Below are 54,874 nucleotides of genomic sequence, written 5' to 3'. Positions count from 1 at the left end.
AATGTAATTTTGTTCCCGAAAGGATCAATTACGGTGAAAGATACAGCACCATAGAATGTTTTTTCCAGTCCGGGACGGTTATATTTGTACTTTTTGTCAATTAGCTCTTTATGATATTGAGGAACACCTTCCCCCCAGATGGCAACCCTTGTTCCGGGTGTTCCGTCTCCATGATGTTCACTCAGATGGAAGATAATATTTTCTCTTTTTACTTCCATATAAACGGGAGTATTTTCGTCAAAATAATGCTCCCAGACAATCTCGAAGCCCAGCCAGTCTACATAAAATTCTTTTGCTTTCTGATAATCAAAGATTCTTAATATCGGAATAATACGTTCTGCTTTCATTATATTTTTTTATTGGTGAGACAGAATATTGATCAGTTTTTGAAAAGGATCTTTAACAAAAAACCTGCGGACTCCCCATTCTTCGTCAGTAAGTCCGTAAATGATTTCAAAACCGGCATTTTTCATTTTATTATACATTTCATCTACATTATCCACTTCAATGGAAAGATCAGGAACTTTGGTATTGTTTCCGCCCTGTTCTGCAAAGCTGATCTGAACCTTTGCCTCTTCATCATTGCCTAATGTTTTAATCCAGCCGTGATCCATCAGAATATCCAGCTCAAGAATATCCTGATAAAATTGTTCTGCTTTAGAGAGATCATCTGTTTTAATATTAGCTACGATTCTTTTTACCATTTCATACTGTTTTTCCATTAAAAAGCCTTGTGAATTTACGTAAAAATTCACAAGGCTTTATCAATTTTTGTATTATATCCTGTACTAAACAGAAGCTGCTGCCTCTAAAATCAACTGAGTAACTTCTTCAGGATGCGAAGCTAATGAAGCATGTCCGGCATCCAGAGAGATTATTTTCTTAGGCTCGAGGCGTTCTGCCATTTCTTTTTCTGTTTCTGCAGGAATCATACGGTCCTGTAATGAGATCTGATACCAACTTGGGCGAGTTTTCCAAGCCGGTTCACCTGCTACATCACCAAAGCATTGACTGTGAATAGGCTTCTGTGACAATGACATCACCAATGCTTTTTCATCATCTAAATCCTGGCAGAAAGCAGATTTAAATTCATCATATTTAATCCATAGAAAACCCTTGTTATCAGGATAAATACTCGCTCCTCCCGGAGATTCGCGTCTGCCTAACAAGGAACCCAGGCTATCCCCTGCATCAGGTGCGAAAGCAGCAATATAAACCAATCCGGCCACTTTATCATGATTTCCGGCTCCTGAAATAACAGCCCCTCCATAAGAGTGTCCTACTAAAAGTACTTTCCCGTCCTGAGCATCAATAAGATCTTTTGTCTTATTAATATCGTCCTGAAGTGAAGTCAATGGATTCTGAACACTTCTTACCTTATAACCTGCTTTTGTAAGAGGAGGAATAATGTATTGCCAGTGTGATCCGTCTCCCCATGCTCCATGTACCAAAATAATGGTTAAATCTTTTTGTTCCATAATGATTGTGTTAAAATTTGATGATGATAAAGCTACACCTTAAAAGATCAGCAGACGTTAACTTAAGTTAATTAACGATACGATTTCTGATACGGCTGAGAGATTGTTCTGTTACGCCAAGATAACTGGCAATGTGTTTTTGGGCTATTTTCTGGAAAAGTGCAGGCTGTTTTTTGACAAGATTAAGGTATCTGTTTTCTGGGGAATAACATAGCAGGTCATCAAGTCTTTTTTTGGCATCCAGATAAATTTTTTCACTCATCATTCTTCCGAATTGCTGCCAGTAAGCTTCCTTTTTATACAGAGCCTGAAGATGATCTTTACTCAGCAGTAAAATTTCACAGTTTTCCAGCGCCTGAATATTCATATTGGATACAGTATCACAGAGAATACTTTCGTAATCCGTAAAAAATTCATTTTCAAAATAGAATCCAAAATTGATTTCACGCCCCTGGTCATCGATATAAAAGCACCTGATCGTACCTTTCTTTATAAAACCAAGAAATCTGCATTTCTCACCCTGTTTCAGGAAAAAATCGAATTTTAAAAGTCTTGTATCGTGAAGCAAAGCATAGAATTCATCAAAATGATCTGAGTCTACCTGAAAGAGTTCCCCATATTTTTTATAATTATCTTGCATCATTTTGTGTTATTTGATTAAGTTTTATTTTCAAAAAAAGCCTTGTAAAAATTGAATTCACAAGGCTTTTCTACAAAAATTATTTTCATTATTTCAATGCTGCAAGAGCCGCATCATAATTAGGTTCGTTAGCAATTTCCGGAACCTGCTCCGTATATACTACTTTGTTGTTTTCGTCTGTAACAATAACGGCACGGCTTAATAATCCTTTTAGAGGAGAATCTGTGATCGTTACTTCATAATCATCTCCAAAGCTGCTTCTGAAATCTGAAAGTGTTTCTACATTATTCAATCCTTCTGCTGCACAGAATCTTCCCAATGCGAAAGGAAGGTCTTTTGAAACATTAATGATCACTGTATTATCAAGTTTTGAAGCTTCTTCATTGAATTTTCTGGAAGAAGCAGCACAGGTAGGAGTATCGATGCTCGGAAAAATATTGAATACTTTTTTCTTTCCTGCAAAAGTTTCAAGTGTTTTTACATTTAATCCTGAGTCTACAAGTGCAAAATCTTTTACAGTGGTTCCTACAGCCGGTAATGTTCCTATTGTATGTACTTCGTTTCCTTTTAAAGTAATTGTCGTTGACATAATATTTATTTTTTTAGTTCTTCAAATGTAATCAAAAAAGAAAATTTTTCCTGTTTTATTAAGGTTAAATTAATCTTAAAGTCAAAATACCTCCTCTTTCACCCGATTATCATTTTCAAACACAAATTTGTTTATAAGCTATACAATTACACCGATATAAAATTAAAGAGGCTAAGCCTGTTTTTTTATGGAAATATCCTAAATAAAACAATGATATTTACTAAATTTGTGGGACTTAAAATTTCAAATAAAAAATAACAGTATAATGTCAGAAAAATCAAAAATCTATTACACACTTACTGATGAAGCTCCAATGCTGGCTACTCATTCGTTTTTACCTATCGTAAAAGCTTTTACCAAATCAGCAGATATCGAAATCGCGGTACCGGATATTTCTTTGGCAGGAAGAATTTTAGCCAACTTCCCTGAGTTTTTAAAAGACGACCAGAAAATCGGTGATGCTTTGGCAGAGCTTGGAGAATTGGCAACAAAACCTGAAGCTAACATCATTAAGTTACCCAACATTTCGGCTTCTGTGCCTCAATTGGATGCAGCAATCGCTGAATTGCAGGGAAAAGGTTTCGCAGTTCCAAACTATCCTGCAGAGCCTAAAAATGACGAAGAAAAAGCGATCAAAGCTAAATATGCCAAAGTATTGGGAAGTGCTGTAAACCCTGTATTAAGAGAAGGAAACTCTGACAGACGTGCTCCGAAAGCTGTTAAAAACTATGCTAAAGCAAACCCTCACAGAATGGGTGACTGGGCATCTGACAGCAAAACTGACGTAGCTCACATGAACAATGGCGATTTCTACGGTACAGAAACTTCTACAACAGTAGAAAACGCTACAAAATACAGAATCATATTCAAAAGAAACGACGGTTCTGAATCTGTATTAAAAGACTTCGCAGGTCTTCAGGCCGGTGAGGTAATTGATTCTTCCGTAATGAACCTAAAAGCTTTAAAAGCATTCGTTCAGGAGGCTATCGAGGCGGCAAAGAAAAGAAATATTCTGCTTTCTGCTCACCTTAAAGCTACCATGATGAAAATCTCTGACCCAATTATTTTCGGGGCTATTGTTGAGACTTTCTTTAAAGATGTATTTACTAAATATGCTGAGACTTTCAAGTCTTTAGACATCAATCCAAATAACGGTCTTGCCGACCTTTTCGAAAAAATCAAAGGAAATGCTCAGGAAGCTGACATTAAAGCTGATATCGAAAAAGCGCTGGCTGAAGGACCAAGAGTTGCCATGGTAAACTCTGACAAAGGAATTACCAACTTCCACGTACCTTCTGATATTATCGTTGACGCCTCTATGGCTGCTCTTGTAAGAGGAGGAGGTAAAATGTGGAACAAAGACGGAAATGAGGAGGATACAGTTTGTATCATCCCTGACCGTTCTTATGCTGGTTTCTATCAGTCTGTAATTGATGATATGAAAGCGCACGGAAAATTGGACCCTACCACAATGGGATCTGTTCCAAACGTAGGTTTAATGGCTCAGAAAGCTGAAGAATATGGTTCTCACGATAAGACTTTCCAATTATCTGCGGACGGAACTGTAGAAGTTCAGGATGAAGCCGGAAACGTTCTTCTTTCTCAGAAAGTAGAAAAAGATGATATCTTCAGAATGTGCCAGACTAAAGATGCACCTATCCAGGACTGGGTAAAACTAGCGGTTAACAGATCAAGATTATCTGATACTCCTGCGATCTTCTGGTTAGACAAAGGAAGAGCTCACGACAGAGAAATCATCAAAAAAGTAGAAAAATATCTTGCCGATTACGATACAACAGGTCTTGACATCAGAATCCTTGATGTAAAAGATGCAATGACTGAAACGCTTAAAAGAGCAAGAGAAGGTAAAGATACCATCTCCGTTTCAGGAAACGTACTGAGAGATTATTTAACAGACCTTTTCCCGATCCTTGAGCTTGGTACTTCTGCTAAAATGCTTTCTATTGTTCCATTGATGAATGGTGGCGGTTTATTCGAAACAGGTGCCGGAGGTTCTGCCCCTAAACACGTTGAGCAGTTCTTAGAAGAAGGATACCTAAGATGGGATTCTCTGGGTGAATTCTTGGCGCTTCAGGCTTCTTTGGAGCATTTGGCACAAACTCAGGGAAATACAAAATCTCAGGTTTTAGCTGATGCATTGGATGAAGCAAATGCTAAGTTTTTAGCTACAGATAAATCCCCTGCAAGAAAAGTAGGTCAGATCGACAACAGAGGTTCTCACTTCTATTTGGCAATGTATTGGGCTGAAGCCTTAGCTAACCAGACTGCTGATGCTGAACTGGCGGCTCAGTTTGCTCCGGTGGCACAGGCAATGCAGGAAAACGAAGAAGTAATCAATGCTGAATTAATTGGTGCTCAAGGTAAACCTCAGAACATTGAAGGTTACTACAAAACTGATACCTATAAAACATATGCAGCAATGAGACCAAGCACTGTTTTAAATGAAATCATTGACGGAATCTAAAATTTATGAAAAAAACTATAATCATATCATTTGCTTATTTATCAATATTTTCGTGTAGCAGCTCAAATGATGATATTACGGAAATAACAACAGTAACACCTCCTATTATTGAAAATAAGATCAATTTAACTTCAAATTACAGTGATACCACTGAAACGGTAAGCTTAAAATGGACGCTCAGCGGAGACGCCACTTATAATCATTATAAAATTGTAAGAAGTGATTCTCAAAATGGGATACAATCCGAAATTGGTAATAGCTATCCGAATCAGTTTACATTTACTTCAGCTGTACCATTTAACCCTTATGTAGAATATCAGGTTATTGGTATTAAGGCTAATGGTGAAGAGGTTAAAAGTAACATCATAAAAATTGAAAGACCTGAGATCAAATTGGTTAATCTTAAAACTTTTGATGCCCAATTTGATAAAAACTCCGGAAAGCTGTACCTATTAGATACGGATGGGAAAATTGCTATTTATGATGTGAATACAAACTCTGTTACCCATCAGATCAGCACAAATGCAACTTTAGGCTACTCTGATATTGGAATCTATAATGGAAGTGTAGAACTATATGTTCCCAGAAATGATGGTTGGGTAGATATTTATGATGGAAATGACCTGACATTGAAAGCTCAAGTGAGTTTTGGAATGCCACTCATCAGTACTGTTTATCATAATGGTATACTTTACGGTTCTTCAAATAGTAATAGTAGTTACAGTGTGATTAAATCAGCAAGTAGAGCTACAAAAGCTATAATTTCTCAATCGCCTCAGCTTTATTATAATAGTGGAAGGATGAGAAAAGCTGTAGGGACTTCGGTACAATTATATACCATAACACAAAATATTTCACCTGTAGATATGGATCTTTATAATTTTGATCTTAATGGTAATTACATGAGTCATCAGGACGATACTTATCATGGAGATCACCCACTTAATTACAGGATATTTGAAGCATTTCCTGATGGAAGAATCATTACGGCAAGTTCAGGTTCTGTATATAATTCGCAAATGATTTACCAGAATGATCTACCTTCCGGAAATTCCAAGCTTTCAAGTTTTGATTTTGATAGTAACAGTATTATTGCAGGAACTACAAGTAAGACCATTGAACTTTACAACATCAATTCTTACACAAAAACCAAGACAATCAATACAAAGAGATATCCTTATAAAGTGTTCAGCTACAATAATAAGATAGTCTGTGTAAGTTCAGTTACTCAACTCAACATCCAGTCTTATGATTATTCGGGAATAATTCCTGACAATATAATGATCGAAATTTTTGACAAATAGTTATAAACCTCTCCTTCGTGAGAGGTTTTTTATTGGCATTATTTTCTATCTTCCACAATCACTCTCCTATGCTCCCTGCCCCAGTTGATCATTTCCTGAATGATATTTCCAAAGGTTCGGCAGTATTCTGTGGGTTCATATTCTATTAAAACAGGAGTTTCGGGGTAAACGGTACGTTTTACCAGTTTATTCAGTTCCATATCTTTCAACTCTTTTGAAAGCATTCTGGTGGTAATTCCTGGAATACTCCGTTCAATTTCCCTGAAACGTCTGTTTCCGTTACAGAGTGAATTAATCACAGGAATTCTCCATTTCCCTCCAATAAAATAAAGGGTATCCTGTAAAGCTCTTAGCTCTTCGTTCTGATCTCTTTCCATAATTGCAAAGTTAAGTGATATCATGAATGATACTGATATACTCTGTGATACTGGTTACAAAAGTATACCATTTTGAAATAACTTTGTCAAAAAATTTACAATGAAAAAATTCAGTAACAAACTGGCTATCGTAACAGGAGGAAACAGCGGGATCGGATTCGCTGCAGCAAAAGAACTTATTTTAGAAGGAGCAACAGTGATCATCACCGGAAGACGCAAAGAAGCTGTAGAAAAAGCCGCCCAGGAACTTGGTGCCATTCCATTTATCGCTGATCAGGCAAACCTCAATGATATTGATCTTTTAAAAGAATACATTGAGAAACAATTCGGGAAAATAGATATCCTGTTTATCAATGCAGGAATTACAGGTACATTGACTCCGATTGAAAATATGGATGTTGAAAATTTTGATCAGGTCATGAATATCAACTTCAGAGGAGCTTACTTTACATTAAGCAAATTCATTCCATTATTAAATGATGATGCTTCGGTCATCTTTTTATCTTCTATTGTCGCTTCTACCTATAAACCTAACAGTTCCGCCTATCAGGCAAGCAAGGCAGCACTGAATTCTATTGCAAAAACAGCAGCTGCAGAATTAGCTCCAAGAAAAATCAGGGTGAATATGATCAGTCCCGGTCCTATTAAAACCGAAATTATGAGTAAGGCCGGGCTGGATGAAGAGACTTTGAAAAATATTCAAAATCATCTCATAGAACAGATTCCAATGAAGAAAATGGGAACCGCTGAAGAGATTGCCAAGCTGGTTACGTATTTGTCGGATGATCAGATTTCAAGCTATGTCACCGGCACTGAAATTGTGATTGATGGTGGTATTACTTTATAAACAACAGGTTTAAACAAATCCCGGTAATGGTGTTACCGGGATTTTTCATATGTCTTTTCGGGATTAAAAATTCAGGATTCACCTTTTGATTTGTCCGGCTCGGCCTGTTTTCCATTTTATAGTATGGGCTACCCGCCTACTTTTGAATCAGAAAATAAAAACAATACTCATTATGGAAACCGTAAAGAAAAAAAGAAATCTCATTGCTATAGTATTTCTGGCTATATTAGGAATCTTCGGAGGACTTCAGCTATTCAGTAAACCATTGGAAGGGAAATCCGTTACAGGAAAAATTGAAGCACCAAGGGAAGTGATCAGTATCCTTGAAAACTCTTGCTTCAACTGTCATTCCAACCAGCAGAATCTAAGCTGGTATGATAAAATTGCTCCGGTTTCCTGGGCTGTGAACAAAGATATTAAAAGAGCCAGAGAAGTCCTGAACTTCTCAGAATGGGAAAAGTTATCTCCTGCAGAACATCAGGGCAAAATGTACGCTATTCTTAATATGATGCAAAGTGGTAAAATGCCTCTCCATGAATATACTCTTCTGCATCCTTCGGCTAAGATTACAGAAAAAGATATTGAAACCATTAAAAAATATACACTTTCTTTATCCTCAGTAAACCCGCCAGCGCCTAAAAAGAGTGAAGTGCCTGCAGCAACATCCAGCAGCACATCCGTCCCGGAATCAACAAAATTTCCGGTTTCTCCCAATGGAGTTCGATACACCCCCGAATTTAAAAACTGGAAAGTAATCAGCATGAGTACACTGTTTGATAATTCAATCCGTGTGATCTATGGAAATGATATTGCAGTAAAAGCTGTAGAAACAGAAAATTTCCACCCATGGCCGGACGGAAGTATTGTTGTAAAATCTGTATGGAAACAGGAAGAGCTTCCTGATGGTGAGATCAGACCTGGAAAATTTATTAATGCACAGTTTATGGTAAAGGATTCCAGACAATATAAAGATACCGAAGGCTGGGGATTTGCAAAATTCTCGGGAGATGATCTTCATCCAACGGGAAAGACTGCATCTTTTGCCAAAGAATCCTGCATCGCCTGCCACAGACAATTAGCAGAAAAAACAGGTTATCTGTTTGATGTTCCGATGAAAGTAAATACGCAAAGACTAATTCAAAATTTACAGAAAAAATGAAAAATTCAATCCTGATCTTACTGGTAAGCCTTATTTCCCTTACCGCCTGCAGCAAAGAAAATAAAGATACAAATGACGGACTTTCAAGGGTTGTTTTTGACCCAGGCCCTCTAAAATTTATTTCCAATTCTTTAAATCCAAAGAAAGAAACGATGTCAGCCTTATATGGAAATAAAGAAGCATTGGAATCTTTATCAAAAGAGGGCCGAACTCCGGAAGCTGGTTCCATTATGAAGCTGGTAACCTGGCGATATCATGAAAACCCTCAATATACCGGCGGAACCATCACCGCAGAATTGGTAAGTATAGAGACTATTCAGGCTGATCATCTTGGAAAAATCTCTTATGATATCAAAAATGACCAGTCGGAAAGCAGCACTCACGATAAAGAAAAAAGAATTCAGTATTTCATGAGCTATCATCCTGTAAGCAGGCCTTAATAAAAAATCTCATTTCACTATTTATCATAATATTTTAAATAAAAAACATTAATTTAACCTTTTTAAATCAGCAGATTTCATGCAACAGCAAAAAATAAAAATCTCACCAGCCATTACAGCAGCTTTTTCCATCATCATGTGGTATATCAATATCTATATGCTGAACCGTACAAAACGCAGGCAGCATATCTCCTATTCCAGATTGATGGTTGTACTGGCTTTCGGGATGGTGATCATGTTTGGGCTGGCATGGATTCAGCAGCTGATTTTATCTCATATCAATTTTGGTCCGGTGATGCTGATGGTGGAAGTAAGGGGAATTCTGATCAACCTGGTATGCTATATGTTTCTTACGCTGCTTCAGAACAATTATACGGGACAGCAGATACAGCTTGAACTGGAAAAGGTAAAAAGTGACAATCTGGGAGCTCAATACGAGCTATTAAAGCAGCAGATCAATCCACATTTTCTTTTCAACAGTTTGAATACCTTAAAATTAATGGCAGAAACCCATGATGAAGAAACAGTTGATTTTATTGTAAAACTTTCAGATTTTTACCGGTTCACACTGGAAAGCAGAAAACTGGATCTGATCAGTGTTCAGGAAGAAATGAAAATAGTAGACGCTTATCTTTTTCTTCAGAAAGCACGTTTTGGGGAAGGAATCAGGTTTACCAACGAACTTGGAAAAGAAATTAACACAACCCTTATTCCGCCTTTCACGCTTCAGCTTCTGGTGGAGAACTGCATCAAGCACAATATTGTTTCACAAAGCAAACCTTTGCACATTAAAATCTATAGCACAGATAACCAGATTGTCATTGAAAATCCCATCCAGCGGAAAATGAATACAGAAGATTCGCTGGGAGTAGGGCTTGATAATATTAAAATGCGTTACAAACACTTACTGGAAAAGGACATCGTTATTCATTCGAACGAACAAACTTTCCAGATAAAACTACCATTAATCCATGAATATAATCATTATTGAAGATGAATTCAGGGCTGCAAAATCCCTGCAGCATTTAATCTCAGACCTGAAACCGGACTCCAAGATCCTGGGTGTTTACGACAGTATTGAAACAAGTATCGAAGGTTTAAAAGATATCAAACCTGATCTTATCTTTATGGATATCCATCTTTCTGACGGACTTTCCTTTGAGATTTTCAAATCGGTGGAGATCACCTGTCCTGTAGTTTTCTGTACAGCCTTTGACCAGTACATGTTGGATGCCTTTAAAAGCAAAGGTGTTGACTATGTTTTAAAACCATTTTCAAAGGAAGACATTGCTGAAGCACTGAAAAAAGTGGATGAACTGAAAAAATTCTTCCGGAAAAATGATCTGCCGGACCTGGAATCACTGATACAGAAAATCAACCAGCCTGCTGCTGCCGGTAAGAGTAGTTTTCTGGTTTTTAGAAATCAAAAATATACCACTATTCCTACTGAAGATATTGCTTATTTTTATATCCATAATGAAATCACGCATCTGGTAACTTTTGCCAGGGAACAATTTCCCCTTTCCCAACCTCTTGGACAGGTAGCAGAACAGGTTTCAGACAAGCAATTCTTCAGAGTAAACAGACAATATCTTGTTAATTTCAAAGCTATTAAAGAGATGGAGCACTATTTCCAACGTAAAATTCTTGTAAAACTTACTGTTGAAACGCCTGAAAAACTTTTGATTAATAAAGAAAAAACGCATAGTTTCTTTACTTGGCTTGAAGACAGGTAAGGGAGTAAGGAAGTTTGAAGCTGAGAGCTGGAAGTACTTGCAGTCATTCTAAGATATAGAACTCTACATTATAACCCTGATTGAAATAATCGGGGTTTTCTTTTGCTTTTTATTTGATCTGTTTTAATTTCTTAAGCTTGTTTTTTATAATAAAAAAATAAAACACTATTCCTTTTCACACTCAAAAACTTCCAGCTTCTCACTTCCAGCTTCCAGCCTCAAAATATTTCCCCTCACATTTTCCGGGTTCACCTTTTAATTTGTCCGGTTGAACCTGTTTCATATTCTTTTGCCTTTATCAAGTATCTACTTTTGAATCAAATTAAAAGACATGATACTAAAAAACTTAATCACAGTAAGCGCTTTTACCGCAGTGTTATTTCCAACTTCAGCATTTATTCATCAAAATAAAGATCAAAAGACAGCACAACATCCAGCCTCTGAAAATAGTGGGTTCGCGGTTTTGGAACTCTTTACTTCAGAAGGCTGTTCAAGTTGTCCTCCTGCAGATGAACTGATGGGAAAAATTGAAAAGGAATATGAAGGAGAGCCGGTTTATCTTCTCTCCTACCATGTTGATTACTGGAACCGTCTTGGATGGAAAGACCGGTTCAGTACTGCCGAAAATTCGCAGCGACAGCAGCAGTACAGCCGTATTTTGAATTCACAGGTTTACACTCCGCAGCTGGTAATTAATGGAAAAACGGAATTTGTAGGCTCTGATGAGAATCATATTAAAAATAGCATTCAGAAAGCCCTGCTTGTTTCTAAAAAAACAGATGTAACGCTATCGGCAAATATTTCCCGGAATAAGATTGATGTTCAATATAAAACTTCAGCCTCAGATTCTAATAGTGCTCTTCTCGTTAATCTTGTTGAAAAACATTCTTCTACCCAGGTTGGAAAAGGTGAAAACGAAGGGCATCATCTGCATCACTGGCAAATCGTTCACAAACAAAACCAGATTTCACTGAATAAACAGCAGAAAGGAATAACAACATTCAAACTTCCTGAAAGTTTTTCTCCTGAAAACTGGGAAGTTATAGCTTTCATTCAGAATGTCAAAACCGGAGAAATCTCAGGATCTGCAAAAACATCTTTTAAGTAATTTCTACTTAATAACAACTAAAATATACAGCAATGAAAACAAAAACTACAAAAATCATCTATTGGGCCGGAGCTATTTTTATGTCATTATGGTTTGGAGCCAGCGGGTTCTTTGAACTTACAAAAAATCCGATAGTCTGGGACATTACGCAACAACTTGGCTATCCACCTCATTTTATCTACATACTGGGAGTTTTTAAAATCTCAGGGGTTATCGTTCTTCTGCTTCCCAACAAATTATTAAGACTAAAAGAATGGGTATTTGCAGGAATGTTCTTTGATATTCTCTTCGCTTTCTTTTCAAAAATTGCAGTACTTGGTTTGTCATCTACAGTGGATGCGATAGTTGCCTTTTCTGTGCTTACCATAACTTACCTGATGTTCAGGAAACTGTATTCTCCTGAAATGGTATTTGGCGAAGCATAATTTTAAAATTTTCTTATGTTCGAAACAGCACCTCTCGTTTCCCGGGAGGTGCTGTTGTTTTATGTTATTGAAGTTTAAATCAATAAGTTTTGGCTAAAACCGAATGTATAAACGTTGATTGTGAAAGCGGGCTTCAGCCCGCTTCTATTGATTGAAATATCTTATATAATTAACGACCTGTTCATGTTAACCACCCCGTCAAAAATTCTTTGAATTTTTGCCACCCCTCCAAAGGAGGGGAATGCTGAGCACCTGTTCATTGATTAGGTACAACGATTCCAAATCCTTAATCTCTACTATTACCTCCATCTGCTGCCTGCCACCTAACTCATAAAACTCTCAGGAAACCATTCAAATCCGGTAGTATTTTCTTTTGTAAAGCCCAGGCCCGGCCATGGCAAATGGTAAGCAAATGCTCTGATCCTGGTATCTGCCAGCTGCTTCAGTAGTTTTTTTCTTGAAGCAGTCGCGATATCCAGATCTGTGTCTCCGAAATACCCCCATTCAGGGTGCGGAAAAAGGATCACATCGGAATGAATCAGATCTGCAATATAGATCAGCTTTTCATTTCCAGAAGAAATTGTTGTAACTGTCAGGCCTGGTGTATGACCCGGTGCCAGCTGAAAGCTGAAATGGTCATATAACGGATTATTAAGATCATAAAATTTCAGTTTTGGCTGAATCGTTTTCAGAATATTCCGTACGGCCGGGATAAATTGATTAAGGAATTCAGGTTGTGTTTTCAGAGCACTGTTGTTGAAGTCTTTGATAGAAGCCTGCATCCAGAAGTCATGTTCTGTTTTAGCGATGAAAATATCTGCGTTAGGAAAAATAAACTGATTCTTTTTGTCCACAACTCCCCCAATATGATCAGGATGGGCATGGGAAATAAAAACGTCAGTAATATCTTTAGAGGTAAAACCAGCTTTTTGCAGGCTTTTTAACAGAAATCCTGTTCTTTCATCAGCAAAAATCCCCATTCCGGTATCTAATAGAATGAGTTTATTTTTTGTTTTAACCAATAGAATATTCATTGCCATATCAATATAATTCTCTGGTCTGAAATTATCTTTAAGGATTGATTTTAATTCTGCAACGGTGCCTCGTGGCGCAAATAAATTCAGGTTTTCTTCATGGATATATCCGTCTGTAAGAACAAATAGTTCAAGCTCACCAAGCTTCAGTTTTTTAAAGCCGGAAAGATCGTCCCCTGTTTTTTCCGGAATGGTTTTCTGTTCTGCCATTAAACCGGAAAAAGGAATCATACTTAATGTTCCTGCCAATAATCCTTTCTTTAATAATTCTCTTCTGTTCATAGTTAGGTTCTTTTCATTTAATATAAATGTAAAAAAACTGAGCTCCTTTCATAAGAAGGAACTCAGTTTTATATAAAAATAGTTTTTAGTTGTTTACCAATTTCATGGAACCTTCATTGTATCTTTCTCCTACGTTAGGATATTTTTTCAGGATGGCATCAATGGTATCCAGATCCGACTGGGAAAGCTCTATATTGACCGCAGCAATATTTTCTTCCAGGTATTTGATTCGCTTCGTTCCCGGAATCGGGATGATATCATCTCCCTGGTTCAGTACCCAAGCTAGGGCAAGCTGGGTTCCTTTCACTCCTTTGGAAGCTGCAAATTCGTTGATTTCGTTAGCCAGCTTAGTGTTATTTTCAAGATATTCCTGCTGATAACGCGGTAATGATTTTCTGAAATCGTCATCGCCAAGATTCTGCGCATCATAGATATTGGTGAAGAGCCCTCTTGCCAGCGGTGAATAAGGAACCAGAGAAATCCCCAGTTCTCTGATGGTCGGCAGAATTTCTTTTTCAATATCTTTGGTTAAAATAGAATATTCTGACTGTAAAGCTGCAATCGGGTGAATTTTATTGGCTTTTCTGATAGATTCTGCCGAAGCTTCTGACAATCCGAGATATTTCACTTTTCCTGCCTTTACCAATTCTGCCATTGCCCCTACTGTTTCTTCTACAGGAACATTAGGATCTACTCTGTGGGCGTAATACAGATCAATAGTATCGATTTTTAATCTTTGAAGGCTTAAATCTACTGCCTGTCTGATCCATTCCGGAGAACCATCGAAATAAGTTCCCGGAGCTCCGCTGTGGCTTGCTTTACCATCTTTAAATCTGAATCCGAATTTGGTAGCAATAAAAATTTTATCTCTGTTCGGAACCAAAACCTTAGAGATCAGTTTTTCGTTTTCTCCATTGGCATACATATCTGCTGTATCCCAAAAGTTAACGCCCAAATCCAACGCTCTGTGTAAGGTATTGATGCTTTCCTGCTCGTCGGTAGGACCATAAGCAAAACTCATCCCCATGCATCCTAAACCGATTGCTGATAACTGTTCTTCTGTGTTTCCTAATTTTTTAAATTTCATGATAGGTATGATTTAATTTTACAAGACAAAATTAGAATATGGAAAGATCAACTGTTATATAGAATTCAAACCAAGAATTATAAAATTCAAACAAGGTTCATTCGTAGAGCATTTGGGGTAATTCCCGTCTGTTTTTTAAAATAGTTGGTAAAATATGCAGGTTCTTCAAAACCCAGGCCGTAAGCAATTTCAGAGATATTCCAGTCTGTATGGGTGAGCAAGGCATGTGCTTCCTGAATAATCTTTGCAGTGATCTGCTGACTGGTTGTTTTCCCTGTAATCTCTTTTACAGAACGGTTTAATGAATTCACATGTATGGAAAGGCTCTGCGCATAATCATTGGGAGTTTTTAATTTTAAACAGGCCGCAGGACTGTCGATCGGAAATTGTCTTTCCAGCAATTCCATAAACAAAGAAGCTACTCTTTGCGAGGCATTCTGATAAGGCTCAAAACTTTCTGCCGGCTGCATTCTGATGGTTTCATGGATCATCAGATGAAGATACGCCCTCAGCATATCGTATTTATGAATATAATCCGACTGAATTTCAGTCATCATTTTTGCATACATATCCGAAAGTGTTTTCTGCTGTTCTTCATCAACAAAGAAAACCGGAGTTCCTCCAATCTTAAAAAGCGGAGAATCCTGAAGATTACCCATACGGCTTCCATTATGCAGAAACTGATCTGTAAACAGACAGAACCAGCCTTTCTGATTGGCATCATCCGCCTCCCATGAATAAGGAATATTAGGATTTGAAAACAATAAAGCAGGGCGGTCCACTTTAATCCATTTATCGGCATAATGAAGTTTTCCCTTTCCTATGATCAGTGAAATTTTGTAATAATACCTCCTGCTGTAAGGGGTTAGTAATGAGCAGTGTTCCCGGGAAAATACATTGAAATGCCCCATTTTACTGATTCCGATACACGGTGATTCCAGATTGGGAGCATTTCTTTCATAAAAGTCCTTAAGTGATTCGTGTGTTTCCATATATCAAAATTATAAAATGCAAACAAATTAATGATAAAAATATTTCTGACCGGATATAAAAATGGCTGACAAAGATGCCAGCCATGTAAGTGAATATAGTTGATAATTGTTAATCCCAATCGTCGTCATGTCCATGACCACGATGTTTGTTCTGTTTCTTATAGTATTTCTCCTGGTTTTTATAGTATTTTTCCTGTTCTTTACGGAACTTTTTGTAATCGTTTTTGTTTCTTCCGTACACTATGACAGGATTTTGTCCTCTGTAATATTTCTTTTTAAAGATAATATACTTTTCTCTCCCCAGGATTCTTTCCAGTTCAGAATAACGGTCGTTTCTCCATCTTCCCGGCTCTACTACATAAACCCTGTTCCATGAATCATAATCACGATACCTGTCATTCAATACATAGATCTGATTGGCCTGTGTTGTTGAAAGTACAAGATCAGTAACCACTCTTTGCCAGTTGATATCTGAAATACTCCTTCTGTAATCGTTATAATAATCGGACTGGGCATAAGTTAAACTAAATGTCCCAACCAATAATGCTGTTAATATTAATTTTTTCATTTCACTCCACTTTAAGATTAAACATGAAGAGATAGTCAATTAAAGTGCCAATTATTAACTGTAAATGCTAATATTTGTTAAGAAAAACCATAAACATCTGATTATATTCAAAATACATTCTATATTTTTTGATAAATTTTCAGGTAATAACCGCTTTAATTCCATTATTGAGAAAAATTAATTTTGCTAAACAACATTTATTTAATGATATTTAATTACTTATAATCTATCATACTTTTAAAAGAAAGCCGTTTAAGTTTCAGCTAAAGCCAGCTGATGATATTTTTTAGTAAGTGGGCTAAAGCCCACCTCTATTGATGTTGATATCCGGATGCATAATAGTTGTTTAACGACAATATCTTTTATCTTTTATCTTTTATCTTTTATCTTTTATCTTTTATCTTTTTCCCATTTATGTTATAAAATTCGTTAAGATTATCAAAGACTATTATTTGATATCATTTAATTTCGTAATTTTAGTGAAAAGAATTTTTTTTAGAAATCTTCTTCAATATTTAATCAACCAAATCTTAATAATTATGGAAAATATAAAGTTTCAGGTATCTCCATATCAGGATGAATTGCAGCTGTTTATTGATGATAAAAAGGCAGGTTATATGTCCATAGAGATTGACGGAAGGCTGCTTATCGTATATTATACAAAGCTTGATGAAGAACGTGAGGGAAAAGGATACGCCAAACTATTGCTGGATGAGCTGGTACGTTATGCAGAAGAAAAAGATTTGCTTGTAGACCCGGAATGTGATTTTGTAAGACAACAGTTTGAAAATCATCCCACAAGATATAAAGAAATCTGGCATGCCTGATCAGCTTTCCCACCAGGTGGTAAATTGCTGCTCTGACTGATTCAGATCTACTACCTCACCGATCATCGGGGTGAGGATATTCAGTTTTTTTTCTTTTCCGAGAGCTATCTTTTGTAAAGGTTCATTCCATGGATGAAGTGCAAGTGCAAATTTTGCAGCATGAACAGGAATAATACGTTCTGCTTTGAGATCAATAGCAACCTGGATAACATCTTCCGGTAACGTATGGATGTACTTCCATGCTTCTCCATATTGTCCGTTCTCAAGAATTACATAATCAAAAGGACCATATTTCTCTCCGATTGTTTTAAAATGGCTATCATAACCACTGTCTCCTCCTAAGAAAATTTTCTTTGTTGGCGTAATCAGGACATAAGAACTCCAAAGGGTATCATTCTTTCTCACTCTCCTGCCGGAAAAATGTCTGGCAGGTGTAAAAATAATTTTCAGGTCATTTTTCAGATCAACTTCTGCTCCCCACTCTTCTTCAATAAGCTTGTCTTCAGTATACCCCCACCTTTCCAAATGTGCTCCTACTCCCAGAGGAAAAATTACCATTCCTGTTCTGTCTCTGACAGATTGTACAGTGGGATAATCCAAATGATCAAAATGATCATGGGTTATGACAAGGTAATCAATATCGGGAATATCTTCAGGCCTGAAAATATCCGATCCTTTAAATGCTTTATTAAAATATTTAAAAGGTGAACCATACAGACTCAAAACAGGATCAATTAAAAAAGAAACCCCATCTGTCTGTAAATAATAAGATGAATGCCCCAGCCATATAAATACATCCTGATTTTTATCTATATTCTTCAAATCCGTATGAAAAGATGGGATAGCCTTCAGAGGCTTCAACAGCGGATCTTTCTTGCCTAAAAAGAAATCAAACGCCACCTTCGACATTTTATATCCTTCTGTGATGGAAGGAGTATGGCTGATATTCCGGAACTGCTTGTTTTTATAGAGTTTCGACTGTCTGATCCGCTTCAGCCTCTTTCCTTTGGGCACCCCGCCAAACGCCTTCATATTGATCACAATAAAAAAAGTAACTGTCAGAACAGCCACACTCGTAATAATCCAGTAAATCATCCGTATAAAATAAATATCAAATGTATAGCCTTTTAGTTTTAAATGAAAATATATTCCATTTTACTACATTTTTTAACTAAATTTATCATGTATTTTGGAAAATTTATTACTCATTTAAATCATGATTAATTTTAAACTTTCTATTTTAGCACGTTAAAAAAACTCAGATACATTGAAAAATTATTCGGTAATATTTCTTCTCGCTATACTTTCGTCCTGTGCCTCTATAAAAAAACACAACGAACAGCGTGCTGCATGTATTCCACCGGAACAACTTAAAGAGGATGTGGATTTTGCCTATTCAAAATTACAGCAAATGCATCCTCAATTATACTGGTATATTCCCAAGAAGGAATTGGAACATAAATTTGACAGTCTCAAGCAGACAATTACTGAACCTCTTACTCCTCTTCAGTTTTATTTTAAGTTTCAGCCCGTGATTGCCGGCATTCGGGAAGGACATCTTTCGCTAAGAATTCCCAGAAAAAAATTTACCAAAAACGAAATTAAAAAGCTGGAACATCAGAAAGGCATGTTCAGTCGTTTTGAATATTATATTTCAGGAGATAGAATGTATATTATTGACAACAAAGATTCTATTGAGCATATACAACCCGGAACCGAAATTTTATCCATCAATCATGTTCCTGTATCCGATTATATAAAAAAATACAGAAGCCTCATTAGCAGTGACGGCGATAATACTACTTTCTATCCTTATTTTTTAAAGGATCTTTTCTTTAATTTTTATACTGCAGAAAATGGTTTTGGCAGCAAAGCCACCCTTGAAACACTCTACAGGGGAAAAAAGAAAACATATACCATAACCAGGGAAACAAAATCCGACTCTGATCTTGAAAAGGACAAGGAAATGCAGAAAAAGACCCGGGAAAAGAAACTGAATGATTATGTAGCCTCCAGCGATTCTTATAACAGAAGCTTCAAATTTCTCGATAAAGACAGTACTATTGCTTATATAAAAGTGAAAAGCTTTTCCAGGGACTTTTCGGATAGGTTCTATAAGGAAACTTTTGCCAGGATCAGTAATGCCAGATCTTCTTATCTCATTATCGATGTCCGGAACAACTATGGAGGCTCTCTTTATGAGATCAACAATCTGTATTCCTATCTGGCAGATGCACCATTTACTCTTATCAAACCTTCGCAGGTGACCGCAAGGAATACACCTCTGCGTACCAATTACTTCAGGAAAAGCAACCCGCTGGAATATGCGCTGAAAAGTATTGCCTACCCAAGTTATTTTTTCGCACAGGCTTTCAGTACGTATAAAAAAGGCGGAAAGGTTTTCTATAAAATGAAAGCTGACAAACCTACAAAACCTAAAAAAGAGGCCTTTCATGGAAAAGTTTTTGTACTGATCAATGGTGGAAGTTTTTCAGCCTCTTCTATTATTACGGCCAAGCTTAAGAATGATAAAAGAGCAACGCTGGTGGGAGAAGAGACTGGTGGTGCCAATGACGGAACTGTTGCAGGTTTTTATTCGTATCAGAAGCTTCCCAATTCTGAAATAAGATTTCCTATCGGATTGCTTCTGGTACAGCCTAATATCAATTTTTCAGATTCACGGAAAGGGGTTATTCCTGATGTAAAAGTTATTGAAAGCATGCAGGATATTATTGATAAAAAAGATCCTCAGCTGGATTGGATAAAAAATGAAATTGCCAGGGAAAAGAAAAATAAAGGACAATAATGATAATAGTTTCGGGGGGGGGGGGGGGGGGGGCGGCGGGCGCGATTTTATTTTTATTTATAAAAAACATCCTCCGCTGTATTGGAAAAAAAATTAAATTGCCAGGTAAACTAAAAATAAAGCACAATAATGATAATAGTTTCGGCGGGCTTTCAGCCCGCCGAAACTATTTATATCTTCAATTCTTCCAGAAGACTTTTATTATTTCAGCTGCAATAAAAGTCTTATTTAAAATCAAGAAAATCATCTTTTTGAAGATAATGATTCAAGGCGGTGATAAGCTGTGAAGAAGTAACATCTCCATACTGCCGGAAAGCAAGATCTACCACATCCTGAATATTCTCATCAGAGCACATATAATTCAGTTTATTATGGTATACAAAATCGGGTAAGATTTCATTATCATTTTCACCAATATCAAGAGGATCTCCGATGAAAATTTTCATTTCAGGCTCAAATTCTTCTTTTGAAGAATACACCGCATAATTGTATTCGGGGTCATAGGATTCTTTCCTGTCTTTCTTATGCTTCACAAATTCCAGAAATTCTTCTATAGAATACATCTGATTTTTAATCTCATCCATCTGATATTTTTTAACAGCTCAACTTGTTAAAGATAGAAAATTTACAGAAGACAAACTCTTCTAATTAAGTTTATTTAAAGCCCTCTGCAATGATCCGATATCTAGGAAATCCAGCTTTGCACCCAGTATGATGATGATCAGAAGAACAAGTGTCAGGAATAAAATGATAAAAATATACATGGATACAAACCATATGACAGTATTCAGAATATTTCCTTTAATTCCCATTTTATTCATGAAAAAACTCTGTGAGCGTTCAAACCAGGTCTTTTTCTTTTCGTGTTTCGGGCTTACTTCAATTCCGTTAAGTTCATCTACCAGCCGCACCACATCATCAATATACCTTCCGTACATATAATAGATCCAGTATCTGATGATAAAAGCAATCAGCAATAATGTAATCAGAAGGCTGATTCCGAAGATCGCCAGATTATATTCCATGTCAAAATGGAAGTTGATTTTAATCAGGGACAAAAGGAATCCGAGAGGGATATAAGAAATATAATAGGAAATATAAATTTCTTTCGAGATAAGAAGCTGGGTCTTAAGATTGAACAGGTCATAATTGGTATTGATACTATTTTTCCTGAGCAGCTTATACAGTTTCAGGAACCGGGAATAAAAATAAACGATAATCGCAACAGTGAGGATGGTGACAAATGTTGATATGGTCCTGATATTATAATCTGCAGAAGCAAAAGGGAAACCGGTTAAAAGCATTGGCAGTGTTACAATCATCAGCCAGAATTCAGTTTCCATATTCACTTTCAGCATCTGCAGCGGAGAATGGATTTCTCTTTTCTTTTCCAGAGAAATTTCAGGAGATTCCTGCCCTGTATCTTTATTCCAAAGTTCTTTAAAATTTTCTAACTCCATAGTGTTATCTTTTAATAGGAGCCCGTATTCTGGCGGGTAATGATCTCTTTCAGTTTTTCTTTAGCCCTTTTCAGCTTTACTCTTGTATTCACTTCGGTAATTCCCAGCTGCACTGCAATTTCTTTTCCGGAAAAACCTTCTAAAAAGAAAAATATCAGCGCTTTATCAATGGGACTCAACTGATGGATTGCATCGTACATCCTCTTCATATTTATATCATCTGTATCATTATAAGGCTCCTGCCGGGCACTCAGTCCATCTACATTCTGATTCTGTATAAAACTACGTTTTTTTTCACTTCGCAAAAAAACAATTGCTGTGTTAAGTGCAGTTCTGTACAGCCATGTGGAGAAATCACTCCTCTTTTGAAAATCACCGTATGATTTCCAGGCCTGGTAGATGATCTCCTGGTAGAGATCATTCTGATCGTCCTTATTATCCATATACATTTTAGAGATTTTGAAAACCACTCCTTTATGTTTTTCAATTTTCTCTAAAAATTCTTTTTCCGCTGAAGGCATGATTTACAAACTGATCATAGATGATATTTCTAAAAAACACCACCTTATTATAACACAAAACTTTAATTTCCGGCATTAAGTTAAAAAAATCCTCAACAAACAAAGAAGTTTATTGAGGATTTTTATTTTATGTTAAATACAGTTTCAGCCAGATCAGAAAATATAATCTGTACTTAAAAAATTGGAATCATGCTCTTTTACGATTGTATTCAGTAACTCTTTGTTGGAATCCGTAAGTTTTGCTGCTACCAAAGACCTGATGGAGAATGAACGCAGCGCATCAAAAACTGAAAGTGTTCCTTCCGCACTGTCTTTTCTTCCCGTAAAAGGGAAAACATCCGGACCTCTCTGCGCCTGACAGTTGATATTGACACGGCTTACAAGATTCACGAATGGATCAATCAGTTTCGCCACTTCCTGAGGATCTTCACTGAAAATACTTACCTGCATCCCGTGTGACGCATTTACCTGATACTCTATAGGTTCTTCTATATCTTCAAACGGAACAACAGGAATCACGGGACCAAACTGCTCTTCATGATACAGCTTCATATCACTGTTTACAGGATATACTACCGCCGGGAAAACAAACGACTCATCCGTGTAGCCGCCATCTTTATTCAGCACTGCAGCTCCTTTCTGCAGGGCATCATCAATACATTCCTTCAAATAAGGAGGTTTATTGACTTCCGGAAGCGGTGTCACTTTCACATCTTTTTCCCATGGCAGCCCCGGTTTCAGCGCAGAAACTGCTGCACTCAGCTTCTCTGTAAATTCCAGCGCCACTTCTTTCTGAACAAAGATCAGCTTCAGTGCTGTACAACGCTGTCCGTTGAAAGAAAGTGCTCCTAAAATACATTCACTCACAGCAACATCCAGGTTTGCATTCTTGGTAACAATAGCTGCATTTTTCGCATCCAGACTTAAAATGGCTCTTAAACGGTTTACTTTCGGGTGCAGCTTTTTCAGTCCGTTTGCCACTTTACTGGACCCGATGAAAGCAAGGACATTCACCTTTCCGCTTTCCATAATCGGAGTAATGATTTCTGAACCTTTTCCGTATAAAGTATTCACCGTTCCTTTCGGGAATGCTTCTTTGAAAGCCTCTAGCAAAGGATAGTGTGCCAATACACCATGTTTCGGAAGTTTAAAAAGAATGGTATTTCCCATGATCAGGGCAGGAATCAGTGTGGTAAAAATTTCATTCAGAGGATAATTGAACGGACCCATACTTAATACTACTCCAAGCGGTGCTCTTCTGATCTGTGCAATAGTCCCTTCTGCCTGCTGAAAACGGGAAGATTCCCTGTCCAGATCTTTCAGTGCATCAATGGTCTGGTTGATATAATCTACAGTACGGTCAAATTCTTTTGTAGAATCGGCCAGCGTTTTTCCGATTTCCCACATGAGTAACTTAATGATCAGGTCTCTCTGCTGAATCATCAGGTACACGAATTTCTGCATGCACTTAATTCGTCCTTCCACAGACATAGTCGGCCATTCACCTAGACCATTATCATAGGCTTTTACACAAGCTTCAAGGACTTCCATGGCTTCATTTGGGCCAATATTCGGAATGCTTCCCAGAAGCTTTCTTTCCAATCCGTTTTCTGTAGGAATGCATACAGGTGAATAGATTTCGGTGACATCACCGTTCCACTCTACCAGTTCGCCATTTAAAAGGTAAGTTCTCTGATGGATCACCGGAACTTTATATTCTTCAGGAATTTCGTTTTCACTCTTAAAAATGTGATGAAATGATGCTGTATTTTCTGAACTCATAAATCTTTCTATTTTTTATGTGATAAGATTCTCCTTCTTCCGGAGATTTAATAATATAAAGGTAGAGGTAAATTGTTTTGAAAAAAATATTCTGACAATAGATTTGATCTATTTGAATTAAAATTAATCTTAGCTCCTGAAAAAAGAATAATTTAGCTGAAAAATAAAATTTCATGTTTTCAAAATTAGTTTTAAGCACACTCTTATTCTGTTCTGCAGTAGGCTTTGCTCAAAAATCCAAAGCTATCAATACTGTTTTAATGGGAGGAAAGGAAGTTCATACCTATGCCAAATTGCCGGCTCTCAATAAGCCAGCCCCTAAATTTACCCTTACGGATGTCAATATGAATGATCAGACCCTGGATTCCTACAAAGGGAAGTATGTTATTCTGAATATCTTTCCGAGTGTAGATACAGGAGTATGCTCTGCCTCCGTGCACCATTTCAATGAAGAGGCGGGAAATCTTCCCAATACCGTAGTACTTTGTATTTCCAAAGACCTGCCGTTTGCCCAGAAAAGGTTCTGTGGTGCCGAAGGAATCAAAAATGTGGTAATGCTTTCAGATTTCCGTTCCGACTTCGGGTGGAACTATGGTGTGGAGCTGGTAGATTCTCCAATGAAAGGGCTTCTGAGCAGGGCAGTTGTGGTGATAGATCCTTCAGGAAAAATCATCTATGAAGAGCAGGTACCGGATATTTCCCAGGAACCGAATTATGAGGCGGCTATTGCGGCTGTGAAATAATAAATTACATTAAACCATTAAGAAAAATTAAATAGTTAAGAATATTAAGGTGAAGTGCACAGCTTAAAAATATCTTTGATATTTCTTAACTTATCTTCACCCCTTAAAAATCCTTAATGGTTCAAAAAATAAAAGCTCAGCGATTTGCTGAGTTTTTTTTGTAACGCTTTTGAAAACGCAAAGATCTAATTAAAAATGCTATACTCAAGCGGGCAAAGAAAGAATCAATCAAGATTGATTTTATGAAGCTAACGTTTACATCCCGCTTCATCAGTGGCGCAGCCACAAAACTTTGCTTCCTTTCTAAAAAATAGGATAATTGAAAACTTTGCGTCAAAAAAATATATTTTGTTGGAAAAACGCAGAGGCGCAAAATAATCATAAAAAATTACTACTTTAAGGCGCAAGGATTTTATCTACGATAAAATTGAATGACGCTTCACTTGCTGAAAATCTATAATTTTCTTGCGCCTTAAAATAACACATCAGGCATAAAAAACTTGCGTCTTTGCGATTCTCCAACAAAAATTTTGCATATTTGTAGAAAATACGGGTCATGCAAAAAGAAAAACTACGCAATGCAAGAAAAGTAAAAGGCATCACACAACAACAGATCGCCGACATCATTGCAACAGATGTATCTAATTACAGCAGAAAAGAAAGCGGAGACGTTTCCATAAGAAAAGACGAATGGGAGAAAATCGCCCGTTTCCTGGATGTTCCTGTAGAAGATATCTATGAAGAAGAGGAAGCAAGGCAGATCAATAATTTCGAAAATAACACCAATAGTAATAATATTGGAACAGTAAGTGGAAATTATTACTGCAACATACCCGAATTCCTTCTGGAAAACCAAAGAGATTATATAGAACACCTGAAAAAGGAAAACCAAAGGTTGCAGGAAGAAATAAAGGCCCTTAAGAATCAATAAACCATTAAGAAGATTGAAAGTATTAAGAATATTAAGATAAAACACACATCTTAAAAAAATCTTTGATATTTCCTTAACTTATCTTCACACCTTAAAAATCCTTAATGGTTTAAAAAATAAAAACTCAGCGATTTGCTGAGTTTTTTTGTACCGCTATTGAAAACGCAAAGATCCAATTAAAAATGCTATACCAAGCGGGCAAAGAAAGAATCAATCAAGATTGATTTTATGAAGCTAACGTTTTACATCCCGCTTTATCAGTGGTGCAGCCACATACCTTTGCTTCCTTATTTTTAAAAAGAGTAATAATTTAAAATCTTTGCGTCAAAAAAAATATATTTTGTTGGGAAACGCAAAGGCGCAAAATAATCATAAAAAATTACTGCTTTAAGACGCAAAGATTTTATCGGAGATAAAATTGAATACTGTTTATTTTAAAGTTCATTCCTATAAAATCTGTGAGATCTGTTAAATCTGAAGGAAAAGCAGGCAGCATCCCCTTGCTGAAAATCTATGATTTTCTTGTGCCTTAAAAGCAATATAAAGATTAAAAAAAACTTTGAGCCTTTGCGAACTCCAACAAAAAACACTTATTTCTTCGGTGCAGTATTGCCATTTTCATTCTTCCCTAAAGAAGAATTTCTGGCAGCCTTCACCAGTTCATTTGTATCAGTATAAAGAAGTTCCCATCCCGGTACCTCTTTCATTACTGTAAGCAGATTAAGATAAGACTTCACTGTTTTCTCCAGATCTTTACGGATGGCGCTGGCACTTGTCATCTGGCGAAGATCTGCATTGGCTTCTGCCTGCTCTGCAAACAGGTTTTCAAAAACATCATGCTTACCTTTCATTTCTGCAAAAGCGGCATCCAGAGAAAGAAGTGAGAGCTTTTGTTTATTTTCCGGGGTTTCCAGCGCTTCAATCAGTTTTTTCATCTGAGCGGTTTGTGAAGAATAGCTCAGCCTGCCCAGATTCAGCCCAAAAGTTTTGAACACTCCGTAGAGTTCCTCTGCCAGCTGATAGTTGCTTGCAAAAGGCAGCTTACGATATCCGTTCAGGAAAGATTTCAGATTGGCATAAGCGGTATCCCTTTCCTGATCGGCCATGGCTACGTTTTTTCCTTTTCCGCTGTAGATCTGCTTTGTATAAACCTTGTCGTATTCCGTATAAGACGTTTCCAGAGCTGATACAAGAGGATGGCTCGCAATAACAGGATATTTTCCGGATTGGGCATTAGAAAGAATTCTCTGAGCTAAAGTCGCAAGATCTTTAGTGCTCAGCTGTGTGAGTGCAATTTTCATTTTTGTGTTTTTTGGGATTAATAAATTAACAATCAAATATAGAAAAAAGTTGTTTGGTTACAAACATACATGCAACAAACCTCCCAAGGTCTTGAGAAGTTTCCCCAAACTTGCAGGAGACCTCCCAAGACCTTGGGAAGTTCCAAACATACTTGTTTTTAACAAACGGAGAGATTGGGAAGGGTGTTTTACTGTTGTTTTAGACTACTGTAGGTGCCGGGTGGTTGCAAACAGGGTTGTTTTGAAGTGGGAGATTTTTGGGATTACGGAAACCCGTAAGGTTTTGAGAGTGATGTAGTTTATATTTGGAGAAATTACCGTAGAAATACGGAGGTTGATGTACCTCATATTATTTATTTTTGAATAAACTATTAACTATGGCATTGAAAAAAGTAAAATTTAATTTAAAAATTTTTAAGATTGATAAACTCCACTACGAATTCAAAGATAAGTATGATGAAGAAATAATTGAATTAATTAGAGAAAATCATAAAAAACATCTCTATGCAAATGATGAGGATATGTCTATCGTAAAGCCTAACTTAGAAAAATTTGATGATGGTGAGTTTACTTTTTTTACATATTGTTATAATCAACCAAAAAATCAAAACTATTGGAAGCTATTCTTACCTGATCAATTAATTGGAGAGCAAAATTTTGACCTAATAGAATTCTCATTTGTACTATTTATCCTATATAAAGACTCAATTTATTGTGTACTTGGTGGTAGTGGAATAAATGTCATCAAAAGATATTTAGATAATTATTTTGGCTTAGAATTCTATCAACATTTTGCGAATCCAAATGATGACATTTCAATTGTAGTTAATACACGAGGTGTAACTGGTAATTTATCACAAAGATCAAATACATATAATAACCTTCAAACCATAAAAGATTCATTAGTTTATTCTGAAATACCAAAGAATTTAAAAATAATTATTCGAGATGAATTAATTAAAGGACTATTTAAAAAATATAAAATTGATAGTGATAATGCTCTTATGGAAATTGGAGCATACTTCAGTTTTAGAAAAAAATTGAACTTCGAAGAATTAAAAACTCTTATAATTGATATTCACGAAGTAATGTCTGATAAGACTAACTATGTTCAATTAAGTTTATTCAATAGAATTAAAGATCCAGGTTTAATAAAAGAACTTGATGATTTCTTGAAAAATAAGATTGCAAAACATTGCAAAATTTTCATTAGTCCAAACAGTTAGAGATATTAGAAATTTCAAAAACTTTGAAATTCACTTAATAGATATTTCACAAATAAAAATATAAATCTTGTGCTATTTGAGAAAATATGAATATGCTCATTAGCTGTTCTGGGATTTCAGATATTTAATCTCTGTTGAGATTCCTACGGAATGACATAAGGACGTGGGAAGTTGTACGTATGATAAAGAAAGTATGGAATTACAATTGGATCGGAAATAACAATTAGAGTGGGAAAATTATTCTAAAAAAACGGGCTAAAGCCCGTTCCTATTGATGTTGAGATTCTTCATTCCATTGCATTTCACTCAGAATGACAGTTTTCATTACAAATATTAGTTAAGATTCTACCAGCATCGCTCCATCTTTCAAAACCATATACTCCTGTCCTACTTCCTCTGAAACGTTTTTCAAATCCTGATTATCAAATACCTGAGGAATATAAAATTTTTCATGCGTAAACAAGCCATAGTGTATAGGGACCAGTTTTTTTGCATGGAGCAAATGAGCCGCAGCAAAGGCTTCTTTCAGATTAAGCGAAGCAGGAACCGGGCTATACTCCAAACCGATGATCTCAAAATTGACCACAACACCGTTTACGGGTAAAAATGCATAATCTATATTTGGATTTTCTTTTCCGAGCTTCCAGAACTGGTTGTGCCAGATGGTATCTCCACCGTGAAAGATCTTTGTTTCCCCGTCATCTACAATCCAGGACGACTGTATTTCTCCCAATCCATCCATAGCAAATACGGGTTTGAAGGTGATGTTGTTTTCTGTGAAAGTTTCATCAAGATCAAGAAGAATCATCTCTACGTCAACCAAAATTTTTCTTACCACATCTTCAAGTCCTTTATATACAATGAGCTTTCCGTCATTCTTTAAACATTTCCGGATGACTCCTTTATCAAAATGATCGAGATGCATATGCGTAAACAGGATATAATCAGCCTTTACATGGTCTGAAAATTCTATAAGATTCTCAACAGCATCCCCTAAAACGGGTTTATAGTAAGAGTAATCTTCTACAGCGTCTATTAAGATGGTTTTGTGATGTGATGTTAGTTGGATACCTGCCCAGTTTAATTTTTGTATTTCCATATTCTTTTTTCAGCAAAGGAAGAAACTTACGGAAGGCAAGACAATAAACAAAAGATAATTAATTAATATCCTGAAAGATAAAACGCGATGTACGCAAAGAATATATAATGATGACTATTTTTTCGATCGCAAGGGCATTTCATTCAGCTAAAAATATACTGTTGCTGAGTGACAGCGACTTTGCGAACGTAAAAATAAAGTGAAAAATCTTTGCGAGCGTGGCGTTAAAAATAACACTAATGAATACGCTTCCTGATTCGGCTTAAAGAGATAGGCGTAATGCCAATGTAAGAGGCCAGATATTTTAAAGGAATATTCTGGATGTAATGAGGTTTGTTCTTCAGAAGGTATTCATACAAATCCTGAGGTGTATTTTTCAACAGGAGCATTTCCCTTTTCATGGCCGCATTCAGTTTTCTGCTGAGATAATAATTCTGTACAAAACGGCAGTGCGGATTTAAAGCAAACATATCTTTCACCTCATCCAGGGTAATTTCCCATGCCAGACCGCTGCTGATGGATTCGTAAACCGCATCGGAGGTTTTTTCTTCAACGGTAAAAATATCTCCCGGAAAGTAAAATTCTGCACAGATTTCGGTATCCATATCCGATGTGCTGCTGATGTAATATTTTCGGACAAGCCCATCTTCCAGAAGATAGGCTTTGCGGTCCGGAAATATCGTTTTTTTTGAAAATTCAACCTCAGCAAATTTTTCCCATACAGGATCGTTATCCTCTACGTTCAGATGTGAAAACAGTTTTTTGTTGATCGTTGCCAATGCTGAATTTATATATTACAGTAAGTTTTCGTCTACAAGGTTTGGCAGGGTCACCTTCAGGTTCGGTTCTGCTTCCATGGCTCTTTTGATAGCGAAAATAGCACCTTCGTTTCTTGCCCAGCTTCTTCTTGAAATTCCGTTGTTTACGTCCCAGAAAAGCATAGACTTCAGTCTTCTGTCGGCATCATCGCTTCCGTCAAGAAGCATTCCGAAACCACCGTTAATCACTTCTCCCCAGCCTACTCCGCCACCATTGTGAATGGAAACCCAGGTAGCCCCGCGGAAACTGTCACCAATCACATTGTGAATAGCCATATCTGCAGTAAACCTTGAGCCGTCATAGATATTGGAAGTCTCTCTGTAAGGAGAATCTGTTCCTGACACATCATGGTGGTCTCTACCTAATACCACAGGTCCTATCTCTCCGTTTTTAATAGCTTTATTGAAGGCTTCTGCTATCTTCATTCTTCCTTCTGCATCTGCATACAGGATTCTTGCCTGGGAACCTACCACCAGTTTATTTTCCTGTGCTCCTTTGATCCACTGGATGTTGTCTTTCATCTGCTGCTGGATTTCTTCAGGAGAGTTCTTAATCATTTCTTCCAATACGGCACACGCAATATCATCCGTCTTTTTCAGGTCTTCAGGGTTTCCGCTTGTACATACCCAACGGAACGGCCCGAAACCATAATCAAAGCACATTGGTCCCATAATATCCTGAACATAGCTCGGATATCTGAATTCTCTTCCTAATGTCGGATTTTCTGCCATTACATCAGCCCCTGCTCTGGAAGCTTCCAGTAAGAAGGCATTTCCGTAATCGAAGAAATAAGTTCCTTTTGCTGTATGTTTATTGATAGCTGCTGCATGTCTTCTTAACGTTTCCTGAACTTTTTCTTTGAATAATTCAGGGTTTTCAGCCATCATTATATTTGATTCTTCAAAGCTTTGTCCCACCGGATAGTAACCACCTGCCCAAGGATTGTGAAGCGAAGTCTGGTCTGAACCGATATCAATTCTCAAATCTTCCTGATCGAATTTCTCCCATACATCCACCACATTTCCAAGATAAGCCAGAGAAACAGTTTCTTTGTTAGCCTGTGCTTCTCTTACTCTTTTTACCAGTGCATCAAGATCTTCATGAATCTCATTCACCCATTTCTGATCATAACGGATTTTGGTAATTTTCGGATTCACTTCGGCACATACCGTCACACAGCCGGCAATATTGCCGGCTTTTGGCTGGGCACCACTCATTCCCCCTAATCCTGAAGTCACGAAAAGGCCTCCTTTCGGTTCTTTTCTGATCTTTCTGAAAGCATTTAAAGCTGTAATCGTTGTCCCGTGAACAATTCCCTGAGGGCCAATATACATATAACTTCCTGCCGTCATTTGTCCGTATTGGGTAACGCCTAATGCATTGAATTTCTCCCAATCATCAGGTTTTGAATAGTTTGGGATCATCATTCCGTTTGTAACCACCACTCTCGGTGCATCTTTATGAGAAGGGAACAAGCCCATCGGATGTCCTGAATACATCACCAATGTCTGTTCATCACTCATTTCGGACAGATATTTCATTGTCAGCAGATACTGTGCCCAGTTAGAAAATACGGCTCCGTTTCCACCATAGGTAATCAATTCGTGAGGATGCTGCGCTACCGCATAATCCAGGTTATTCTGAATCATCAGCATAATCGCTTTTGCCTGTTCAGATTTTCCGGGATAATCTGTGATCGGTCTTTCTTTCATTTCATAATCCGGACGGAAACGGTACATATAGATTCTTCCATAATCTTCCAGTTCCTGCTTGAATTCAGGAATGAGTTCTGCGTGAAATTTAGGGTCGAAATAACGTAAAGCATTCTTCAATGCCAGTTTTTTCTCTTCTTCCCCTAAAATTTCTTTACGCTTCGGAGCATGGTTGATATTGGTTTCGTATGGTTTCGGTTGTGGCAGCTGATCAGGAATCCCCTGCTGTATCTGTTCTTGAAATGTCATATTACTATTTAAAGGTCTATGTTTTTAAACAATGTTTGAAGTTTTAAAGATATTCAAATTAGGAAATATAGGCAAGGGGTGAAGGGAAGAATGGTTTAAGTTGTAAACCAGTCACCATTTGATATTAAATACTATATTTGATAAATACACCTCAATTCCCCTCCATTGGAGGGGTGGATTCCAAGTTGATAACTTTGGAAGACGGGGTGGTAAAAAATAAACACAATCATGAAAGAAATCCTTACCGTTATCAATGGAATTCCGATCCGTAGGAATTTCGTTGAAAATCTTCCCTATAATCCCTATTTAAAAGCATTATTAAAAGAAAAACGTAAAGCCCATATTTTAGGTGAAGTGATATTCTGGAAGAAAGTCCGTGCAAAAACTTTTCACAAAATTGATTTTGACCGACAAAGAATAATAGGAAATTATATTGTTGATTTTTATGTAAAAACACTGGGGCTAATCATTGAGATTGATGGGTCCAGCTATGATGAGAAACAGGTTTATGACGGCATAAGGGAGGAGTATCTGGAATCTTTAGGCCTGTTTTTTTTCAGAATAAGTGATTTTGATGTGAGGAATAATCTAAGTGCTGTAATGAAAGAACTGGAGAATTTTATTGTATTGCACTTTGGAACCACCCCGTCTTCAAAAATTCTTTAATTTTTGAATCCACCCCTCCAAAGGAGGGGAATTGCCATTACCCTATTAGCCGTTATCCAACATAAAAAAACCTTACTAAATTCAGCAAGGTTGGTTTATTATCGTAAAAATTTAAGTTAAAACATCATCATTTTCCTCTTCATGGTCATCCTCATTATCGCTGAGACTCCAATAATTATTTTCTTCATCTTCCTCCCCTATTTCTTCCATCTCATCATCATCTTCTGCACCGGGGATATCCAGCCCCTTATCAATTTTATCTTCATCAAAATCCTCATCTAAAACAGGATTTCCGTCTCCGTCAAGCGGAATATGTTTTTCTTTTTTGAATATATCTTCGTTGGGGTTATAATCCATCTGTTCCAGCTTTCTGTTTTGCTCATTAATATTGTTTTCTGGTGCCATAATATTACGATTTAAAGGTTTCTGTAATCAGAACAAAAATAATTCCAAGTTAGGCTGAATGATTAGAATAAACTTCAGGGTTGGCACAATTTGGCATTTTTTTGTTTTCTGCAAAAGCAATGATATTTCCTGCAGCCAGTCTGGCCATTCCGTTTCGGGCCTCAACAGTAGCAGAGCCGATGTGTGGAAGAATGCAAACGCTGGATAGCTGCAGAATGGGATCATCCGCAGCCATAGGCTCAGGGTTGGTAACATCCAGACCGGCTCCCCATATTTTCTGATCAACCAATGCATGATACAAATCTTTTTGATTGTGAAAGCCTCCTCTGGCAGTATTGATGAAAATAGCATTTGGTTTCATCTGTTTAAAAATAGACTCATTAAACAACTCTTTATGTTCCGGGGTAAAGTTGGCATGAACACTCAACACATCTGAGTTTCTGATCAGGTCTTCAAAAGAGACATAAGTGGCTCCCAGCTCCTGCTCTGCTTCTTCATTATGATGACGGTTATGATAAATGATATTCATTCCAAAGGCTTTCTTTGATTTTTCTGCCATTTCATATCCGATACGTCCCAGTCCAAAAATCCCCAGCGTTTTTCCATAAAGTTCCTGTCCCAAAGCGTGCAAAGGATCAAATGCTCCCCAGCTTCCCTCTTTTACTTTCCCGAAATTGTAGCTTGCTCTTCTTGCTACTGCCTGCATGAGTAAGAAAGCGACGTCCGAAGTCGCCCGGCTCAGTACATCCGGGGTATTCCCTACCGGAATATTTCTAAGGGTGGCTTCTTTAATATCTACATGGTCAAATCCTACAGAATATAAAGCAATGGCTTTAACGTCCGGGCAGGCTTCAAAGAAGTTTTTGTCATATTTAAATTCTGTTCCAATACTTAAAATAGTATCAGTATTTTTACAGTAATTCAGCCATTCTTCATAAGACAGATTTTCTTTTTCCGGGAAAATTATTTCGAGACCAGCTTCTTCCAGCATTTTAATTCCTGCTTCCGGAATTCTTTTATTGATAAAGACTTTCATTATGATGGTTTAATGGTTTTCAATAAAAAACCTCACTCGCAAAAAGTAAGGTTTCTGAACTTTAATATTAAAAATTATTTCTTTTCATCTGAATGGTTTTTATTCTTCTCCCAGGCTTCCGAAGCAATTTCCTGAATCTCAGCCCAAACTTCTTTTGCAGATTTCTGAGCCTGCGCCATAAATCCCTGCTTGGTAGCTTCCTGATTCCTCTTTTTCATGTCGCTGATGTAATCTTTTACCTGCTGTGAATAGCTTTCTACACTGTATCCCGGGTTATTGTGCAGGTTTTTCTGAAGATTACTAAAATCATGTGACGCTTTGAATCTGTTCGTATCCATAATAGTAAGATTTTAGTGATTGGGTTCTGATGTGAATCCAATTTTCATTCCGAAATCAGTTAAAATATTTTAATTTTAGTTTAAACTTTTTGAATTTTATTCGTAAAAAAAACGGACCAAATAGTCCGTTCTCGTTGTTATATTGTTTTTGCAATGTCATTGGTGTTTGAGGCCATTTTTATTTTTGACTGATTTTTTATCCTTGTTGATTTTCAATACTTTGCGAATTGATTAATTATTATTTTCTACTATTTTTTACACTTTTTTGCACGATACTTTGCACGATTAGAACAAACACAAAACCTTTATTTAAAAGGGGTTGTTGTAATTCCGAATATGAAATTTGCATCGATATTATATAGCTTTATTATTATTTCAATCTGTTCTGCAGTAAAATGATATGATCGATTCCGTTTATCTTGATTCTTAACATTAGAGAACCAGGATTTCGGAATTCCAGTTTCTTCATAAAATTCTTTTATATATTCAATCTTCCCGTTGTTTTTAAGTATTTCAGGAAGTTTCAATATTTGGCGATCAGATGTTAACATTTAGGTTTAACTTAGTTATACATTTAGTATATTTGTAAAAATTATTATTATGGAAAATCAATCTAAAAATATAGATCTAGGAACCTTTACTTGGAATATGGAAAATAGCAGTCAAGAAAAAATGGATAATGATTTAAAGATTGCTATTCTCAACTTTTTAGCTTCTTCTTCCAATCCATGGATTAATGCAGTTAAACCAAGATTTAAAAGTGAAAAACCTATATTTGAAGAAATTTTTTACTATATCAAGAACCTTCCGGCAATTCGTGAGGTGGTAGAAGAATAGGAATAGTAAATTTAACTTTAGATACATTTTCCATACTTCCTGAATAATTTCCAGATAAGATCTGCAAATTAATACCTCCCTTGGTATTTTCTGAACTTAATATAGATGCTTCAATTTCTACTTTTATTGCTTCTTTGTAATCATGCATAGATCCTTTTCCGCCGCCATTTAATGCCTGATCTCTCGTAGGATTTATGATTGTTCCTGTTTTATGCTCATTTACTTCGATTTGAGCACTATTCACTCCTTTCTCAATTTCTAAAACTACAGTTTTTATAAACTCATTTAGTTCCATATATTTTTATTATTTAAATTAATGTATTTCCCAGTCTTTGTAACCTTTATTTTTTAACTCTTTAATCTTTTCATTAAAAGATATACATTTACTAAAATCATCAAAAAGCGGTACTCCTTTGTGTTTATCAAATAATTCTTGCTTTTCTTTATCTGATAATTCAATATTATTTTCAGATACTTTATTGTAGTACATTTCAAGAAAGTAAACAGCATTATTTTGCACTCTTTTATATTCTTCTTTAAACTTTTCATCCATATCGTTTAAAATTTTCTATCGACTAATGCTCTAACGACTAATATTTTATTGACTTTTTCTATTTCTAAAGGAAAATCAGGAAACTCAACTTTATCTTCATTATCTGATGAACACCAGATTTCACCTAGTTCTTTATAAATTAACCTTTTGAATATTATTCCCCTTGCATTATGCCAGATGCAATAAATCTTATCTTTTTTAAAGAAGTTTTTTTCAAGCCAAAATAAACTACTTATCTCTTCGCATCTCAACCAATCTCCTGGTTGTATTTTAGGAGGCATTGAATTGCCGTCTACTTCTATTCGGTAAAATACACCCCTGTATTCCGGTTTTACTTTGACTACAGTTTTCTGTAATTCCTCAATCATTTCTTCGGGATAGAATTTGGAAGCCATCCCTGCTTGTCCTTTCCAAGGAACTTTATATTCTATTGCGTCTATCAGATCATCATCGTTAATGATTCTTGAAGAAGGTTCAGGATTAGAATTTCTTTTCTTTCTTAGTTCTTCTAATTTTTTATAGGTATCTTCTTCTGTAATACGTTGTTCCGGCTCTGGTAAATGAGAAAAGAAATCATCTTCTTTCAAATCTTTTGCATCATTTGAGGTAATAGTATCATTTGGATTTTCATTATGTAAATTAATTAACAAATCAGAGAATAATTTGTTAATTATGTCAAATTTTGTTTCTGGTATTTCCCCGCCATTTTCGTAAGAATTGACAGTTTGTCTTGATACTCCTAATAATTTAGATAGCTTTTCCTGCGATAATTTTGCTTTTTTCCTTGCTTCTCTTAAATTTTTTGCATTGATTTTCATTTAGTTATATTTTTAAAAGTAAAATAATTGATATTAAATTTCATTTAGTCAAATATTTGACATAAATTTATCGTATCAAAACTTTGCAACAAGCAAACAAAGATAGAAAATATTATGAACAAAGCGGAAAACATAAAGAAAATATTCATAGGTCTAACAAATGACCGTAAAGAAGATGTGAAGTATCAGCTTCATAAAGAATTTGGAATTTCTACAGAGTCAATAAAAAATCTTTGGTTCTATGATGCAAAAATCCCAAAGAGTAAAATTGACCGTGTTCAAGAGGTTGTGAAAGCAAAAATGCAAGAACAAATCAATGAAGCACAAAACCTAATTGATGTGATATGAAAGCTAAAAGCAATAAAGCCAAAATTGAAGCTCTGCGGGTGAACATTTGGAAGCTTGGGGAAAAGATAGACAAACTATTTAAAGAATGTGAATTAATGAAATATGAATTAGACACATTGGAATCTATCGAGAATAAAAACAGTAACAACGGAGTGGAAGCCGTAATTGATCCCCAAAGAATCCTAACCCGCCGAGGTTCAAAAGCAAAAAAACTTGCATTGGCACAAGCAATAAATGGAAAATAAAAAAAGCCACCTGCGCTAACAGATGGCGAGATTAATTCATCAAAAAAAATTTTAGAAATGAGATATTCTACGACAAAAGTACAAAAAACAATTTTAGGAAGAAGAATTAAATCCTTCGAGTTTTCAAAAAAATATTACTGGGATTTAAAGAAAAACTTTACAAAGGGCTTTATATGGCTAGAAGGCAAAACTTTAATAGTGATTGAGAAAGGTAAATTTTTCATTCTCAATTCTGAAGGTAAAAAGAATGGTTTCATTATTAAAGGCTCAAAGGAATATAGAAAAATCAAAAGGATGATTGCAAACTGGTTCAGACAATATAAAAATCACAGAATTTTCAAATATGGTGATGGCTATTTAACAAGAAAATCTCCCAATAAAAAATTTTATCAACCTTCAAAAATTAGCATTTATGAACATACTGCTTGAAAAACAGAAACTCTGCAAAGCGCAAATAATTATTGAACTGATCGAGAAATTTGAAGAAAGAATTGACAATATGCAAGGATGGATAAATGGGGATTTATTCCCGTAACTGGAAGAGACTTGAAAAATTTACAGTTTGCAAAACAAGGCAAGGCAAGACTTGAAAACTACTATAACTCTTTAATAAAAACTGATTATGGATTTTAACACCTATTTACAAATGCCAATTAAAAAACGAGTTGAATTCATTCTTACTCCAATAGAAAATATTTTCAGTGCTCCTCTGTGGCAAGAGAGGTTGAATACCGCTATTACAAAATACTCTCCTTTGGCAGTATCATTTGACAAACAACTTATCAATGAATATTGGACGATTAAAAAACAAATGAAAAAATGAAAACATTTAAAATTCTTGTGGCTATGATAGAAGTTGAGAGTCACAAAAAAATAAAGCAAACTAAACCACTTTACAATTAACAACTAAAAATAATACAATGCAGGAATCAGAAAAAAATAAAAGAGGAAAAAAGGATTTTACAAAATTTGGAGATAACCCTTTGGTAGTATTTGAATTGAATTTTAATAGTAGCTACCCGGATTTCCCGAAGAATAAAATAAGTATGGAAAATATCATACTCTCACCCCAGGCATATGCTAAGGTGATTGAAAAGTTAGAGGAGATGGCACAAATAATAAACTATTACGCTGATAATCCTGAAGAATCAGGACGTGAAGATGTTAACGAAATAACTCTTCAATCATTTGCAGATGCTGTGGAGAAAGGGGCTCGTTTTCCTTTATAAAATCATCTTTAAACTTTTTAAGAGTTTCATTAAAAATATCTAATTGCTCTTTGTTCAAAGTAGCTGTAAGAGCTCCAATTCTACATGATAGAGCAGCAAAACTAAGCTTAATAGTTAAACCAAAATCAGAATTATTCATATCACTATTATTTAAGGTTAGAGTTCAAATATAGTGATTTTCCGGAAAGGCATACATCGGGGTTCAAGTCCCCGACCGGATTAATAACAACAAAAATTTCAAACTAAATGAGTAACCTATTACAAATCGAACAATTCGATGCCAAGCAGCTTCCAGAGCTACAGGGAATGAAAGAAAAACAACTTCAAATTGTCAAAGAAAATCCATTTGTGGAAATCACTGACAATAAATCTTACGAAGAAGCAAAGAAAGCAAGAACAACACTTGTTACTGCAAGAACTGAAATTCAGAACCAAGACAAATTAATTGCTTCAAAAATTAAAAAATTCCGTGAAGCTGTTGCCGGAGTAAGTGAAGAACTTATTGCAATCACCAAGCCACACGAAGACAAACAACAGTCTGAGGTTAAAAGATGGGAAGAAATCAAAGAACAGGAAAAGCAAGAAAAAATACGTCTGGAAGAAGAAAGAAAATCCAAAATCAGAAGTTTTATCAACTCAATTATTGATGAAGCTCTTGAAAAAATCAACAAACTATCATTTGATATGATCGGATCATTGAAAGTTGATTTTGAGGAAAATCTATATAAAACAGATGTTGAACAGTTTGAAGAATTTGAACTTGATTTCAATGAAAAATTAATTCAGGTTAAAAATGCCTTTTCATCTAAAATCAAAACACTTGAAGAAGCAGAATCACAAAGGCTTGAAAACATAAGACTGCAGGAAGAAAAAACAAAATTGGATGCAGAAAAAGCAAAAATCGAAGCTGATCGAAAGGCAGAAGAAGAACGAGCAAAAAAGGAACGTGAAGCATTAGCTGCTGAAAAAGCGAAACACGAAGAAGAGCTAAAAGCCAAAGACGAAGAAGCACGAAAACACCGTGAAGCAGAAGAAGCAAAGTTGAGAAAAGAGCGTGAAGATATTGAAGCTGAAAAGGCTCGTTTGGCAAAGATCGAATCTGATCGCATTGCAAAAGAAGAAGCAGAAAGAAAGGAAAAAGAAGATGCAGAACGTGCCGAAAAGGAGAAAGCAGAAGCAGAAGCAAAGGCAAAAGCAGAATCGGAAAGACTTGAAGCCTTAAAGCCTGAAAAGCAAAAAGCCGTTGAATACATTCAAAGTATGAATTATTCCAACCTTGAACCTAAAATCACTGATGAACTTTTAAAAGTTGAATTTGAAAGATGTTTAGAAAGAATAAGTGATGCAATTTCTGATTCAATTTCAGTAATAAAAAATTTCAAATAATATAAAATCATACTACAATGTCAAACGAAAATCAAAATTCAGAACAAAAACCGGAATTATATCCAAAGAACGGTGAAATCACATTTATCATGCCTTCAACAAATGCTATTGGCGCATTAAAGAATGCTGATACTAACAGAAAGTTAACAGTTTCATACCAGAAAAAGGAAGAATGGATTGCCGAACAAGGAAAGCCAGTTGAATGTTTCTTTCTTGGGTTTAAAGAAGCAACAGACGGCAAAGGAAATACTTATTTCCTCGCAAAATTACACGATGGAGCAAAAAGCCTTTGTTGCTGGTCAAACAGTTCTTGTACAAGCGTTAATGAACACACAAATCGGTCAAGGTGTTCGGATCACATGTACTGGATCAACAAAAACAACAGGTGGAAATAATATTCCATTATTTGATGTTGATGAATTAAATATAAATCTTTTCGACAATGCTGACTAAAGATAACATTGTTGTTGATTTTGAAGCATTAAGAGCCGAACACGAGGCGGCTCTTGCTTCAATAGAGAAATCAACAGAAGCAGAAAAGAAACGAGAAGAATGGTTTAAATCAAGACTTGGAAAATTTACTTCTTCTGACCTTGGGAAATTAATGACTTATGAAGATAAGATCAACGAATTACCTAAAGGAGCATTGACATATATCGAAGAAAAAGCACTTGAAATCCTTACAGAAGGACAATGTGTAAAACGATTTTCAAATGATTCAATGGATCGTGGAAATGAAAAGGAACTTGAAGCAATTGAGGTGTTTGAACAAAAGTATGGTGTTAAATGTTATGCTACAGGAGAAGATCAAGAATTTGTTGAATTGTGTAGCTACTTTGGGGGTACACCTGATGGGCTAATTATGGATGAAGAAGGAATTGAGGTTAAATGTCCTGATTCAAAAACACATCTTTTCAGACTAAAAAACGTAAAAACTGAACAAGATTTAAAGAAACATGAAACCAAAATTTATTGGCAGATTCAAGGAAACTTACTGACAACAGGTCGAAAGAAATGGCACTTCATTGACTATGATGATCGATTTACAAAAAAAGAATTACAACTACATGTGGTCGAAATTAATAGGAATGAAGAAGACATTCAGAAAATCAAAACCCGCCTTAAAATGGCAGAAAATCAAAAACAAAACTTTTTAAACAATTGGTAAAATGGAAAATTCTAATAAACCAATATACCCACAAATAGGAAGTACAGTAAACAATGAAAACCAACTTTCAGAAGTATATACAGATGAAAACCTTCGAGGTATAACCAAGCGAGAATATTTTGCCGGATTAGCAATGCAAGGTTTGATGGCTAACAATAACAGCTGTTCAATAACACACATTGTTGAAATGTCAATAAAAACAGCTGATGAACTTTTAAAACAGCTTGATCGCAAAAATGATAATCTACTACAAGAGGATAACAACTTGGCATAAATGGCCCGATAACGACCAAAAAGATGAAGATTACATTTTGTTTTCCAAAAGTCTCAAAAAGTTTGATAAGAATGTAATTGAAGGTGTGAAATTCAATCCAGACACTTCAATAGAAGAAAAAGAAAACTTTCTAAAACAACACTTAAAAATTAAGAAAGTAACTGTAAAAAAGATTTAATATGATTTTCGATACTTCCATACCTGAAATGAAAAAGAAAGCAATCAACAGAATAAAGCACTTACTTGATAAGAATGCAAAGATTGAGGTTTTGGAAAAAAAGAAAAACCGGACCTACAGCCAAAACAATTATTTGCACTTAATCCTGGGATGGTATGCACTGGAATATGGTGATACACTTGAAGAAATAAAACAAGAGCATTTTAAAAAGATTGTAAACCCAGGAATTTTCAAAACTGAATTCATCAACAAAAAAACTGGCGAGGTCCGTGATCGGTGGAGAAGTACCAAAGAACTCAACACCGAAGAAATGTCACTTGCAACTGAAAGATTTAGAAACTATTCAATGAAGACTTTAAATCTGTATTTACCAGAACCAAAAGACATTGTTTATCTGGAAGAAATCGAAAATCAACTTGAACAACATCAAAACAAAATTTATTTATAATGGATAAAACCCTTTTTAAAAACATGACGCCAAAGGACCGTGCTGACAATCTTCAAGCAATGGCGCATTCAACAGAGGAAACAACGTATTTCAAAGCGTTGACACAAGAGGAATTGGATCTCAAAAGAGAAACATTAACTGACAATGAAATCAAACTTTCAAGATTGGAAATTGAAAAGAAAAATTTTGTTGCAGCAATCAAAAAGAAAGTCGATCCAATAATTAAAGAAAAATCTTCTTTAATCACAGCTATCGAAACAAGACATGAAGAAATTGAAGGTGTATTGTATCACGTAGATGACCAGGACGAGGGTTTAATGTATTCTTTTGATGCTAATGGTGAATTCATTTCTTCAAGACGTTTAAAGCCAGATGAAAGGCTTGGATCAATGTTCAATATTAATCAACAACAAAAAATTCAATAATGGATCAAAAAATCAATTTAAACTTTCAAAGTGCTTCCGGTGAAACTTCAACATTATTTATCGGTGAAGCAAATACACCAAAAGAACCAACAAAATTAATTGTATCAGGTAACTTTTCTGCAGTTGGAAATTTTCTAAAAGTAAAATTAGAACAAGCAAACAGTTTCCAGGAAATTAAACCAGAAAACGCAATTGTAACTTGTGATGTTGACAATTTATCAATTAAGTTGGAAACCAACCCAAATGATGAATATGGAACTGTCATAACTGGAAAAGCTGAATATTCAAACGAATTAAAAGAATTCGGGATTAACCAAAGTAAGTTTTTCAGACGGGAAGAACTGATTAAAATTCTTCGTTACAACAGACGGTTTTTCCCCAATAAAGAAGAAAACGCAAAACTTCTTTCATCATATCAGAACTTTACCGCATCTGTAAAAAAAGACATTGCTGAAAATTCTGATATGAGAGGAAATATTGCAAGAAATTTCAACAAACAGATTAAAACAGATATTGCAGAAACATTTGTTTTACAGATACCAATTTTCAAAGGTGAACAGCCTGTTTCTTTTCCTGTTGAAATATGTCTTGAAGATAATGACAGTGGGGTAAGATTCTGGTTTGAAAGTGTTGAACTTGCTGAATTATTGGAGATTAAAAAAACTGAACTATTTCAACGTGAACTTGAATATTGTAAAGGACTTGCAATAATTTATAAGTAAGTGGAAAAACACACAAAGGTTTACCTTGAATTCTTTCCTTCTCATTCCGGGTTCTACCATTGCGAAATATGCTATAAACAAGCAACCGAAATTCATCACATTCAACGGCGATCTGAGTTCGGGAGTAAAACAAAGCATTTGCAAGATCAAATTGAAAATCTTATCGCATTGTGTAGGACCTGCCATGAGAAAGCACACGCTAATATTTACACAAAGGAATTTCTAACAGAAATACACCTAAAAACAATGAAAATCTATGAAAGTTAAAGATATAAAGCTAAACGAAGAAGTAACCATGAACGGCTTTAAATACATCTACAAAGGTGTAAATAAAATAAGAATGTCAGGTTACTGGGTTCAGAAGGTTGTTTTCAAAGGTTTGGAAAACGTTCCAGACAAACATTTTGATCTTCCGGTTGGTAACAAAGACATCAAAGATCTGAAAATTGAAATTGAAACACAATGATAATCCCGAATATCATCATTAGGATATTCATTCCTAAGAAAAACAGAATATTAAAAACTCATTGGTAAAATGGCAAATAGAAAATATTTAGAAAAGTTAAAAGATCCTTCTCGTGTTTGCAAATTCTTGTGTTTCCTGACGGATTTCAAGAGACTTTTCCGCAATTGTTTGTTCGCTCATTACTCAAAGGTTTTATCAAATGTTTTATCAAATATTTTGTAGTTGTCATCATCGTTTTCAGGATCACAATAGCAACTTTGGTTGTAAACAACATCTTGCAATTCCTGTATATTCATCATTGGATTACCATCAATTAAAATTTCATTTGGATCTAAATTGTCAAATAGTACTGAACCGTTTAAAACACTTGAAATTTTAACCTTTCCATTACTTTTTTTCAATACATAGTATGTCCGTTTGTAAAAATCAATATTGGCAGTAAACCGTGTATTTGTTATTATTTTGAAATTTGTCATTTTCTAACTGTTGAAAATTTAATCCCAGATAGTTTTTTTGTTTTTCCGCAAGAACATGATCCGGTGCATCCGCAATTAAGTTTGCAATTACAGTCATCAAACTTTGGATAAGAGTTTTTATTTGCACACAAAAAGCCATGAAAGCTTTCAAATGCTTCTTTTCCCATATTCCGATATTTATCAGACAATGCCCGAATATCTTTCATGTCTGTGAAAGAAGAAAAGTCATTTTGCTTTCTGACAGTTCCGTTTGCCGTATCATTAAACTGATTCACCAATAAATACCTGGCATACGAATAATAAACCCAAACTCTCTTTAAACCAAGATTCTGTTTTAATCTTCCTCCGCAATCGGTGTATGTTCCACCACAAATGATTTGCTGATATTTTTGATAATTGGGATCACTCTCATTCAGATTCCAGTTTTCCAGAACATCATGCACAAAATCAAAACAAAATAGAGGTATCAGATCAAATGTTTTTGCTTCTTCAATGGCAACACATAGTTTTGGTAAACTGCAGTGTTGAGCAACCTGACCGATGCAATCAAAATCGGGTGTTGTTAAATAATTTGTTTGGTTACTACAATTCATTTCCTTCTATTTTTTCAGGTGTTCCAAGCAACCCTTCAAGGGTATCTTTGTTTACTTCATTTAAATTTAAAAAATCAATAATTTCTTCTTTATTTAAAGTAAGTTCACGAAGTTTTGTAAATTCTGATTTTGACAAAATTTGCTTTGCTTTTTTCCAAAACTGTCCTATTTTCCCACTTGTACTTTGTGAAGATTTAAAATTCTCCCGGGCAGAAATTTCAACATTTAACCGTTTATTTTCCCATCCATTTGCTGTTTGTTCAAATTTCGCTTCAAGGGTCGCTTCAAGGGTCGCTAAAGCAACCCCATTACAATACATAAGCACCCTTTTAAGATCGTTTGGAATAGCTCCATTCTGATGTTGATAAATTAACAGATCAATATAACATGCTCTTTCCTCTGGCAACATCATTCTTGTCCCTTCATAAAAATCTTTGCTGTAGAATAGAAATGCTGGATCTTTCATTTTATTTCACTCAAATAATTACGAACAAGTGCCTTCATCTTATCCTCATTTGAAAATAAGTCCCTAATTGCATAAGCTGTTACTTCTGCGCAGTTTACCACATACATATTATCAAACCCTTCTGACAATACAAATAAATCACTGGATAAAAACCGTTTAGATTTAATACTTCTTACAAGAGTATTTTCAGCTTCTTTTGAAATTGAACTTTCATGTTCGTGACAGTTTTCACACAGTGTAATGAGTTGTTCCGAAGGGGTTTCCCAAGGATTATATCCATGATAGTTCATGTGATGCACGTGCAATGTAGTTTCTGTATCCTGACACATCTGACAGGTGAATTCATCCCTTTGGAATACTTCAAGTCTTAACCTTTGCCAACGAGGAGGGTTGCAAACGTTTTAGATGACATCAATGAAACAAAAGCCAATAAATCTGATGTGGCTCAAAGCTTTATTGACCAAAATCAGAATTTACAAAATCATATCAGCGATCATAATAATCCGCATCAAGTTACCAAAAGTCAAATTGGATTAGGAAATGTTGACAATACATCTGATCTTGACAAACCTATATCCACCGCTGTACAACAAACTATTAATGCAATAGTTAATAATTTTAATGGTGGTTTAGCTAACAAAGTAGACAAAACAACAACAACCATTACAGCCCCGGATGCAACGTTTAAATATGCTTACATCTTTGATGATAATAATGATGTCAGAAGGATGTTGGCTGGTGATTTGGGTAAAAACGTTGCTAATTCTGCGTTAACATCTGTTGCCGGTGCAGGGCTTAGTTTAGGAGCGAACTGGGCTATTAATACGTCAGGATTCTACTACTCAATAACTGGATTAGCTGACGTTTCAAATGATTCAACCTTCAATACTGTTTTAACTCAAAATTCAGCTGGAAGAGTTGCAAAATCAAACGGAAAAGGAGTTTTTGTTGCATTACCAACACTACTTTCTGATGCTGAAAAAAATACTTGGAAAACTGCAATGAATGGTGGTTGGAGTACCGGAACAATGAGTGTAGCGATTATATCTCCTCCAATAGTAGATATTACTGACAAACCTTATTGGATCAACCTCAAAGGGGCAAACCTTAATTTACCACCTACAAGTTTTAAAGTTGAACTATGTACTGTAAGTAGTTTATCGGCGGCCACAGCCACTGTTGTTGCAGAAATTCCGGCATCACAGGTTCAGTTGTATACTAATGGAATTGATTTGACATTTTATTATAATTTTAAAGATATCCCTGTAGGTGAATACAAAATAAGGTTATGGAATGGTGTAGCGTATTATCTAACAAGTTTCACATTGAGTGTAGTTACACAAGTTGTAAGTGTTGATTTAAACAATATTACCTGGTCAAGAAAAATTTACAATGATACAGTATCTCCTGTAATAATAGAATCAGGAGCTTCGGTAAGCTACAGTTCAGACAGCAATGTAAAAGCAATGGCAGATGATTCATCATTTGTCGCAGCGAGAAAAACAAACGAATTAGTTGGAGATGATGAAGATTTCTATATGACCGTTGAAATTTCGGGAAGTACATCTACCGTTACTAATGGAAACGGATCAATGATGCACTTTATTGGCTTGGTTAATTCAGCGAGTCCTGTTGACCTATTAAACCAAACTGTTGTTAATGTAAGGGCACAACAAAGATACTGGTATCCATTCACAATATTTTTCCCTGACAACTCACCAAGTTCTTTAGTGCATAATATTCCAAGTCCTTATGGTTTGACAGCAATTTTTATTAGAAGGACTGGGAGCTGGACTGTCATCATTACTTATAATAATCAAACATTAATTCATACAAAAAATGGATATACAGGACCTGTTTCATTCGGAATGTATAATCAGAATACGGCGGCAGCTACTGGCATCAGTGCAAACATTGTGGAACTTTATAAATTTTAAAACATGAACGAACATTTAAACATCCCAATAGATATACAAAATATAATCAATGAAATAGTAAATGTTGATTTGAATTTTGTTGAATTACCACTACAAGAACACCCGAAATTACCACAGTTCAACAGAACGATCCGAGTTTTAAATATTGAAGCAAAATCGGAGCAACAATTTATTGTTTTTGTTTACAAACAAGTTTTGAAAGATAAAAAAACAGGTGAAGAAATTAATATTAAACTTCCTGCCCCTGAATGGGTTATTTATAAAGAAACATGGTCTTATCTGCGAGGAACAAATAATTTACCTGTCGAACTAACATTGAAAGATGATAAAGGGAAAAAAGATCTGGTGAAAGTTCCAAGTTATAAATATATGATTTGGTTAATGAAAAACAATAAAGCAGGGTTTTTACAATTAATAGAAAGTTACCTTGATAGTTTCATCAAAGCAAAACAAACCGAATTAGACCGAATTTAAACAGCAATCATGAGAAAAATATATTCAAAAGGTAATTATTTATACATTGTTTTTCCTGATGGAAATGAATATATAAAACCTAAAAAAGAAATTTCACTTACACGTGTAAATAAAACAGATTATTTTGATTATCGCACAACAGATAGTGAATATAATCGCACATTTGAATGGAATGAATTTTATAAAGAGGATGGTTCACCATTTACTAGCGTTGAAGAATTTGAAACATTTGTAACGGAGAATACGGGAAATTTTAAGTCGGGGTCGGGACAGACCCCTGACCCCCAAGCTTCCGAAAACATCCCTAAGGTTATTTCTTTGAGTTTAAGTGATATTGGTGCCACGAGCTGGGGTGATGATATAAAAACACTTCTTGCTCAGCATATTAACTCGCTGGGTATAGATATTAATGGTTCTGAATTGTACTTTTTTGAATTAGAGGGAGATGATGGATCGGCTGTCCCATCTGATGTGGTAACGTCAGTGTCGGCATCTCTGACGGATGATTCGGAGTTGAATATTTCTTATACCACAGCAAAAGGAACTGTGGTAGAAAATAAAGTCCCCCTTAACCCACTAGAAGAAACCGGTTGGTAGTCAATCGGTATTATATATTTTTTAATCATTAATTTTTTTAATTATGGCAAATTTGCAAATTTTTAAAGTAAACGCTCTTCCTGAAGGAGCAGGTCTTGTAGCTAACGCTATTTACTATGTAAAGAACGGAGGCAAATTCGATGTTTACGTAACGTCATCAGCTGGTGTAGCAACACTTCAAAACGTTGTTACAGAAACACAGGTAAACACGATTGTATCTCAAGCAATGGCGAATGTTAATTCAGCTACAATTGTAACAAATATTGCAGAAAGAGATGCGCTAATTCCTACTTTGAACTCTAACACATTTGTTTTTGTTCAAGATGCGTCTGCTGATGCGACAGTTGATGCAGGAGCGGCATTGTACTTATTCAATAATGCAAATGATACGTTCATTAAGGTATCAGAGTACGAAAGTATGGACTTGAATATTTCCCTTGATTGGGCAAATATTACAAACAAGCCAACAAGTACTGTTACACAGATTGATTCTGCGGTTGCTACTGCCCACACCCATGCTAATAAAGCTCAATTGGATAAGATTGGCGAAGATGGGACAGGTGCTTTAACTTATAACGGTCAAGCAGTTTCAGCTCAATGGGCAGCTACGCAGTGGTAGTATAAGTTAATTAACGGGTCTTAAACCAATTCCTCCCTTGTATAACTTATAAGGGAGGTTTTTAAAAACAACAATTAAAATATGGCTGATTTAAAAAGATATAAGGTAAACCAACTCCCTACTAATTTCTCAAATGATGAGATATATTTTGAGAAAAAAGGAGATACAGTTCAAATGTACATACCGAATAATACCGCAAGCGAATTACACCCTATTGCATCTGTTATTAAAATATATGATAATCATCCCGACTCTCAATCTTTGATAGAAGGTGTTCAATGGTATTTAAGAAAGCCTTTAGCCTATGACTTTTGCACTTATATTGATGGTGAAATTCGTTTAATAGCAGTAATACCTAGATAGATCATGAAAAAGAGACAAGTATATGTTATTAAAGATCAGGGAAAGGGCGTAGTTTCTGGGATTACGGCAAATAATCTCTTTGCTGTAAGCGAGGATTCTACAATTGTTGTAGGGGGCGGTTCTGTAGAAACCGATCCTATATTTACAGCCTCTCCAGCTTTTAGCATTACAGAAGCGGATAAGACCCTATGGAACGATAAAAACTACAATAATTTAAGTAATCTTCCTGATTTAAGTTTAAAGGCTGATTTAGTAGGAAGCAAAGTTCCAGCAAGCCAACTTCCAAGTTATGTTGATGATGTTTTGGAGTATCCTACTTTGTCAGGGTTTCCAAATCCGGGAGAATCCGGTAAAATATACGTCGCTTCAGGCTCTAATAAGCTATACAGATGGTCAGGAACTACATATATTGAGGTTTCTCCAATGGGATATGTACCTACGTTATATCCAAAGGTCAAGATTTTGGACTATACGCAGGATGCTACGAATTATATATTAAGAGTATCATCAACTCAATCAGCTCCGGTAAATGGGTATATAGGTCCTTTTTTTGAAGTTGTTATACATTCCGCAAGTTTAAAGGCTCAGAACATCTCAATTGTGGAGGATTCTGTTAACCAGTTTACTTATTCGTCAACGGCATATCAAAACCTAGGACGAGTAACATCAATATTAATTCCTAAAGCATCTAATACATCTCCTGCCTGGAATAATGACATCGTGGGAATAATGGTTATATTATTAGGTGTTGATAGTGCTGATGGAGGAGCTAGTTCACCATTTAATCCTAGAAGACTTGCAGTTGACATGGACTTAATAGGCAACATTAAGCCTAAACAATCACAACTTGTATCAGGGGTTAATATTAAAACCGTTAACGGACAGTCACTTATTGGATCAGGAGATGTCACAGTAGGTTCAACAGGAAGTAGCACCGTAGGAGATATTAAATCATCTCTTGTTACATCAGATCACTCAGGTTGGGTAAAGCTGGACGGAAGGCTTATAAGCTCTCTTACTTCGTCTCAACAAACGGCCGCTAATACTTTAGGCTTTACAGTAAATATTCCTGATGCTACCAATTCGGTGCTTATGCAGAATGGAGGAACATTAGGAGGTGTAACCGGAAGTAATACCAAGACCATTGCCGTAGAAAATCTTCCAACGGATGCCATTACGACATCTAATGAGGGTGATCACTTTCATGAAACGGGAGAAGAAGGAAGATACTATGATAATCCAGACTTTAAAACTATAGGAGATTCTTTAGTTAGACATTATACTTTGAATCAAAATTCAAACGTAAGCGGTGGAAGTACAGATGCTGTAAAAACGTCCGCTAATGGATCACATTCACATACTATTCAGCTTAATAACGCATCTCAGGCTGGTCTGGACGTAACTCCTAAATCATTAAGCGTCAACATGTTTATATATCTTGGGTTATAAGGGTAAAATTAAAATATAAAATTAAAAAGAAATGAAAAAAATACTATTGCAAACAGTTTCAGCTTTAACAGCGTTGGGAGCTATTATAGATACTCATTATGGAATGTTAGAAGAATTAGGCATAAGCTCAGGAGTTTCCGCATGGATAAAGGCTGCTGGAATTGTATTAACCGCCGTGCTTCCTTCTGTTGTTGGAAAGAGTGGAAAAAGAAATAGATTATCCAGATCTAATAAAAATAAAGGAGGAGACGGAGCCGTGCTTCCAAATCAAGGGTTATAATGGTCAAGTTAAGCGAAACTCCATTATTGTTGCTGCTGATTTTCACATTGGTGTATGCTGTAATTGGTGATCCTTCTAACAACCTGTGGAGTGGTTTCTATTTTGTAATTAATTACAGCATACTGCTTATGCTTTTCTTTCAGAATAAAAGCAGGCTAATTCGGAAAATAGGTATATCTCTTTCTGTATCCCTGCTTATATTTTCTTTTATGAAGTTTTTTATGGAATGGAACTATGATAGGGAGTACAATATTGTCCCTTTTATCATATCCATAGTAGGTATAATTTTAATTGAGAAAAGAAATGGCAGAGTTTAAAGAGAAATTATTTGATGGTGTAACTTATCTATTTACTGGGGCGGGAATAATAGCTAACTGGGAGTCATGCGAAAAGTTTATACTATTTGTTGGTGGTTGTATTCTACTCGCTCTACAGATAAGACTTCATTTGTTAAAAATAAGAAACGAAAGAAAGGACAAAAACAGATAACATGAAAACAATAGCGCAGTACATTTCAAAATACGGAATTCCGAATGAAACAGGGAAAGGGTATCTTGTATCTATTGATCTTCCATATCCAATGCGGATTGCGTGGGATGTCGAAAAATCAGTAAAAAAAATATCCTGTCACAAAGATATTGCTGAACCTTTAAAGACTGTTCTTAATGACCTTTTGAGTGTTTACGGCTATGATAGGATAAGGGAATTAGGTATTGACCTGTACGGAGGGTGTTTTAATTTTCGAAAAATGCGTGGTGGGTCAAGTTATTCCGTTCATTCGTGGGGGCTCGCAATAGATTTAGATCCTGAAAGAAACCAATTAAAAGAGACTTCCCAAACCGCAAGATTTGCCCGGCCAGAGTATAGGCCGATGATTAATATTTTTTATAAGCACGGCTTTGTCAGTCTTGGTCGTGAGAAAAATTACGACTGGATGCACTTTCAATGGGAGAAGTTTTAAATAATCCCAATTCTAATTATGGCAAATTCGACATAGTTAGGAATACTCATGTATTCTCCAATAAAGAATCCTCCGGGAAAATTTCTCAAAATGAAGCATAGAATAATATCTATTTTTATTTAATTATTTTAAATCTATTAATTATTTTACTTACTTTGTAAAATTAAAATCATCAAAATGAAAAAACATTTATTATTGATCCTGGGGATTATTCCTTCTATAGCATTTAGTCAAACAATTGGCGCTTTTATTGCTCCGGGAGAATTTAGAGAGTTTATGAGTCATAATCTTGGAGCAGACACAAATCTTGATCCATTAAGTCTTTCTCAGGGAATTCACGGAGCTAAATACCAGTGGGGGAATAAAAATCCTATTCTAACTCAGGCGCAAGATCAGGCAAACAGTGGTTCTATTGTGGGATGGAATACTACTCCTGCTCTAGATAATTCTTGGATGGATGGGACAAAAACAGCAAATGACCCTTGCCCTGATGGCTTCCGTGTGCCAACAACAATAGAATGGCAAGGAGTTATAGATAATAATACCAAGACATACATTGGATCTTGGACTAGTGGTCCTGATAATTATGATAGCGGAATTAAATTTGGAGACTTTCTATTATTACCCGCTTCTGGGCAACGCCTAAGTACTTTTGGTCAGCTTGATTTAAGGGGAGGTAATGGGAACTATTGGAGTAGCAGTATAGGAAGTAGTATATATGATGCATATTATTTAAACTTTGCTAATTCTCTTACTCAAATTATACATAGAAGACGCTCTCATGGTAATAGTGTACGTTGTATTAAGGAATTGCCGATTCTTTCTACTCAAGATATTAACAAAAATAAAAGCTTAGGGATTTTTTTATATCCTAATCCAGCTAATTCAGAGTTCTCTATTACGCAAACCGGTGCGTCTAAAAAAGGTCTAGGGAAAGTTAAAGTAGAAGTTTACGACTTATTGGGGAAACTTTTACTTAAGGAAGAGGATAAAGAAAAAGTTTCGGTTAACAGCCTGTCTAATGGTGTGTATTTAGTGAAAATATCAACCGCCGACGGAAAAACTCAAACTGAAAAGCTTGTAATTGAAAAATAAATTATCTTAAAATAATTAAAAATTTTCTATGAACTTGTTTAAAGTTTTCTAATGAAAATACAACAAAAAGTTAAGAGATGTAAATCTTTCCAATGCTTTTCTTTGGTTTCATAGCGGATTAATAATGAACTTGTTTAAAGTAAAAAGAAAGAATTTTTAATATATTTAATATATTTTTTTTCATCATTTGCGTTTTAACCCCCTGATATTGCGGGAGGTTTTGGTTTACAGATAACCAACTGTGCTTTTATTTTTTTTTCATACATTTGGAAATACAATCTAATTCTAAAACAAGATTATGAGCGAGATTGTACAACTCAAAATTATTTTAAAAGGGACAAAGCCTCCTATTTGGAGAAGATTACTTATAGAGAATACAGCTACATTCGAAAACCTTCATTATGCTATACAAATGGCTATGGGATGGGAAAACAGTCATCTTTATGAATTTGTGATTGATAAGCAAAATACGATTACAGAATTAGATACGGATACGATGGATGATGATATGCCATCAGCCAAGAAAGCCACCCTGAGAAAAAAAAAGACTATTTAGAGTGGCTTGGGAGTGAATATGATCTTAAATATTTTGATAAAGAGCAAGTCAACCAAAATTTGTCAATGATATAAATTACTAAATTCCAATACTATATTTTTCTAATGCAATTTAGCCCTGAATTATCAGGGCTATTTTATTTTAAATGCAAATATCAATATTTTTGTTTTTTTCAACTTGCTGCATTTCGTAATCTACTGCATATATTTTTGTGGTTTTTTCGTTCGTATGTCCTGCAAGTTCTTTTGCTGTTGCAATACCATATACATTTGCAACGAGATTCAAATAAGAATATTTTAAAGCATATCCTGTTATCTTTAATCCCGCTTTTCTTAAATATTTTGCCGAAAGATCATACAGGCTGTTTGCTTTAACAGGTACATCATTTGGCAGCTGATTATGACTAAACAAATATTGTCCTGGTTTTGCTCTATCATAAATTATTTTCCAATATTTGAAGGAATTTAGATTGATAGCTCGCATTGCTCTTGTATGTTTACCACCTTTTAAAAGGTGAATCCAAAAAATACTTTTTTCAAGCTCAACATCTTCTTTTTTTACTTTTGCCATTTCTTCAAACCTACATCCTGAAAATAAAAATATGTATAAAAACATGTAAACATTAAGATTCATGTGTTGTATTGAATGGAATTTATTCCAATCTTCTTGTGTTCTGATAATTTCTTTTTTCGCAGATTCATGTGGTAACTTTGATATACCTCTTACAAAATTTACTTGGAAAATATCAAGTTCCGTAAAAAACGTAAAACATGCCGACAAGTGAGATTTTGTTTTATTGATCCGGTAATTACTATGTTTATCATTTTTCATATAAAGAAGTAACTGTTTAATATCACCTTTTGTAATGTCTTTAATTTGCTTCATGTGTAATCCCAGCTTAGTAGCATATTTTGTGATATGTTTCATTGAATTTTCCATATCTGTTCTGGTGGTTTCAACACAATCTTTAGATTCAATACAAATGTTACAAGCTGTCAAAAATAAAGTAGATGGATTTACCAAATTTAAACCAGAATTATCATTATATTCTTTCGTTTTAGGGTTATATCCTCTTTCCAGCATATAAATTTCATCTTCAATAAGGCGCTTTGTTTCTTGCACTCTTAAAGCATGATCTTTTATGTGGTTCATGCCTTTGAACGTGGCTTCTTGTTCAACTCCTTTTGGATCAATAAATATGTAACGAACAATCCAATTTTTCAACACAGATTTTTTTGAAGTCTCCCAATTTTTGGGATAAACCTTCATGTTAGAATAAGATTTCATTTTTGCACGATTTTTTGCACGATTGAAATCTGACGAGAATAAAAACAGAATTTAAAAACTCTGCAAACCTTTTGTGGAAGAGGGTTTGCAGAGAATGTTGTACCCAGGACCGGGATCGAACCGGTACTCCTAAGAACTGGTGTTTGAGACCA

General features: G+C 35.5%; 70 protein-coding genes (1 of these 70 cut by a window edge). 40 read left to right on the top strand and 30 right to left on the bottom strand.

Going from position 1 to position 54,874, the window contains the following annotated elements:
• From ACE3RB_RS10655 to tpx (ACE3RB_RS10635), 5 genes are all read right to left on the bottom strand, one after another.
• Positions 1–347, bottom strand: partial view of a glyoxalase superfamily protein gene (locus ACE3RB_RS10655; protein ID WP_374464212.1) — the 5' portion only. Its footprint begins 58 nt before the window's first position; the window shows 347 of its 405 coding nt (coding positions 1–347); it begins with the start codon at positions 345–347; the stop codon falls past the left edge of the window.
• 9 nt (positions 348–356) lie between these two features.
• Positions 357–722 (bottom strand): VOC family protein, encoded by a 366-nt coding sequence (locus ACE3RB_RS10650; RefSeq protein WP_374464211.1) that lies wholly within the window; start codon positions 720–722, stop codon positions 357–359.
• A gap of 66 nt (positions 723–788) precedes the next feature.
• Positions 789–1,478, bottom strand: a complete 690-nt coding sequence (locus ACE3RB_RS10645) for an alpha/beta hydrolase (protein ID WP_374464210.1) — start codon at positions 1,476–1,478, stop codon at positions 789–791.
• Between the two features lie 67 nt (positions 1,479–1,545).
• Complete coding sequence (locus ACE3RB_RS10640; protein ID WP_374464209.1) at positions 1,546–2,121, bottom strand: Crp/Fnr family transcriptional regulator; 576 nt, start codon at positions 2,119–2,121, stop codon at positions 1,546–1,548.
• Between the two features lie 85 nt (positions 2,122–2,206).
• On the bottom strand, positions 2,207–2,707 hold the full coding sequence (gene tpx / locus ACE3RB_RS10635; RefSeq protein ID WP_374464208.1) for a thiol peroxidase: 501 nt from the start codon (positions 2,705–2,707) through the stop codon (positions 2,207–2,209).
• 265 nt (positions 2,708–2,972) lie between these two features.
• Here tpx (ACE3RB_RS10635) and ACE3RB_RS10630 point away from each other — a divergent pair, with 265 nt between their 5' ends.
• Both ACE3RB_RS10630 and ACE3RB_RS10625 read left to right on the top strand, forming a co-directional pair.
• Positions 2,973–5,192 carry an NADP-dependent isocitrate dehydrogenase gene (locus tag ACE3RB_RS10630; RefSeq protein WP_374464207.1) on the top strand — a complete coding sequence of 740 codons (2,220 nt, stop codon included), beginning with the start codon at positions 2,973–2,975 and terminating at the stop codon, positions 5,190–5,192.
• Positions 5,193–5,197: 5 nt separating this feature from the next.
• Positions 5,198–6,496, top strand: coding sequence for a hypothetical protein (locus ACE3RB_RS10625; RefSeq protein ID WP_374464206.1), 1,299 nt, complete (start codon positions 5,198–5,200; stop codon positions 6,494–6,496).
• Between the two features lie 38 nt (positions 6,497–6,534).
• Here the strand turns inward: ACE3RB_RS10625 and ACE3RB_RS10620 are convergent, their stop codons facing one another.
• Positions 6,535–6,873, bottom strand: coding sequence for a winged helix-turn-helix transcriptional regulator (locus tag ACE3RB_RS10620; RefSeq protein WP_374464205.1), 339 nt, complete (start codon positions 6,871–6,873; stop codon positions 6,535–6,537).
• A gap of 100 nt (positions 6,874–6,973) precedes the next feature.
• Here ACE3RB_RS10620 and ACE3RB_RS10615 point away from each other — a divergent pair, with 100 nt between their 5' ends.
• The 7 genes from ACE3RB_RS10615 (at position 6,974) to ACE3RB_RS10585 (ending at position 12,588) form a co-directional block, all read left to right on the top strand.
• A complete protein-coding gene (locus tag ACE3RB_RS10615; RefSeq protein WP_374464204.1) occupies positions 6,974–7,720 on the top strand; it encodes an SDR family oxidoreductase in 747 nt (248 codons plus the stop codon).
• A gap of 172 nt (positions 7,721–7,892) precedes the next feature.
• Positions 7,893–8,879 carry a heme-binding domain-containing protein gene (locus ACE3RB_RS10610; protein WP_374464203.1) on the top strand — a complete coding sequence of 329 codons (987 nt, stop codon included), beginning with the start codon at positions 7,893–7,895 and terminating at the stop codon, positions 8,877–8,879.
• Positions 8,876–9,319 carry a hypothetical protein gene (locus tag ACE3RB_RS10605; RefSeq protein WP_374464202.1) on the top strand — a complete coding sequence of 148 codons (444 nt, stop codon included), beginning with the start codon at positions 8,876–8,878 and terminating at the stop codon, positions 9,317–9,319. Before ACE3RB_RS10610 ends, ACE3RB_RS10605 begins: the two co-directional genes overlap by 4 nt.
• A 79-nt stretch (positions 9,320–9,398) precedes the next feature.
• Positions 9,399–10,310, top strand: coding sequence for a sensor histidine kinase (locus ACE3RB_RS10600; RefSeq protein ID WP_374464201.1), 912 nt, complete (start codon positions 9,399–9,401; stop codon positions 10,308–10,310).
• Entirely contained in the window at positions 10,291–11,055 is a 765-nt protein-coding gene (locus tag ACE3RB_RS10595; protein ID WP_374464200.1) for a LytR/AlgR family response regulator transcription factor, read from the top strand. Before ACE3RB_RS10600 ends, ACE3RB_RS10595 begins: the two co-directional genes overlap by 20 nt.
• A gap of 331 nt (positions 11,056–11,386) precedes the next feature.
• A complete protein-coding gene (locus tag ACE3RB_RS10590) occupies positions 11,387–12,163 on the top strand; it encodes a DUF1223 domain-containing protein (protein WP_374464199.1) in 777 nt (258 codons plus the stop codon).
• A 32-nt stretch (positions 12,164–12,195) separates the two neighbouring features.
• Positions 12,196–12,588, top strand: a complete 393-nt coding sequence (locus tag ACE3RB_RS10585) for a DoxX family protein (RefSeq protein ID WP_374464198.1) — start codon at positions 12,196–12,198, stop codon at positions 12,586–12,588.
• A gap of 323 nt (positions 12,589–12,911) precedes the next feature.
• On the opposite strand, the gene ACE3RB_RS10580 is transcribed toward ACE3RB_RS10585, so the two are convergent.
• The 4 genes from ACE3RB_RS10580 to ACE3RB_RS10565 form a co-directional block, all read right to left on the bottom strand.
• Complete coding sequence (locus ACE3RB_RS10580; RefSeq protein ID WP_374464197.1) at positions 12,912–13,904, bottom strand: MBL fold metallo-hydrolase; 993 nt, start codon at positions 13,902–13,904, stop codon at positions 12,912–12,914.
• An 85-nt stretch (positions 13,905–13,989) separates the two neighbouring features.
• Positions 13,990–14,991 (bottom strand): aldo/keto reductase, encoded by a 1,002-nt coding sequence (locus tag ACE3RB_RS10575; protein WP_002978012.1) that lies wholly within the window; start codon positions 14,989–14,991, stop codon positions 13,990–13,992.
• Between the two features lie 86 nt (positions 14,992–15,077).
• Positions 15,078–15,983: a helix-turn-helix domain-containing protein gene (locus ACE3RB_RS10570; RefSeq protein WP_374464196.1), complete on the bottom strand. Its 906-nt coding sequence runs from the start codon at positions 15,981–15,983 to the stop codon at positions 15,078–15,080.
• Between the two features lie 109 nt (positions 15,984–16,092).
• On the bottom strand, positions 16,093–16,551 hold the full coding sequence (locus tag ACE3RB_RS10565; RefSeq protein WP_374464195.1) for a hypothetical protein: 459 nt from the start codon (positions 16,549–16,551) through the stop codon (positions 16,093–16,095).
• Positions 16,552–17,090: 539 nt separating this feature from the next.
• Here ACE3RB_RS10565 and ACE3RB_RS10560 point away from each other — a divergent pair.
• Complete coding sequence (locus ACE3RB_RS10560; protein ID WP_374464194.1) at positions 17,091–17,378, top strand: GNAT family N-acetyltransferase; 288 nt, start codon at positions 17,091–17,093, stop codon at positions 17,376–17,378.
• Here the strand turns inward: ACE3RB_RS10560 and ACE3RB_RS10555 are convergent, their stop codons facing one another.
• Positions 17,379–18,473 carry an MBL fold metallo-hydrolase gene (locus ACE3RB_RS10555; RefSeq protein WP_374464193.1) on the bottom strand — a complete coding sequence of 365 codons (1,095 nt, stop codon included), beginning with the start codon at positions 18,471–18,473 and terminating at the stop codon, positions 17,379–17,381. It abuts the gene before it with no gap.
• Positions 18,474–18,645: 172 nt separating this feature from the next.
• Here ACE3RB_RS10555 and ACE3RB_RS10550 point away from each other — a divergent pair, with 172 nt between their 5' ends.
• Positions 18,646–20,184, top strand: a complete 1,539-nt coding sequence (locus ACE3RB_RS10550; protein ID WP_374464192.1) for a S41 family peptidase — start codon at positions 18,646–18,648, stop codon at positions 20,182–20,184.
• Positions 20,185–20,408: 224 nt separating this feature from the next.
• Here ACE3RB_RS10550 and ACE3RB_RS10545 read toward each other — a convergent pair whose 3' ends face one another.
• The 4 genes from ACE3RB_RS10545 to ACE3RB_RS10530 form a co-directional block, all read right to left on the bottom strand.
• A complete protein-coding gene (locus ACE3RB_RS10545) occupies positions 20,409–20,768 on the bottom strand; it encodes a hypothetical protein (protein WP_374464191.1) in 360 nt (119 codons plus the stop codon).
• Positions 20,769–20,828: 60 nt separating this feature from the next.
• Entirely contained in the window at positions 20,829–21,644 is an 816-nt protein-coding gene (locus tag ACE3RB_RS10540; protein WP_374464190.1) for a hypothetical protein, read from the bottom strand.
• A gap of 11 nt (positions 21,645–21,655) precedes the next feature.
• Positions 21,656–22,165 (bottom strand): RNA polymerase sigma factor, encoded by a 510-nt coding sequence (locus ACE3RB_RS10535; protein ID WP_374464189.1) that lies wholly within the window; start codon positions 22,163–22,165, stop codon positions 21,656–21,658.
• A gap of 153 nt (positions 22,166–22,318) precedes the next feature.
• Positions 22,319–23,947: an NADP-dependent glyceraldehyde-3-phosphate dehydrogenase gene (locus ACE3RB_RS10530; RefSeq protein ID WP_374464188.1), complete on the bottom strand. Its 1,629-nt coding sequence runs from the start codon at positions 23,945–23,947 to the stop codon at positions 22,319–22,321.
• A 173-nt stretch (positions 23,948–24,120) separates the two neighbouring features.
• Between ACE3RB_RS10530 and tpx (ACE3RB_RS10525) the strand changes: the two genes are divergently transcribed.
• Positions 24,121–24,690: a thiol peroxidase gene (gene tpx, locus ACE3RB_RS10525; RefSeq protein WP_374464187.1), complete on the top strand. Its 570-nt coding sequence runs from the start codon at positions 24,121–24,123 to the stop codon at positions 24,688–24,690.
• 556 nt (positions 24,691–25,246) lie between these two features.
• Positions 25,247–25,621, top strand: coding sequence for a helix-turn-helix domain-containing protein (locus ACE3RB_RS10520; RefSeq protein ID WP_374464186.1), 375 nt, complete (start codon positions 25,247–25,249; stop codon positions 25,619–25,621).
• Positions 25,622–26,211: 590 nt separating this feature from the next.
• On the opposite strand, the gene ACE3RB_RS10515 is transcribed toward ACE3RB_RS10520, so the two are convergent.
• Positions 26,212–26,922, bottom strand: coding sequence for a DUF6261 family protein (locus tag ACE3RB_RS10515; protein WP_374464185.1), 711 nt, complete (start codon positions 26,920–26,922; stop codon positions 26,212–26,214).
• Between the two features lie 377 nt (positions 26,923–27,299).
• On the opposite strand from ACE3RB_RS10515, the gene ACE3RB_RS10510 reads away from it, so the two are divergent.
• Positions 27,300–28,148: a hypothetical protein gene (locus ACE3RB_RS10510; RefSeq protein ID WP_374464184.1), complete on the top strand. Its 849-nt coding sequence runs from the start codon at positions 27,300–27,302 to the stop codon at positions 28,146–28,148.
• A gap of 337 nt (positions 28,149–28,485) precedes the next feature.
• Here ACE3RB_RS10510 and ACE3RB_RS10505 read toward each other — a convergent pair whose 3' ends face one another.
• From ACE3RB_RS10505 to ACE3RB_RS10495, 3 genes are all read right to left on the bottom strand, one after another.
• On the bottom strand, positions 28,486–29,247 hold the full coding sequence (locus tag ACE3RB_RS10505) for an MBL fold metallo-hydrolase (RefSeq protein ID WP_374464183.1): 762 nt from the start codon (positions 29,245–29,247) through the stop codon (positions 28,486–28,488).
• A 236-nt stretch (positions 29,248–29,483) separates the two neighbouring features.
• Positions 29,484–30,026, bottom strand: a complete 543-nt coding sequence (locus ACE3RB_RS10500) for a Crp/Fnr family transcriptional regulator (RefSeq protein ID WP_374464182.1) — start codon at positions 30,024–30,026, stop codon at positions 29,484–29,486.
• 15 nt (positions 30,027–30,041) lie between these two features.
• Complete coding sequence (locus tag ACE3RB_RS10495; RefSeq protein WP_374464181.1) at positions 30,042–32,027, bottom strand: urocanate hydratase; 1,986 nt, start codon at positions 32,025–32,027, stop codon at positions 30,042–30,044.
• A 228-nt stretch (positions 32,028–32,255) separates the two neighbouring features.
• Here ACE3RB_RS10495 and ACE3RB_RS10490 point away from each other — a divergent pair, with 228 nt between their 5' ends.
• Positions 32,256–32,693, top strand: a complete 438-nt coding sequence (locus tag ACE3RB_RS10490) for an endonuclease domain-containing protein (protein WP_374464180.1) — start codon at positions 32,256–32,258, stop codon at positions 32,691–32,693.
• A gap of 111 nt (positions 32,694–32,804) precedes the next feature.
• Here ACE3RB_RS10490 and ACE3RB_RS10485 read toward each other — a convergent pair whose 3' ends face one another.
• The 3 genes from ACE3RB_RS10485 to ACE3RB_RS10475 form a co-directional block, all read right to left on the bottom strand.
• On the bottom strand, positions 32,805–33,098 hold the full coding sequence (locus ACE3RB_RS10485) for a hypothetical protein (RefSeq protein ID WP_332387577.1): 294 nt from the start codon (positions 33,096–33,098) through the stop codon (positions 32,805–32,807).
• Between the two features lie 49 nt (positions 33,099–33,147).
• Positions 33,148–34,134 (bottom strand): 2-hydroxyacid dehydrogenase, encoded by a 987-nt coding sequence (locus tag ACE3RB_RS10480; RefSeq protein ID WP_374464179.1) that lies wholly within the window; start codon positions 34,132–34,134, stop codon positions 33,148–33,150.
• Positions 34,135–34,208: 74 nt separating this feature from the next.
• Positions 34,209–34,472, bottom strand: a complete 264-nt coding sequence (locus ACE3RB_RS10475) for a hypothetical protein (protein WP_002977995.1) — start codon at positions 34,470–34,472, stop codon at positions 34,209–34,211.
• Between the two features lie 600 nt (positions 34,473–35,072).
• On the opposite strand from ACE3RB_RS10475, the gene ACE3RB_RS10470 reads away from it, so the two are divergent.
• Positions 35,073–35,309 carry a hypothetical protein gene (locus ACE3RB_RS10470; RefSeq protein ID WP_374464178.1) on the top strand — a complete coding sequence of 79 codons (237 nt, stop codon included), beginning with the start codon at positions 35,073–35,075 and terminating at the stop codon, positions 35,307–35,309.
• Here the strand turns inward: ACE3RB_RS10470 and ACE3RB_RS10465 are convergent.
• From ACE3RB_RS10465 to ACE3RB_RS10455, 3 genes are read right to left on the bottom strand one after another with little or no spacing between them, the layout of a single operon-like run.
• Positions 35,269–35,604, bottom strand: a complete 336-nt coding sequence (locus ACE3RB_RS10465; protein WP_374464177.1) for a hypothetical protein — start codon at positions 35,602–35,604, stop codon at positions 35,269–35,271. The two genes, ACE3RB_RS10470 and ACE3RB_RS10465, sit on opposite strands and share 41 nt — an antisense overlap.
• An 18-nt stretch (positions 35,605–35,622) precedes the next feature.
• Positions 35,623–35,862, bottom strand: a complete 240-nt coding sequence (locus ACE3RB_RS10460; protein WP_374464176.1) for a hypothetical protein — start codon at positions 35,860–35,862, stop codon at positions 35,623–35,625.
• A 5-nt stretch (positions 35,863–35,867) separates the two neighbouring features.
• Positions 35,868–36,680: a helix-turn-helix domain-containing protein gene (locus ACE3RB_RS10455; protein WP_374464175.1), complete on the bottom strand. Its 813-nt coding sequence runs from the start codon at positions 36,678–36,680 to the stop codon at positions 35,868–35,870.
• 114 nt (positions 36,681–36,794) lie between these two features.
• Between ACE3RB_RS10455 and ACE3RB_RS10450 the strand changes: the two genes are divergently transcribed.
• From ACE3RB_RS10450 to ACE3RB_RS10385, 14 genes are all read left to right on the top strand, one after another.
• Positions 36,795–37,028, top strand: a complete 234-nt coding sequence (locus ACE3RB_RS10450; protein ID WP_374464174.1) for a hypothetical protein — start codon at positions 36,795–36,797, stop codon at positions 37,026–37,028.
• On the top strand, positions 37,025–37,273 hold the full coding sequence (locus tag ACE3RB_RS10445) for a hypothetical protein (RefSeq protein WP_374464173.1): 249 nt from the start codon (positions 37,025–37,027) through the stop codon (positions 37,271–37,273). Before ACE3RB_RS10450 ends, ACE3RB_RS10445 begins: the two co-directional genes overlap by 4 nt.
• Before the next feature lie 57 nt (positions 37,274–37,330).
• Positions 37,331–37,702 carry a hypothetical protein gene (locus tag ACE3RB_RS10440; RefSeq protein WP_374464172.1) on the top strand — a complete coding sequence of 124 codons (372 nt, stop codon included), beginning with the start codon at positions 37,331–37,333 and terminating at the stop codon, positions 37,700–37,702.
• 193 nt (positions 37,703–37,895) lie between these two features.
• On the top strand, positions 37,896–38,096 hold the full coding sequence (locus ACE3RB_RS10435; protein ID WP_374464171.1) for a hypothetical protein: 201 nt from the start codon (positions 37,896–37,898) through the stop codon (positions 38,094–38,096).
• A 97-nt stretch (positions 38,097–38,193) separates the two neighbouring features.
• The gene (locus ACE3RB_RS10430) at positions 38,194–38,502 is read left to right on the top strand and encodes a hypothetical protein (protein WP_374464170.1); all 309 of its coding nucleotides are present in this window, start codon (positions 38,194–38,196) and stop codon (positions 38,500–38,502) included.
• A gap of 246 nt (positions 38,503–38,748) precedes the next feature.
• Complete coding sequence (locus ACE3RB_RS10425; RefSeq protein ID WP_374464169.1) at positions 38,749–39,888, top strand: hypothetical protein; 1,140 nt, start codon at positions 38,749–38,751, stop codon at positions 39,886–39,888.
• A gap of 177 nt (positions 39,889–40,065) precedes the next feature.
• Entirely contained in the window at positions 40,066–40,341 is a 276-nt protein-coding gene (locus ACE3RB_RS10420) for a hypothetical protein (protein WP_374464168.1), read from the top strand.
• Positions 40,331–41,056, top strand: coding sequence for a lambda exonuclease family protein (locus tag ACE3RB_RS10415; protein ID WP_374464167.1), 726 nt, complete (start codon positions 40,331–40,333; stop codon positions 41,054–41,056). Before ACE3RB_RS10420 ends, ACE3RB_RS10415 begins: the two co-directional genes overlap by 11 nt.
• Position 41,057: 1 nt before the next feature.
• Positions 41,058–41,330, top strand: a complete 273-nt coding sequence (locus tag ACE3RB_RS10410) for a hypothetical protein (RefSeq protein WP_374464166.1) — start codon at positions 41,058–41,060, stop codon at positions 41,328–41,330.
• Positions 41,331–41,509: 179 nt separating this feature from the next.
• Entirely contained in the window at positions 41,510–41,956 is a 447-nt protein-coding gene (locus tag ACE3RB_RS10405) for a hypothetical protein (protein ID WP_027378149.1), read from the top strand.
• A complete protein-coding gene (locus tag ACE3RB_RS10400; RefSeq protein ID WP_374464165.1) occupies positions 41,956–42,381 on the top strand; it encodes a hypothetical protein in 426 nt (141 codons plus the stop codon). Before ACE3RB_RS10405 ends, ACE3RB_RS10400 begins: the two co-directional genes overlap by 1 nt.
• Positions 42,381–43,103 carry a hypothetical protein gene (locus ACE3RB_RS10395; RefSeq protein ID WP_374464164.1) on the top strand — a complete coding sequence of 241 codons (723 nt, stop codon included), beginning with the start codon at positions 42,381–42,383 and terminating at the stop codon, positions 43,101–43,103. Before ACE3RB_RS10400 ends, ACE3RB_RS10395 begins: the two co-directional genes overlap by 1 nt.
• A complete protein-coding gene (locus ACE3RB_RS10390) occupies positions 43,104–43,370 on the top strand; it encodes an HNH endonuclease (RefSeq protein ID WP_374464163.1) in 267 nt (88 codons plus the stop codon).
• Positions 43,360–43,569 (top strand): hypothetical protein, encoded by a 210-nt coding sequence (locus ACE3RB_RS10385; RefSeq protein ID WP_374464162.1) that lies wholly within the window; start codon positions 43,360–43,362, stop codon positions 43,567–43,569. Before ACE3RB_RS10390 ends, ACE3RB_RS10385 begins: the two co-directional genes overlap by 11 nt.
• A gap of 179 nt (positions 43,570–43,748) precedes the next feature.
• On the opposite strand, the gene ACE3RB_RS10380 is transcribed toward ACE3RB_RS10385, so the two are convergent.
• Genes ACE3RB_RS10380 through ACE3RB_RS10365 form a run of 4 tightly spaced genes read right to left on the bottom strand, consistent with a single transcriptional unit; the run spans position 43,749 to position 45,394 of the window.
• The gene (locus ACE3RB_RS10380; protein ID WP_374464161.1) at positions 43,749–44,045 is read right to left on the bottom strand and encodes a hypothetical protein; all 297 of its coding nucleotides are present in this window, start codon (positions 44,043–44,045) and stop codon (positions 43,749–43,751) included.
• Complete coding sequence (locus tag ACE3RB_RS10375; protein WP_374464160.1) at positions 44,042–44,638, bottom strand: hypothetical protein; 597 nt, start codon at positions 44,636–44,638, stop codon at positions 44,042–44,044. Before ACE3RB_RS10375 ends, ACE3RB_RS10380 begins: the two co-directional genes overlap by 4 nt.
• A complete protein-coding gene (locus ACE3RB_RS10370) occupies positions 44,628–45,104 on the bottom strand; it encodes a hypothetical protein (protein WP_374464159.1) in 477 nt (158 codons plus the stop codon). Before ACE3RB_RS10370 ends, ACE3RB_RS10375 begins: the two co-directional genes overlap by 11 nt.
• Positions 45,101–45,394, bottom strand: a complete 294-nt coding sequence (locus ACE3RB_RS10365) for a hypothetical protein (protein ID WP_374464158.1) — start codon at positions 45,392–45,394, stop codon at positions 45,101–45,103. Before ACE3RB_RS10365 ends, ACE3RB_RS10370 begins: the two co-directional genes overlap by 4 nt.
• 84 nt (positions 45,395–45,478) lie before the next feature.
• On the opposite strand from ACE3RB_RS10365, the gene ACE3RB_RS10360 reads away from it, so the two are divergent.
• The 10 genes from ACE3RB_RS10360 (at position 45,479) to ACE3RB_RS10315 (ending at position 53,435) form a co-directional block, all read left to right on the top strand.
• Positions 45,479–47,041, top strand: coding sequence for a hypothetical protein (locus ACE3RB_RS10360; protein WP_374464157.1), 1,563 nt, complete (start codon positions 45,479–45,481; stop codon positions 47,039–47,041).
• 3 nt (positions 47,042–47,044) lie between these two features.
• Positions 47,045–47,515: a hypothetical protein gene (locus ACE3RB_RS10355; RefSeq protein ID WP_374464156.1), complete on the top strand. Its 471-nt coding sequence runs from the start codon at positions 47,045–47,047 to the stop codon at positions 47,513–47,515.
• Positions 47,516–47,524: 9 nt separating this feature from the next.
• On the top strand, positions 47,525–48,112 hold the full coding sequence (locus tag ACE3RB_RS10350; protein WP_374464155.1) for a hypothetical protein: 588 nt from the start codon (positions 47,525–47,527) through the stop codon (positions 48,110–48,112).
• 43 nt (positions 48,113–48,155) lie between these two features.
• Complete coding sequence (locus ACE3RB_RS10345) at positions 48,156–48,731, top strand: hypothetical protein (RefSeq protein ID WP_374464154.1); 576 nt, start codon at positions 48,156–48,158, stop codon at positions 48,729–48,731.
• Between the two features lie 81 nt (positions 48,732–48,812).
• Positions 48,813–49,094 carry a hypothetical protein gene (locus ACE3RB_RS10340; RefSeq protein ID WP_374464153.1) on the top strand — a complete coding sequence of 94 codons (282 nt, stop codon included), beginning with the start codon at positions 48,813–48,815 and terminating at the stop codon, positions 49,092–49,094.
• A 303-nt stretch (positions 49,095–49,397) separates the two neighbouring features.
• Positions 49,398–50,543, top strand: coding sequence for a hypothetical protein (locus tag ACE3RB_RS10335; protein ID WP_374464152.1), 1,146 nt, complete (start codon positions 49,398–49,400; stop codon positions 50,541–50,543).
• 31 nt (positions 50,544–50,574) lie between these two features.
• Positions 50,575–50,823, top strand: a complete 249-nt coding sequence (locus ACE3RB_RS10330; protein ID WP_374464151.1) for a hypothetical protein — start codon at positions 50,575–50,577, stop codon at positions 50,821–50,823.
• A gap of 490 nt (positions 50,824–51,313) precedes the next feature.
• Positions 51,314–51,784 carry a M15 family metallopeptidase gene (locus tag ACE3RB_RS10325; RefSeq protein WP_374464150.1) on the top strand — a complete coding sequence of 157 codons (471 nt, stop codon included), beginning with the start codon at positions 51,314–51,316 and terminating at the stop codon, positions 51,782–51,784.
• Between the two features lie 177 nt (positions 51,785–51,961).
• Positions 51,962–52,879 carry a T9SS type A sorting domain-containing protein gene (locus ACE3RB_RS10320; RefSeq protein ID WP_374464149.1) on the top strand — a complete coding sequence of 306 codons (918 nt, stop codon included), beginning with the start codon at positions 51,962–51,964 and terminating at the stop codon, positions 52,877–52,879.
• A gap of 298 nt (positions 52,880–53,177) precedes the next feature.
• Complete coding sequence (locus tag ACE3RB_RS10315) at positions 53,178–53,435, top strand: plasmid pRiA4b ORF-3 family protein (RefSeq protein ID WP_374464148.1); 258 nt, start codon at positions 53,178–53,180, stop codon at positions 53,433–53,435.
• A 141-nt stretch (positions 53,436–53,576) separates the two neighbouring features.
• Here ACE3RB_RS10315 and ACE3RB_RS10310 read toward each other — a convergent pair whose 3' ends face one another.
• Positions 53,577–54,722: a tyrosine-type recombinase/integrase gene (locus ACE3RB_RS10310; protein ID WP_374464147.1), complete on the bottom strand. Its 1,146-nt coding sequence runs from the start codon at positions 54,720–54,722 to the stop codon at positions 53,577–53,579.
• Positions 54,723–54,874 lie beyond the last annotated feature (152 nt).

This window comes from Chryseobacterium sp., from assembly GCF_041914225.1.
In the GTDB taxonomy this organism is placed as follows: domain Bacteria; phylum Bacteroidota; class Bacteroidia; order Flavobacteriales; family Weeksellaceae; genus Chryseobacterium.
This window is presented reverse-complemented; position numbering and strand designations above follow the sequence as displayed.

Coding starts and splice junctions, on each gene's coding strand:
- ACE3RB_RS10650 (WP_374464211.1), bottom strand. CDS start 722: ATGGAAAAACAGTATGAAATGGTAAAAAGAATCGTAGCTAATATTAAA.
- ACE3RB_RS10645 (WP_374464210.1), bottom strand. CDS start 1,478: ATGGAACAAAAAGATTTAACCATTATTTTGGTACATGGAGCATGGGGA.
- ACE3RB_RS10640 (WP_374464209.1), bottom strand. CDS start 2,121: ATGATGCAAGATAATTATAAAAAATATGGGGAACTCTTTCAGGTAGAC.
- tpx (WP_374464208.1), bottom strand. CDS start 2,707: ATGTCAACGACAATTACTTTAAAAGGAAACGAAGTACATACAATAGGA.
- ACE3RB_RS10630 (WP_374464207.1), top strand. CDS start 2,973: ATGTCAGAAAAATCAAAAATCTATTACACACTTACTGATGAAGCTCCA.
- ACE3RB_RS10625 (WP_374464206.1), top strand. CDS start 5,198: ATGAAAAAAACTATAATCATATCATTTGCTTATTTATCAATATTTTCG.
- ACE3RB_RS10620 (WP_374464205.1), bottom strand. CDS start 6,873: ATGGAAAGAGATCAGAACGAAGAGCTAAGAGCTTTACAGGATACCCTT.
- ACE3RB_RS10615 (WP_374464204.1), top strand. CDS start 6,974: ATGAAAAAATTCAGTAACAAACTGGCTATCGTAACAGGAGGAAACAGC.
- ACE3RB_RS10610 (WP_374464203.1), top strand. CDS start 7,893: ATGGAAACCGTAAAGAAAAAAAGAAATCTCATTGCTATAGTATTTCTG.
- ACE3RB_RS10605 (WP_374464202.1), top strand. CDS start 8,876: ATGAAAAATTCAATCCTGATCTTACTGGTAAGCCTTATTTCCCTTACC.
- ACE3RB_RS10600 (WP_374464201.1), top strand. CDS start 9,399: ATGCAACAGCAAAAAATAAAAATCTCACCAGCCATTACAGCAGCTTTT.
- ACE3RB_RS10595 (WP_374464200.1), top strand. CDS start 10,291: ATGAATATAATCATTATTGAAGATGAATTCAGGGCTGCAAAATCCCTG.
- ACE3RB_RS10590 (WP_374464199.1), top strand. CDS start 11,387: ATGATACTAAAAAACTTAATCACAGTAAGCGCTTTTACCGCAGTGTTA.
- ACE3RB_RS10585 (WP_374464198.1), top strand. CDS start 12,196: ATGAAAACAAAAACTACAAAAATCATCTATTGGGCCGGAGCTATTTTT.
- ACE3RB_RS10580 (WP_374464197.1), bottom strand. CDS start 13,904: ATGAACAGAAGAGAATTATTAAAGAAAGGATTATTGGCAGGAACATTA.
- ACE3RB_RS10575 (WP_002978012.1), bottom strand. CDS start 14,991: ATGAAATTTAAAAAATTAGGAAACACAGAAGAACAGTTATCAGCAATC.
- ACE3RB_RS10570 (WP_374464196.1), bottom strand. CDS start 15,983: ATGGAAACACACGAATCACTTAAGGACTTTTATGAAAGAAATGCTCCC.
- ACE3RB_RS10565 (WP_374464195.1), bottom strand. CDS start 16,551: ATGAAAAAATTAATATTAACAGCATTATTGGTTGGGACATTTAGTTTA.
- ACE3RB_RS10560 (WP_374464194.1), top strand. CDS start 17,091: ATGGAAAATATAAAGTTTCAGGTATCTCCATATCAGGATGAATTGCAG.
- ACE3RB_RS10555 (WP_374464193.1), bottom strand. CDS start 18,473: ATGATTTACTGGATTATTACGAGTGTGGCTGTTCTGACAGTTACTTTT.
- ACE3RB_RS10545 (WP_374464191.1), bottom strand. CDS start 20,768: ATGGATGAGATTAAAAATCAGATGTATTCTATAGAAGAATTTCTGGAA.
- ACE3RB_RS10540 (WP_374464190.1), bottom strand. CDS start 21,644: ATGGAGTTAGAAAATTTTAAAGAACTTTGGAATAAAGATACAGGGCAG.
- ACE3RB_RS10535 (WP_374464189.1), bottom strand. CDS start 22,165: ATGCCTTCAGCGGAAAAAGAATTTTTAGAGAAAATTGAAAAACATAAA.
- ACE3RB_RS10530 (WP_374464188.1), bottom strand. CDS start 23,947: ATGAGTTCAGAAAATACAGCATCATTTCATCACATTTTTAAGAGTGAA.
- tpx (WP_374464187.1), top strand. CDS start 24,121: ATGTTTTCAAAATTAGTTTTAAGCACACTCTTATTCTGTTCTGCAGTA.
- ACE3RB_RS10520 (WP_374464186.1), top strand. CDS start 25,247: ATGCAAAAAGAAAAACTACGCAATGCAAGAAAAGTAAAAGGCATCACA.
- ACE3RB_RS10515 (WP_374464185.1), bottom strand. CDS start 26,922: ATGAAAATTGCACTCACACAGCTGAGCACTAAAGATCTTGCGACTTTA.
- ACE3RB_RS10510 (WP_374464184.1), top strand. CDS start 27,300: ATGGCATTGAAAAAAGTAAAATTTAATTTAAAAATTTTTAAGATTGAT.
- ACE3RB_RS10505 (WP_374464183.1), bottom strand. CDS start 29,247: ATGGAAATACAAAAATTAAACTGGGCAGGTATCCAACTAACATCACAT.
- ACE3RB_RS10495 (WP_374464181.1), bottom strand. CDS start 32,027: ATGACATTTCAAGAACAGATACAGCAGGGGATTCCTGATCAGCTGCCA.
- ACE3RB_RS10490 (WP_374464180.1), top strand. CDS start 32,256: ATGAAAGAAATCCTTACCGTTATCAATGGAATTCCGATCCGTAGGAAT.
- ACE3RB_RS10485 (WP_332387577.1), bottom strand. CDS start 33,098: ATGGCACCAGAAAACAATATTAATGAGCAAAACAGAAAGCTGGAACAG.
- ACE3RB_RS10480 (WP_374464179.1), bottom strand. CDS start 34,134: ATGAAAGTCTTTATCAATAAAAGAATTCCGGAAGCAGGAATTAAAATG.
- ACE3RB_RS10475 (WP_002977995.1), bottom strand. CDS start 34,472: ATGGATACGAACAGATTCAAAGCGTCACATGATTTTAGTAATCTTCAG.
- ACE3RB_RS10470 (WP_374464178.1), top strand. CDS start 35,073: ATGGAAAATCAATCTAAAAATATAGATCTAGGAACCTTTACTTGGAAT.
- ACE3RB_RS10465 (WP_374464177.1), bottom strand. CDS start 35,604: ATGGAACTAAATGAGTTTATAAAAACTGTAGTTTTAGAAATTGAGAAA.
- ACE3RB_RS10460 (WP_374464176.1), bottom strand. CDS start 35,862: ATGGATGAAAAGTTTAAAGAAGAATATAAAAGAGTGCAAAATAATGCT.
- ACE3RB_RS10455 (WP_374464175.1), bottom strand. CDS start 36,680: ATGAAAATCAATGCAAAAAATTTAAGAGAAGCAAGGAAAAAAGCAAAA.
- ACE3RB_RS10450 (WP_374464174.1), top strand. CDS start 36,795: ATGAACAAAGCGGAAAACATAAAGAAAATATTCATAGGTCTAACAAAT.
- ACE3RB_RS10445 (WP_374464173.1), top strand. CDS start 37,025: ATGAAAGCTAAAAGCAATAAAGCCAAAATTGAAGCTCTGCGGGTGAAC.
- ACE3RB_RS10440 (WP_374464172.1), top strand. CDS start 37,331: ATGAGATATTCTACGACAAAAGTACAAAAAACAATTTTAGGAAGAAGA.
- ACE3RB_RS10435 (WP_374464171.1), top strand. CDS start 37,896: ATGGATTTTAACACCTATTTACAAATGCCAATTAAAAAACGAGTTGAA.
- ACE3RB_RS10430 (WP_374464170.1), top strand. CDS start 38,194: ATGCAGGAATCAGAAAAAAATAAAAGAGGAAAAAAGGATTTTACAAAA.
- ACE3RB_RS10425 (WP_374464169.1), top strand. CDS start 38,749: ATGAGTAACCTATTACAAATCGAACAATTCGATGCCAAGCAGCTTCCA.
- ACE3RB_RS10415 (WP_374464167.1), top strand. CDS start 40,331: ATGCTGACTAAAGATAACATTGTTGTTGATTTTGAAGCATTAAGAGCC.
- ACE3RB_RS10410 (WP_374464166.1), top strand. CDS start 41,058: ATGGAAAATTCTAATAAACCAATATACCCACAAATAGGAAGTACAGTA.
- ACE3RB_RS10405 (WP_027378149.1), top strand. CDS start 41,510: ATGATTTTCGATACTTCCATACCTGAAATGAAAAAGAAAGCAATCAAC.
- ACE3RB_RS10400 (WP_374464165.1), top strand. CDS start 41,956: ATGGATAAAACCCTTTTTAAAAACATGACGCCAAAGGACCGTGCTGAC.
- ACE3RB_RS10395 (WP_374464164.1), top strand. CDS start 42,381: ATGGATCAAAAAATCAATTTAAACTTTCAAAGTGCTTCCGGTGAAACT.
- ACE3RB_RS10385 (WP_374464162.1), top strand. CDS start 43,360: ATGAAAGTTAAAGATATAAAGCTAAACGAAGAAGTAACCATGAACGGC.
- ACE3RB_RS10380 (WP_374464161.1), bottom strand. CDS start 44,045: ATGACAAATTTCAAAATAATAACAAATACACGGTTTACTGCCAATATT.
- ACE3RB_RS10375 (WP_374464160.1), bottom strand. CDS start 44,638: ATGAATTGTAGTAACCAAACAAATTATTTAACAACACCCGATTTTGAT.
- ACE3RB_RS10370 (WP_374464159.1), bottom strand. CDS start 45,104: ATGAAAGATCCAGCATTTCTATTCTACAGCAAAGATTTTTATGAAGGG.
- ACE3RB_RS10365 (WP_374464158.1), bottom strand. CDS start 45,394: ATGAACTATCATGGATATAATCCTTGGGAAACCCCTTCGGAACAACTC.
- ACE3RB_RS10355 (WP_374464156.1), top strand. CDS start 47,045: ATGAACGAACATTTAAACATCCCAATAGATATACAAAATATAATCAAT.
- ACE3RB_RS10350 (WP_374464155.1), top strand. CDS start 47,525: ATGAGAAAAATATATTCAAAAGGTAATTATTTATACATTGTTTTTCCT.
- ACE3RB_RS10345 (WP_374464154.1), top strand. CDS start 48,156: ATGGCAAATTTGCAAATTTTTAAAGTAAACGCTCTTCCTGAAGGAGCA.
- ACE3RB_RS10340 (WP_374464153.1), top strand. CDS start 48,813: ATGGCTGATTTAAAAAGATATAAGGTAAACCAACTCCCTACTAATTTC.
- ACE3RB_RS10330 (WP_374464151.1), top strand. CDS start 50,575: ATGAAAAAAATACTATTGCAAACAGTTTCAGCTTTAACAGCGTTGGGA.
- ACE3RB_RS10325 (WP_374464150.1), top strand. CDS start 51,314: ATGAAAACAATAGCGCAGTACATTTCAAAATACGGAATTCCGAATGAA.
- ACE3RB_RS10320 (WP_374464149.1), top strand. CDS start 51,962: ATGAAAAAACATTTATTATTGATCCTGGGGATTATTCCTTCTATAGCA.
- ACE3RB_RS10315 (WP_374464148.1), top strand. CDS start 53,178: ATGAGCGAGATTGTACAACTCAAAATTATTTTAAAAGGGACAAAGCCT.
- ACE3RB_RS10310 (WP_374464147.1), bottom strand. CDS start 54,722: ATGAAATCTTATTCTAACATGAAGGTTTATCCCAAAAATTGGGAGACT.